Genomic DNA, 57671 nt, shown 5'->3' with positions numbered 1-57671 from the left:
ATATAACCAGGTGCGATACCGTTAATCTGAATTCCCTTCCCTGCCCATTCATTGGCGAGTGCTTTGGTTAAACCGGCAACGCCATGTTTACTGGCTGTATACCCTGGCACGTTGATCCCACCTTGATAGGACAACATGGATGCAATATTAATGATTTTTCCACTTCCGCGTTCAATCATATGTCTGCCAGCCAATTGGCTTAGGAAAAATACAGTGTTCAGGTTCAGACCAATTACATCATGCCAGTCCCGCCCTGCATGATCAACCGCAGGTGTGCGACGAATGATTCCGGCATTGTTGACGAGAATGTCAATTCTGCCCTGGAACGCAAGCGCTTGTTCGAACACAGCCGGCAACTCATCTTCACGACTTAAATCTGCTTCAATCACATAAGCTTTGCGTCCGAGTGCTTCAATGGCACTTGCCGTTTCCGCAGGCTTGGAATACGAGACCAGCACCACATCAGCACCCGCTTCTGCCAAACCAATGGCCATCCCTTGTCCAAGTCCTCCCGAGGTACCTGTTACCATTGCAACTTGTCCGCTTAAATCAAATGGGTTCATGAATGATTCCTCCGCATGGTTTTGATATGCAATTCTTAGAGCCGTCCGTTCTTTAATCCCATGAATTAATGAATGAAGTTAACTTTGATAATCCACTGTGACACCGCTCTGCTCGTATAAGGCAGCCGTCTCTTCATCCAAACGCCTATCGCTGATAATGTAGTCCAATTCCGAACACTGGGCGAAAGTTCGCAGTGCAAATTGTCCGAATTTATAATGATCCACAACGCCGTATACTTGCTGCGAGGCAGATATCATTGCTTTTTTTAAAGGAACCAGATCTCCCGTGTATATGGATAATCCAAATTCTGGATGAAGTGCTGTCGTGGATATAAAGGCTTTATGAATGTTAAGACTGGATATAAATGCAGCCGTATCATCCCCAACCAACATATTCCGTACACGAGCCCCGCCAGGCACAACCAGTCGCACTTGCTCCTTTTTGGTCAACTCCGCAATAATGAACAGGTCATTGGTCACCACCGTCAGCGGTTGATTATCGAGACGTTTGGCCATCTCCAGCGTGGTGCTGCCACCATCGAGGGCAACGATATCTCCAGGTCGAATGTAAGCAAGGGCACGTTCAGCAATCTCCGTCTTCTCCGGATGATGTTTCTCGGTAACTCCGCGGCTATTCAAGATGCCATACTGGTCATTCTGAGCCAGCATAGCACCACCATGGACACGTACGAGCAGTCCCATACTCTCCAACTTGTCGAGATCCTCTCGCACTGTTTTCCCAGTCACCTGCAGCAATTCACTCAGATCACTGACGGTTACTTCCTGGCGCTCCAGCAGAGCCTCCATAATTTTTTCATGTCTTTTCAATGGATTCATCACAATCAACTTCCTATACCATCTGAGTCAAATGAATGAGTTTTAGCGTCTACCCTGTCAAATTAACTCAGACATCTGTAATTTATTATTTCAGGTCTTTCATCGCTACGCCGTCCATATCTTCGAACGTCTGGTTCTCACCAGCCATCGCCCAACAGAAGGTGTAATTGCTCGTACCCACACCACTGTGAATGGACCAGCTTGGGGAGATGATCGCTTGACGGTCGCGTACAACCAGATGCCGCGTTTCGTCCGGCTCACCCATCATGTGGAATACAACGCCATCCTCAGGCAGATTCCAGTACAAGTATACTTCGGAACGACGGTTATGGGTATGTGCAGGCATGGTATTCCACATGTTACCCTTGTCAAGTTCGGTAATACCCATCACCAACTGACAACTCTGAATTCCACCTTCTCCTTGGTGAATGTAACGATAGATCGTACGCTCATTGGAAGTTTCGATACTGCCCAGATGATTCGGCTGAGCTTGTTCTTGTGTTGCTTTTACTGTTGGATAGGTGTGGTGAGCCGGTGTGGATACAAAATAGAATTGGGCAGGTTGAGCCTTGTCACTGCTCGTGAACACAACTTCTTTCACACCTCTACCGATGTAGAGACATTCCTTTGCTCCAATCTCATAACCTTGTCCGTCCGCTGTCACTGTTCCGTGTCCACCTACATTAATGATACCGATTTCACGACGCTCCAGGAAAAAGTTCGTTCCGATATCTTTCAGGTTCACTTGAAGGGTAATGTCCTTGCTCTCAGGTACAGCCGTTCCCACAATATAACGATCCACATGAGAATACACCGTTACCAATTCATCGGTTGCAAACAGTTGCTCCATCAAAAATTCCTCACGCAGGCGAGATGTATCATACGTTTTCACTTCATTGGGATGTGCAGCATAACGATTTTCCATTATTAATCCATTCCTTTCGTCATTTAAATTAGTTGGGATTGAGTTTGAATATGTTCATATAAGTTCATTTTAGTTCATTATGTATCTTTTGTGTACCTTTATTTTTAAAATTATTCATATCATTAATCAGTAATGATGTTTATCTCTTGTATAAGAGCAAAAAAAAAGATCTCCGCAGTCTGTAACACAGACCGGGAGATCTCCTTTGATTTAACTATTAATGTGCAACAGCATTGTTAAGCATGATCCAGATCGAACCAATTACGATGGTCATCATAATCAGTAATCCGAAAATAAGGGCCATCACATTCCAGCGTGGTTTCTCTGTTTCACGGATATGCATGAAGAAGAAGAGTTGAACCACAAACTGAAGTGCTGCTGTACCAAGAATCACAATGAGTGTACCTGTTTTGCCCATCATGTCGTTCAAAACCACCACAAGTGGAATGATTGTCAGTACGACGGACAGAATGAAGCCGATGACATAAGACTTCAGTGAGCCATGTTGTTCATGGCCGTGGGAATCATGTGAGTTGTGCTCTGCCATCTACATCACCCCCATGAGATAGACGATCGACAGGAGGAAGATCCATACGACGTCCAAGAAGTGCCAGTACAAGCTGATGACGTTGATCTTACCACGAGTAACGTCGGTAATCCCACGTTTTTTCAGTTGGAACATGAGTCCGATCATCCAGATCAGACCAAGCGATACGTGAAGTCCGTGAGTACCCACGAGGGTGAAGAATGCACCAGAAGCTGCACTCGTCGTGTAACTAAAACCTTCGTGAACCATCTCAACAAACTCGTAAACCTCCAGGGCGATAAAGCTTGCACCCAGAACAGCTGTAACAATCAGCCAGTTAATCAATTGTTTCACTTTACCCTGGTTCATTGCCAGAACGGCAAGTCCGCTCGTAAATGAACTCGTGAGCAAGATAAATGTCTCGGCGATAACGCCAGGCATTTTGATCAATTCGGACAAAATCGGTCCGCCCGCCGAATTGTCACGCAACACAATGAAGGTTGCGAACAATACGGAGAACAAGATAACGTCGGAAATCAGGAAGAACCAGAATCCGAGAATTTTCATTTCCTGTGGATCATGGTGGCCATGGTCATGACCATGCGCATGATTCTCACCGTGCTTAGCGGCTGCTTGAGCCATCTATACCGACCCCCTTAACGACGCTTCGGTACGCTTAATTTCGTCGACCGGAATGTAATAATCCGTATCGTAAGAGAATGAACGGGCGATCATACAGATGCCTACGCCAGCAAGTCCGAGAATCGCCATCCACAGCCAACCGAATACGAAGCCGAAACCAGCAACGAACCAGAAGACAGACATGATGAACGGAATCGAAGAATTCTTCGGCATATGAATTGGCTCATATACAGGCTCAGGCGGATGAATGCCTTTCGCACGACGTTCTTTCTCTTCCCACCACTCATCAATATCATCTCCGCGCGGTGTAACAGCGAAGTTGTACTCTGGAGCTGGTGAAGGAATCGACCACTCGAGCGTACGACCATCCCATGGATCGCCGGAAGCTTTAAGTGTTTTGTATTTGCGAATACCGTCTGCAATTTGTGCAACTTGGAACAAGAATCCGACACCCATCAGGAATGCCCCGATTGTGGATACGAAGTTCAGTTCCCACCAGCCAGTATCCCAGCCGTATGTGCTCAGACGACGTGTCATACCCATCAGACCGACAGCGTACTGCGGCATGAAGCAGACATAGAAACCAATATTCCAAGTCCAGAATGCCCATTTGCCCAGTTTCTCTTCGAGTTGGAAACCGAACATTTTAGGCCACCAGTAATACAGACCAGCGAAGTATCCAAAGACAACGCCACCGATCAATACTTGGTGGAAGTGGGCAATCAGGAAGTAACTGTTGTGGAACTGGAAGTCAGCAGGAGCAACGGATAACAGAACGCCTGTCATACCCCCGACAATAAAGCACGGGATAAAGGCAAGTGTCCACATCATCGGAGTCGCCATGCGAATCCTTCCTCGATACATGGTAAACAGCCAGTTAAATATCTTAACCCCTGTTGGAATGGCAATCAACATCGTAGTTACGGCGAAGAATGCATTCACGTCCGCTCCTGAACCCATCGTGAAGAAGTGATGCGCCCATGTGAAGAAGGACAGGAAGCTGATGATTAACATTGCAAACACCATTGACTTGTAACCAAACAGTTTTTTCCGAGAGAAGGTACTTACAATCTCGGAGAACACACCGAATGCCGGCAAGACGACAATGTATACCTCAGGGTGACCCCACATCCAGATCAAGTTGATATACATCATTGGGTTACCGCCCAGATCAAGTGTGAAGAAATGCGCCCCGGCAAACCTGTCGAGGAATAGCAATGCAAGTGTCACGGTCAAGATCGGGAAAGCAAACAAGATAATAATACAAGTGGAGAATACCGACCATGTAAACATCGGCATTTTCATCCATCTCATGCCTGGCGCACGCATTTTAATGATGGTAACCAGGAAGTTGATACCGGTAGCCAGGGAACCGATACCCGATATCTGTATACCCCATATATAGAAGTTCTGTCCGACCCCCGGACTGTGTGACAGCTCCGATAGAGGTGGATAACTCAGCCATCCCGCATCGGGTGAACCACCGATAACGAAGGACAGGTTAAACAGCATTGCTCCCAGGAAGAATAACCAGAAGCTCAATGCATTCAGAAACGGGAAGGCAACGTCCCTTGCTCCGATCTGTAATGGCACGATAACGTTAAATAAACCAAACATAAATGGCATCGCCATGAACAGGATCATGATCGTGCCGTGAGTTGTAAAGACCTGATTATAATGTTCAGGATGTAAGAAATCCATGTTAGGCATAGCCAGCTGCAGACGCATCATCAATGCATCCACACCACCACGGAACAACATGATAATGGAAGCAATGATATACATAATACCGATCTTCTTATGATCGACGGTAGTTAACCAGTTACGCCAGAGCCAGCCCCATTTTTTGAAATAAGTCAGCACCGTTACGATAGTAATCATCGTAATACCGATGGCCACGTCTGCTCCATAGATCAGCGGGTCGCCAGTTACGAAAAACTCCGATGCAAACTCTTTAAGTCTCTCTAACATTGGGGGCCTCCTTTCGAATCTTTAGTTAGCACTCTTGTCCTCATCTTGATTGGACACATCGGTTGGACTTTGAATGGCTCCAGAAGCTTCACTTGAACTTCCATGCTTACTGTGAGCACTTTGACCATCTACAACATACTTGGTCACAATATTTTGGAACAATCCTTCTGGGAAGGCAGAATAATAAGCAACATTGCTTGTTCCTGGTTCAGCCAGTGCTTTGTAACCTTCTGTAGTCAACGCCTGAGAACTCTGTTTCACTTCAGCTACCCAATTGTCAAAATCTTCGTCCGATGTAGCATTCACATCAAAACGCATTTCTCCAAAATGCTCACCTGTGAAGTTAGCGCCTGAACCCCAGTACTTGCCTTCATGATCTGCCTGCAGATACAAGGTCATCGCCATACCCGACATCGTATAAATCTGTCCTCCAAGTTGCGGAATCCAGAATGAGTTCATCGGTGAATCCGCAGTGAGTTCAAATTTCACGGGCCGGTCTGCCGGAATATTCAGCGTGTTGACCGTTGCAATCCCTTGCTCAGGATACATAAACAACCATTTCCAGTCCAGTGAAGACACTTGGATGGTAATTGGTGCTTTCTCGTGAGCCAACGGCTTCGAAGGCTCCAGATCATACGTGTAACGAACAGTAACAATGGCAAGCAGTCCAATAATGATAATTGGAACCGTCCACCAGATTGCCTCCGCCTTCGTACTATGAGACCAGTTAGGCTCATAAGCAGCTTTGTTATCCGGCTTGTCGCGGTAACGCCATACGATTACGGCAGACAAAATGAGTACTGGCACAATGATGACAGCACACAAAATTGTCGAGATGACAATCAAATCTCTCTGCGAAGCGCCAATTGGCCCCTTCGGATCCAGAACAACGTACTGCCCGCCTGCCAGCATTGGCCAGACAATCAATGCAATTGTAACCAACGTCAGGACAACCGGAATGATAATCCGGATTAGCGACCTAGGTTTCTTGTTCATTTTGATCCCCTCTCCTTAAATTCGCTCATACTGAAAAATCAGTATACTACTCTCTTCCTACTAAAGATATCAGAAATGAACAACTTTTTTGATCTTGTTAACAAATTTGTCGATTTTACACCTTAAATGTGTGAATTTTTTCTCACAAATCGCTTGCATGGTTGATATTTGCACATAGTAATCTTTACACATCAAGTCACAAAATAAAACCCTTTGCAGTCCCGTTGAACAGTGTCAACGAATCCGCAAAGGGCTTTATTGACTGGATTCCGGGTACTCATCCAGTCTTATTATGAACGAATTAACGCAGGATTATAATCAATCGGCGCCTTCGTCTTCCCGGCGTGTATGAACAAGGCCAATCGCTTTGGCAATAACGTAAATAAACACACTACCTACAAGGAATCCAATACCGACCATCAAGCCAAGATTACGATCATTAAAGTCATTCAGATTGATCAGACACATGACCACTCCCGTAATGAGTGCGATCCATGCCAGAACTGTCATCGTCAAGACGGCGCGCCGCATATTTTTGTCTTTGCGCTCCAATTGGCTGACCATTGCTGTCTTCGATGCCATAGTAAACACTTCCTTTTCCCTTTTTGTAAGTGCTTTCCTTATACCAATATACCACATCAGTATGATTTTTAGTCAACAAATGTTCAAATTTTATTCGCAATTTGGACACTTTATTTTAATTTCAACTGTTGACAAAACATTATTCATTTCTTCCTTACTTCTTATAACCCAAAAAACGTCTCTTCATAACAGGAACTGCACTTGACCTTATGAAACCTTTATGAACTACTCATTTCCAACGGTAAAAATACAAAAAAAAGACGGCACATTGGAATGCTCCAATGTTACCGTCTTTTTCATCTTCAATAAGGGAACCATATATAATAGGACCTGCTTTTCCCTTAAACCTGCCACCTAAACTATTGGGGATTATGTTCGTTCCGTGTCTCCAACCAATTATTCTTCATGACGTTCTGATACCAGTAATAACTCTCCTTCGGTGTTCTCACGAGTGAACGATAGTCCACATGAACAAGACCAAAACGCATACGGTAGCCTTCTGCCCACTCGAAATTATCCATCAGTGACCATGCCATGTACCCTTTCAGGTTAATGCCGTCATTAATGATGCGGTGAATTTGAGCCAAATGCTGCTCATAATATGAAATCCGGCGATCATCGTTAATTTTTCCGTTCTCCAGGTCATCGTTGATGCAAGCACCATTCTCTGTGATATATACATCCACATTGCCGTATTTTTGCAAGTAATGCATAAATTCATACAAACCACGTGATTCCACGGGCCAGCCAATATCGGTTTTGGTGAGGCCCATATCAACTTCTTCCGATTGCAGAGCACCTGCCTCCGGATTGAAGCGATTAATCCCCATCGTGTAATAGTTAATGCCGAGCAGATCGATTGGTTGCGAGATAATCTCCATATCGCCTTCCTGAATGGGTACGGTAGCCCCCGCTTCTGCAAACCAATCCACCATAAACTGCGGATATGAACCTTTGTAGATTGGATCAAGGAACCAATCGGTATTAAGCGCAATCGATCGGTCACACGCAGCTTGGTCCTCAGGAGATTTGCTGTACGGCTCGGCCCAGCATACGTTCGGAGCAATACCGATCTGCCCAGTTGTACCCAAACGACGGAAGGATTGAACGGCTTTACCGTGAGCGACCAGCAATCCATGAGCAACATTGATTGACGTCTGCAGGTCTTTGTTTCCTGGCGCATGAATCCCGAGAAGGTTTGACAGGAACGCGATGCACCATGGTTCGTTGAATGTCAGCCAGAAGTTGATTTTGCCAGAGAATTCTTTGAAAATCACTTCGGCATATTTCACAAAAGCATCCACAGTTCTGCGGTTGCCCCAGCCTCCGTCATTCTCCAGCGTTTGCGGAAGATCCCAGTGATACAGTGTGAGGAACGGTTCAATTCCAGCCTCGATCAATGCATCCACGAAGCGGTGGTAAAAGTCCAGACCTTCCCGATTGATCTCCCCATCTCCGTCAGGAATAATACGCGGCCAGGCAATGGAGAACCGGTATGTATTAATCCCGAGTTTCTTCATCAGTTCGATGTCTTCCTCATACCGATGGTAACTATCACACGCGACATCTCCATTATCTCCGTTATATACTTTGCCAGGTGTGCGCGCAAACGTATCCCAGATGGATACCCCGCGTCCACCTTCCTGTGCCGCTCCTTCTATTTGATAGGAAGCTGTTGCTGTACCCCAGCGAAAATCTTGCGGAAATTTAAAAATGGTCATGGTTGGCTCCTCCGTCTCATGATGACACGCGGATCGTCTGTCCTGCGGCCATGGTTAAAATAATTACATAATCGCCCTGAGGCGTAAGCTCTGCCTTGACTTGTTCGTTTCCTTCCAAATGCAGCGGATAAGCACTGCGAAGGGTCAGCGACTCATTTCGATCTGCCTTAATAACCGCTGACACAAGCTTGTTGTCCGTCCACGTTATTGCTACCGTGTAACCACCTCTTGCACGAAGCCCTTCAATACGACCTTGAGTCCAGAGTTCAGGCAGTGCAGGCAGTAAATGTAACTCGTTCAAGTGGCTCTGCAATAACATCTCTGCGATTCCAGCCGTGCCTCCAAAATTACCATCGATCTGGAAAGGTGGATGGTCATCAAACAGATTCGGATGTGTGGACCGGGCCAGCAACGTGCGCACAAACTGATGTGCCTGGCTGCTATCCAGCAGTCGTGCATACAGATTGATCAACCATGCACAGCTCCATCCTGTATGCCCGCCACCTTGTGAGATACGACGTTCAAGCGATACCCGTGCTGCTTCTACCAATTCCGGTGTGTGCACTCGATTGATCTGCTCCCCTGGATACAGCCCATACAGATGGGAGACGTGACGATGCCCTGGTTCAGATTCAGCAAAATCTTTAAACCACTCCAGCAATTGTCCTTCGCTTCCAATTCGGAATGGATAGAGTTTCTCCAGAGCCTCACCCCACTCGCTCGCCAATGACTCATCTAGATTCAATTGCTTCGAGGCCTCAATACAGCAGCTGAACAGTTCACGAATTAACGTCATATCCATCGTTGAAGCCATGGATATACTGCGTGCCTCCCCAGCATCTGTGAGAAACTTGTTCTCTGGTGAAGTGGATGGAATCGTAACCAGATAACCATCGGGTCCTTCCACCAGCCAATCGAGACAGAACAGCGCCGCCTCTTTCATGATGGGATACGCACGTTCCTCAAGAAAACGCTGATCCCCGGTAAATTGGTAATGCTCCCATAGATGCGAGGTCAACCAGACGCCGCCCATCGGCCAGAAAGCCCAGCTTGCATCTCCACCTGTCGGTGTAGAGGTTCTCCAGATATCCACGTTATGATGGGCAGTCCATCCACGGGCTCCATACAGAATCCGCGCCGTTCTTCGTCCTGTATCACTGAGATCGGTCAGCATATCAAACAGCGGCTCATGACATTCACTGAGATTGCAGACTTCCGCTGGCCAGTAATTCATTTCCGTGTTGATATTGATTGTGTAATCACTATGCCATGGCGGCTCTACCTGATGGTTCCAGATTCCCTGCAGATTGGCAGGCTGGCTGCCCGGACGTGAACTAGCCATTAACAGATATCTTCCATATTGAAAATACAGTGCCTCCAGTCCAGGGTCTTGTTGCCCTGCCTGATAAGCCTGCAACCGCTCATCTGTAGGTAATTCGGCGTTAGCCGATACCCCTAGATCAATAGAGACTCTGTTAAACAACTCGCTATGATCCTGAATATGTCGTTTACGAAGCGCTTCCGCGCCATGTGTGGTCGCTTTGGAGATCATCTCCTTGCATTCCTCTTCCAATACAAGATGATCCTTCACAGGCAAAACATCATAACTTTCAAAGGACGTAGCTGCTGCCAGATAAAACACAACCTGATCAGCACCCTGAATATGTAACTTGCCTTCCAGTTTGGAAACCTTCACCTGATCGCCAGATGCCGTAAACGCTACACGGACAGCATATGCCGTCCCCCGATCCTCTTCATAGAGGACGGATTCCGGGTGATCCCTGAAGTAATTGGACTCCACATGACTTGGGCACCGACTGAACATGGTTAGAGCATCTCCCGAAGTCTCAACGCGATAAGGATGGGGACTGTCTAGCGTAACACTTACACTCACAGCGCCCTTCTGATCAGCAGTCAATGTGCAGACCATTAGATCATCCGAAGCACTAGAATACACTTCACGTACGTATTGAGTTCCTTCCAATGAGTAGGTTGTGGTTGCAATACCCGATTCCAGATCAAGCTCCCGTTCAAATGCATCATATGAAAGATTATCCAGACCCTCATGGTGCAATAGAAAATGACCCATCGGCTGGTAGGCCTCTACATCACGACCAAGCATTTCACGGTTCAACAAATCCTCAGCTTCACCATACTGCCCAGACATGATCAACTCTCGCGTCTGTTTCAAATACCGCTGACTGCTGTATTGAATCGTATCCCGTGGAAACCCTGACCATAATGTATCTTCATTGAGCTGAATTCGTTCATCTGCTGCGCCACCGTACACCATGCCTCCAAGACGGCCGTTTCCGATGGGCAATGCTTCTTCCCAGCGTTTTGCCGGTTGTCGATACCATAGACGATTGATTTTAGTTTGGTTATTGTGTTGGGACATGATTAGCTCCTGTTCCTAAATCAGCTGTATATTTCTTATGACATAAAACGTTTTCGGTAAGTGCTTACAATAATAAAATTATATGTGATTTCAAAATTTGCGTCAATGCAAATCATCACATCATTCCACAAAAAAAGGCCCCATATAGGGCCCTTTCCTTGTGTAACCATAGATCACAGACAATCCATATTATTTTACATCTTTTCCTGTCCACAGAGAGACACGTTCTTTAACCCAAACCGTAAATTGTTTCTCCATTTCAACTGCACCCGCTTTGTCCAAATCAGCCAGTAAAGCATCATAGGTTGCATCAAAGTTTGCTGGTGTAGTCAGAACAGCTTCCGGAATCCGTTTACGAATGATATCCTGCGTTTTCTGGAAAGTTACTTCATAATCTGTACCGGAAGGTACGGACATGTTATACGCTGCGCCCCAATCCTTAACTGGCAGATCTTCTTCAGCCGGATAGAACTCTTTCCAAGTCGTAATACCGTAAGCTTTCAGCGTTTCTTTCTCTGCAGCCGTGTAACCAGCTACAATCTGCTCAGGGAAGTTGGTTGTGTAGTAGTTATCCGTTGAATCTTTTACACCATCACCGTATCTTGCACTAAATACGTTGTACATCCCAATTCCTGTTTCCTTACTGAAATTAGAGTTGTCATTCGTTTTGCGGTCCTGAACGTCATCTGGAATCACGCGTTTACCATCTTCTACGTTGTAATGTTCACCTTCGATACCCCAGTTTCTCAGAACTTGTCCTTCATCGGAAGCAAGCCAATCCATGAATTTGATGATACGTACTGGATCTTTGGCCGAAGTTGTAATCCCGATGCCATAACCGTCAAAGCCGGCTGGTTGGAACGTGTGATCCACAATATCGTCGTTAAGTGATACAGAGAAGTGAGCATATGTGGCATCATCCTTGCCCGATGATTTAAGCGCGTTCTCCGCTTCTTGATAGTTCCACTCTTGGTCAATCAGACCGAGGACACGGCCACTGGCAATTTTGGACTTGTATTGGTCATCCTTTTGAACAAAGGCATCTTTGTCCAGTAGGCCTTCATTGTACATTTTATTCAACCAGCGGAAATATTCTCTTTCCTCTGGACGTTTGTAGTGCAATTTTGCTTCATACGTTTCAGGGTCAATGTAATATTCACCATCATCCGGTGCACCTGTTGCCTGGAAAGCCGGGTTCGTTACCGTGATCATGATTTTCCAATCATCTGCATTCAATGTTAATGGAATGGTTGGTTGACCATCAATGGTTGGATGTTTTTCATAATAGGCTCTGAGTACATTCTCGTAATCCTCAAGTGTCTTCACTTCAGGGTATCCAAGCTCTTTCAATACTCTTTGCTGAATTTCAAATCCACCTGTAGCGTCAAACGTAACATTATCAACGCCCATATTGGTTGGAATGGTATAGATCGCTTGATCTTCCAAACTGTATTTCAAACGGTTCATCTGTTCCCCATAGATTTTTTTCAGATTGGGAGCATGCTCTTCAATCAGATCCGTGAGATCCAGCATCGCGCCTGCATCCACAAGCTTAGATAAGTTACCTTTAGGGTAGATCATATCAGGAAAGTCACCACTGGCAGCCATTAGCGCAATCTTCTGGTTACCACCATCGTTTACATCATACTCTGCTTCAATTGTAACGCCTGTTTGCTCCGTGATCTTTTTACCAACAGCATCTTGCATCTTATTCCAGGTTGGACTAGCATCCGCCCCGAAGAATGTAACTGTGATCGGTTCGGTTCCGCTGGACTCCGAAGTCTCTTTGGTTCCCGAATTTCCGCAGCCAGCTGTAACCAACATTGCACTTGCAAGCATCAACATTGCAAACGTCTTGGGTGTATTGCCTTTCATTTTGCCTCTCATTGTCTAGTTCCCCCTATTATTTATGAAGGTTTTATCTGTATAACAGGCTTTATGCCTGAGGATACCACTTTTTTTTGAATGCGCTTTCGGTATCGTTCATTCCGACGTGTTTACTAAAGCTGACGTTTCGATTCTGCAAAAAGAAAGATTCTTCTTCTAACAGACGTAAAACGTTTTCGGAAATGGAATAAACCGCTTACTGAAAGTGCTTACATGATAGATTATAGGCTATCCATCACCTCACGTCAACAATAAAAAAAGCCCTTTCTCAAGGGCTTTTTTCGCTATGAAAATCAATAGCATTCTTGCTTGGTTTTCAAGCTTATTTCACATCTTTTCCAGTCCAGAGAGCTACACGTTCCTTGATCCAAACCGTGTATTGTTTCTCCATCTCTACTGCACCCGCTTTATCGAGTTCAGCAAGAAGACCATCATATACGCTGTCGAAGTTCTCAGGTTTGGCAAGGATCGCCTCTGGAATACGTTTACGTACGATATCCTGTGTTTTCTGGAACGTTACGTTGTAATCCGTGTCAGATGGTACAGGCATGTTGTATGCTGCGCCCCAATCTTTCAGCTTCAGATCATCTTCGGAAGGATAGAAATCTTTCCAAGTTGTAATACCATAGGCTTTCAACGTTTCCTTCTCAGCTGCAGTGTAACCTGCTTGAATCTGTTCAGGGAAATTCGTTGTGTAATAGTTATCTGTGGCATCTTTCACACCATCACCGTATCTGGCGCTAAATACGTTATACATGCCTACGCCTGATTCTTTGGTAAAAGCAGAGTTATCATTGGTTTTGCGATCTTGTACGTCAGCCGGAATGATGCGTTTCCCATTCTCGACTTGGTAATGTTGGCCTTCAACACCCCAGTTTCTCAGGACCTGACCTTCATCGGAAGCAAGCCAATCCATGAATTTGATAATACGTACCGGATCTTTGGCCGAAGTTGTGATTCCGATACCATAACCGTCAAATCCTGTCGGTTGGAACGTATGATCCACAATATCCTTGTTCAGGGATACGGAGAAGTGGGCATATGTTTTGTCGCCACCGTTAGATGATTTCAAAGCATTCTCCGCCTCACCATAGTTCCACTCCTGGTCAATTAGACCAAGTACACGGCCACTGGCAATCTTGGATTTGTATTGGTCATCCTTTTGAACAAATGTATCTTTATCAAGCAGACCCTCATTGTACATTTTGTTCAACCAACGGAAATATTCCTTTTCTTCAGGACGTTTGTAGTGTAGAACGGCTTCATATGTCTCTGGGTTGATATAATACTCACCGTCATCCGGTCCACCCGTAGCTTGGAATGCAGGGTTCGTTACCGTAATCATAATTTTCCAGTCATCTGCATTCAATGTTAACGGAATAGTCGGTTGCCCATCAATTGTTGGATGTTTTTCATAATACGTTCTCAGTACGTTCTCGTAGTCCTCAAGCGTTTTTACTTCAGGGTAGCCGAGCTCTTTCAATACTCTTTGTTGAATTTCGAATCCGCCCGTAGCATCAAACGCAACATTATCTACACCCATATTAGTCGGGATCGTGTAAATGGCTTGATCTTCCAAACTGTATTTCAGACGGTTCATCTGATCACCATAGATTTTTTTCAAATTGGGAGCATGCTCCTCAATTAGATCGGTCAGGTCCAGCATCGCGCCTGCATCCACAAGCTTAGACAAGTTGCCTTTAGGATAGATAATATCAGGGTAATCACCACTGGCAGCCATCAAAGGAATCTTTTGGTCACCACCATTATTCACATCATACTCAGCTTCAATTGTAACTCCCGTTGCCTTAGTAATCTCTTGACCGACAGCATCCTTCATGTTATTCCAGTTCGGACTTGCGTCTGCACCAAAGAATGTAAAGGTCACTGGACTGGTTGTATCTCCGGAATCAACCGGTTTCTCTGAAGCGTTAGTTCCTCCTCCACTGCCACTGCATCCTGCTGTAATTGCAAGTGCACTGGCTAACAGAAGCATTGCGAATGTTTTTGGTGTTTTGCCCTTCATGTGTAATCCCCCTTATGGATATTAATGAAGCTGTATATTTGTATAACAGGCTGACCTGCACATACCGTGACCAGATGAAACAAATGTAATTTTCTTGTTTTTATAACATTAGAAGCGTTTTCTTAAAATAAAAAAATGTTCTTCTCTTACCTTTTCCTCTTCATTCCTGCAAGTTTTTACTTCGAGATTCAGGTGTATGCCACGTGTTGTACAAACAAATGTAAGTGCTTTCATACTTGAATAATAATCTCTCCTATATCCCTTGTCAATAGTGAATTTATAAAATTGAAAACGTTTTTTAGAAAACGTTTTAGATAAAAAAAGAACCCAGATATTCTGGGTTCTTTTTCGTTTTAGATTTGAATTGCTAATCGTTTATTTAGCCTCTTCACCGCTCCACAATTGAACACGGTTTTGAACGAGTTCTGTATATTGTTTCTCCATATCCTCTGCTCCTGCTTGGTTCACTTCTGCAATCATGCCGTCATAGATCGCATCAAACTGTTCAGGAGTACTCAGAATGGCTTCCGGGATACGTTTCCGGATGATATCCTGTGTTTTCTTGAAGATAACGTTGTAGTTGGAGTCACCTGGTGTTGGCAGATTGTATGCTGCTCCCCATGGTTTGATTGGGAACTCGTCTTCACTCGGGAACAGATCTTTCCACGTCGTAGCACCGTAAGCTTTGAGTGTTTCTTTCTCTGCATCGGAATATGCTGCCACGATCTGTTCAGGGAAATTCGTAGTGTAGTAGTTATCCGTTGAATCCTTCACACCGTCTCCATAGTGACCGGACATATTGGTGTACAGTCCAATACCCGTTTCTTTCTGGAATACGGCTGCATTATTGGTTTTCTGATCCAGAATGTCGGCAGGAATGACACGTTTGCCGTCCTTCACTTCATACTGTTTGCCCTCAATTCCCCAGTTCATCAGCACTTGCCCTTCTTCAGAAGCCAGGTAATCGAAGAATTTGATGGTACGAACCGGGTCAGGATTCGATGTTGTAATCCCTACACCCCAACCGGATACAAAACCAGGGTCTTGGTAGGCATGATCCTTGATGTCCTCGGACAGGGTTACCGGGAAGTGTGAATACGTTGCTTCATCCTTGCCCGCAGATTTCAGTGCATTTTCTGCATCGGAATAACCCCAATCCTGGTCAATGACACCCAGAACACGTCCACTTGCAATTTTGGATTTGTATTGGTCTGTCTTCTGGATGAAGCTGTCCTGATCAAGCAGTCCCTCATTGTACATATGGTTCAACCAGCGGAAGTACTCTTTTTCCTCTGGACGTTTGTAATGCAGACTTGCTTCATATGTCTCTGGATCGATGTAGTATTCACCGTCATCCGGAGCTCCTGTTGCCTGGAAGGCAGGGTTCGTTACGGTAATCATGATTCTCCAATCATCCGCGTCCAGAGTTAACGGGATCGTTGGCTGACCATCAATTGTTGGGTGTTTCTCTTTGTACGCCTTCAATACATTCTCGTAATCCTCAAGTGTACGCACTTCCGGGTATCCGAGTTCTTTCAGTACACGGTGCTGAATGCCAAATCCACCACCTGCATCAAAGTATTTTTGGTCTACCGCATAATACGTTGGCAGCACATAAATAGCCTGATCCTCATTACTGTATTTCAACCGATCCATGTAATTACCATACAGCTTCTTCAGATTGGGAGCATATTGGTCGATCAGATCTGTCAGATCGAGCATTGCTCCGGCATCCACCAGTTTGCTGAGTTCTCCTTTGGGGGAGACGATATCCGGATAGTCTCCACTCGCCGCCATTAAGGATATTTTATCTTGACCACCACTAACGGCAAATTCACCGTTAAGGGTTATCCCTGTTTTTTCCGTAAGGACTTTACCTACTTCATCCTTCATGCCATTCCAGTTCGGACTGGGGTCAACGCTGAAGAAATCAAAAGTAAGTGGAGTTGTCTCTGCGCTTGTATCCTTGAACGACGTATCACTGCCGCTTCCTCCACCGCATCCTGCGAGTAAAGACATTGCAAGCACTGGTGCCAGTGCAATCTTCATTTTGGAACTTGCCATAATGGTAATCCTCCCTGTTTCATATGTCTGTTTGTCCGGGACTTTTTTGTCCCTGTCTATAGCTTCATGAATACCACACCGCAGCCCTATACGGTGAAGCGCAGACCAAATGGCTGCGCTTCGGGTATCCTGATGCTTCATTTGTAGATGTACGGCCGCTCTATTTGGCAGCCTGTACCCAATTGTTTAACCTTTTACTGCGCCCAGTGTCATACCACCAACAAAGTACTTCTGAAGGAATGGATATACAATGAGGATTGGAACCGTTACAACGATTGTAATCGCCATTTTGATCGATTCCGGTGAAATCTGTGTCATTTGCTGCGCCATATCATTGGCATTTCGTCCAGCACCTGAGCCCTGCTGTGTACTTTGCAATACTTTCATCAGCTCATATTGGAGCGTGGTCAAATGTGCCTTTGAACCATTATACAGGTACGTATCGAACCACGCATTCCATTGACCTACAGCTAGGAACAATGCGATGGTAGCAAGCACTGGTTTACACAGTGGCAAGATGATTCTGTAATAGATTGTAAAGTCATTCGCTCCGTCCAGCTTCGCGGATTCCTGCAATGAGTATGGCAGGCCATCAATGAATGAACGGATGATGAACACGTTAAATGCACTGATCATGCCAGGCAATACATATACCCAGAATGTACCGATCAGGTTCAAGTCACGCATCAGAATGTACACCGGAATCAGACCACCGGAGAAATACATCGTGAGCGCGAGCGTTGTGGAAACAAATTTTCTAAGTCCAAAATCAGGTCTGCTCAGTGTAAATGCGATCATGGATGAACTGATCAATCCGAGCACGGTACCTACAAGTGTACGCAGAATGGAGATCTGCAAACCTTGTAACAATCCATCATATTGGAAAATCGTTTTGTAGTTCTGTAATGTGAATTCGCGAGGCCACAAGTAAATTCCGCCACGTACTGTATCTGTCGAGTTATTGAGTGAGATGGCTAGTACGTTAAGGAATGGATAAAGTGTTACAACCAGCACCATGGTCATCGCGAGGATGTTGAATATATCGAACAGTTTATCGCCCCGAGTAGCATTGAATGCTTTGTTCGCCATAATGTCGTCCCCTCCCTACATGATGCTTTCTTTAGTGAATTTTTTGAACAAGCCGTTCGCAGTAAACAGAAGGATGATACTGACAACGGAGTTGAATATACCTATGGCTGTACCATACGAGAATCGTCCCATATTCAAACCATAATTGAGCGCGTATAGATCAAGTACTTCCGAGTAGTCTGTGACCAGACTGTTGCCAAGCAAGAACTGCTTCTCGAAACCGATACTGATAAGATGTCCAATTGACATGATGAAAAGTACGGAAATCGTGGTCCGTATGCCAGGCAGCGTAATATGCCACATCTGTCTCCAGCGGTTGGCTCCATCTACACGGGAAGCTTCATACAGCTCATTGTCGATACCTGTAATCGCCGCCAGATAGATGATGGCATTCCAGCCGGTTTCCTTCCACATATCTGAAGCGGTTACAATGTACCAGAACAAGTTCCCCTTGGCCATGAATTGGATCGGCTGGTCGATAATGTTCAGTCCTACCAATAGATCATTGATAATCCCTCCATCGGTGGAGAGCATCTTCGTAATGATCCCGGCTACAACAACCCAGGATACAAAGTGAGGCAGATATGATACCGTTTGCACGGCACGCTTGAAGAACATGCCTCTCATTTCATTCAGGAGAATAGCGAAGAATATCGGTACGATAAAACCGACAACTAGTCCCATCAAGCTCATTGCAAGCGTATTACGAAGTACCAGATAGAAACGATCATCACTGAACAGCTCTACAAAGTGTTTAAAACCAACCCACTCTTGATCACCAAACGATCTGGCAGGTTTATAATTTTGGAAAGCCATCGTCCATCCCCATAGTGGCAGATAGTTAAATACGAAAACCCAAGCTACGAATGGCAATGACATGAGATAGAGATATTTCTGCTGTTTCATTCTGTCCCAAATTCCGTTCCGCCGATTCTTTAAAGGCGGTTTGGGGTCACTGCTTCTGTTCGCGGAAGCGGATTTTTTTGTTAGCGTTTCCATCTCCGTTCCCCCTCCTCTGTTTTATAAAATAATCATACTCGATAGAGCGTTTTCAAAATACCATCTGGATTTTAGAGAAAATCATATAAAAATTAGATATAGACATATATAATCAGACATTAATTCGTTAAAATCAGTGATAAATTCTACATTTAAATGATATAAAAGTAATATCAAGGTAAAAATGTATCTAAAGTGGTGAATATCGAAAACGTTTTATAGAAATCGTTTACTTTAATTATATGGCATACAAAAAGGACCCTTTCGGGTCCCTCTGATTACAATGTAAATTGAATAGTTTGCAGTTTAACGATCCCGAGTAGTTGCGCTACGGATATCGAGGTTGCTGGACGGAATTGATCTCCATTCAGATACGCAAGTATCTCCTGAAATAAGTAGGCGGCTTCCGGACGCTTCATTAAAGCCAGATTGGCAAACGGAAGTGAGGATACCAAAATCTTGCCCTTCCCTACTTTTGCCTCAAAGGCATAAGCGAGTCGTTTGGCCCGATGGAAATGGTCCACCACTTCGATCAGCGGTTCCACCCCGGGCAACGTATCCAAACATATCGCTGGTGTACCGTTCACCAAGTGATACCAATGCCAGTCCGAAGCTCCATCATGCGGGAAGGAGCCTAGTAGTGCTAGCCGATCTCTCAGATACATACCCATCGTTGCACCAGGCTGTGTAGCAAACATCAGGTAATTCCAGAATACAGGCAGATACTTGGTCTCCACTGAATCATATAACCCTTCTGCGGTTGGCTGTAGCCAAACACTCCCCCCGTTGACCACATAATCAACGACATTGGGTGTTAACGACTGAACGATAACCAAGTCAATCTCCCGATTTTTCAACAACTGAAATCCATCGATTCGATCTACGCAATCATCATGCGCTTCACCCAGGAATGGCTTCAACTCTGCCACGGTATTCCAGAACCGATTCGAACCCGGATGAGACTGATAAAAAGGAAACGACCAGCCATGCCATTCATTCGCTACAGTTCTGTCCAAATCGCCTGATATCAGCTCCGCTTCGATCCGAAAAGCTGCTGCCCCTTCATGAGGAGCGGTAGCGACGATGCTTCCCAGTGACATGACAGATCCACATTGGATATCTCCGGTCTTCCATGCCCCTTCAGTAAGTATCACATCATCGCTTATTAACCTCCACTGAATGACCGCGTCCTCAAGCGGCTCCTTACCGTAGTGAGAGATGCGTACATCAACATGAATGGGTTCTCCGGCGTAAAATGTACGCTCCTTGCAGCTTAACAACAGCACCAGATCTGCGTTGAAACGCATGATTTCTTCTGATGTTGTAATGCCTTTGTCATCCCAAAATACATCCAGAATGCCCGTCGTAGCATGTCCCTGCCCTGGAAAATCACGAATGTCCAGAAGCTGTACGCCCGCAGCGTCCGATGTTCGCCGAATTCGCTCCATGGCTTCTTTTAAAGAACGTACCAGATGGGTACCACTGACCTGTTGAAAATGCTCGAGGTCCTCCATCATTCCTTTGTTTGTTAACGATTCTTCGATCGGTCGTAACCAGCTAGGACGCAATACGCCAGTATACTTGGCTCGCTCTTGGGGCCGCACATACATGGTATACTGTGCATGTTCGTGCCCAATGACGGGAAGCTCCGCAAGCCGGGTGACTGCACCATAGTCCAGCGTGGTATCCGGCACAGCAGAATACGCGGATTCCAACGGGGGATGCCAGTTCAACGACTGAATATAATAATCACCTTCCCGCCCTTGCGCCGGAAGCTGTCCAAAACCTGTATTGTCCGTATATAAGCGGGTCGGGTCTGATTCCCTTGCCCTTGATACCCATGCATTGAGTTCAGGATGGCAATTCGGACCAATAAGCTCATTCCCCATGGAGAACATGACGAATGAAGGATGTCTATGCAGCGACTGAAGCAACCCGTCCAGTTCTTGTGTCAGATAGGACAATACTTCAGCTGGCGCAGACTGATCCGATTGCTCAAAGAAACGAGACCAATGGGGAAGTTCTGCCTGTACCAGCATGCCCGCTTCATCAGCAGCATCCCAGAAAGGCTCCGGCGCGCTCCACCCATGCAGTCGGACATGATTGAAGCCATACGATCTGGCGACTCGAAACTGCTGAAGATAGTGCTCCTTGTCCCATACGGGATAACCCGTCAGTGGAAAAATACAGCAATCGACGTACCCGCGCAGATACACCGGTGTTCCATTCAACTCAAGCTGCTTCCCGTTTGCTGCAAAGGAGCGTACACCAAATGATTGCTCCAGCCGATCCAGTTCCTGTTCACCGTCATGCAGACGGATCACAGCCTTGTATAATTCAGGGGATTCATCCGACCATCTTGCGATAGACTTTTCTGTTCCAAGTTCCAATCGCCACTGATCTATTACAGCGTTACTTTCAGTTAAACCTGTTAAGCTTATATCCACATGTGATGGATCACTCAGATTCACATTACAACTATATCGATCAAGCCATGTGCCGTCCGGATGCTGGATATCCACATGTAATTGCATCGGTCTAGCAGATTCTTTTGCGGGAGCGCTTACAGTACAATCAACGAGAATGGTTCCATTCTCAGCATCTGGTTGAATACGTAACGTCTGTAATCGGCATGGGGGCAGACTGTCCAGATAAACACCACCCGTGATTCCACCCCAGGCTGTGGCCGTATGCAATGAATGAATATGGCTACCCGCCAGCGGAAGTTTCATCGTATTATCCACGCGGATCTCCACACGATTCACTTCTCCCTGCTTCACCAGAGAGGTAACATCCCACTTCTGTTGATTCACCAGACTATCCTGCTGCCCGGCATACTGTCCATTGATCCAGAGATTCGTTGTCCATCGAACACCTTCCAATCTGAATACATAGTGGCATCCAGGATCGTCTGATGGAACATGAACATCCTGAGCATACCAGGCTGAGCCTTCATATTCGCGTACCTTGGTCCAGGTATCGAGCCTTTCGTATTCAGGCTCATCTCCGTATCCTTGCTCTTCCCATGAACCGGGAATCTGAATGGTCTCCCATGATGTATTTTCACACTGTAAAGGGGGTGATATCTCTTGTTCTACGAGTTTATCGGACTCCAGATCCAAACAAAACTGCCATGTTCCATTTAAGTTCAATGTATGACGTACAGCGCCTATATCAGACAATTTCATCTCGTATAGCCATCCCTTCATCTGGATTCTTGTAAATCCAGTCTAAAATGAAAAGCATTCCGTGACCATTGCTTATCATGGGAAGTGCATGGACAATATGATGAATCTGGAAATTTCTCAGGAATACCGAAAACGTTTTACACAATAGGCAAGGGCAAGGCCCAGCACTCCAACTTATTCCTCGTTTATATCCGTAGCCGTTCCTTTAATTGATGATTGGGTTCTGGCCTGTTTGTAAGCGGAAGGGGATTCACCTACATATTTCTTGAACTTACCGTGGAAGTAGTCCACATTTGCATACCCCACTCTCGCCGCAACCTGATGGACCTTTAGTCCTTCGTCCAGCAATTCCTTGGCCTTTTCCATACGAACCTTGTCCAGAAATGCATTGAAATACTCTCCAGTATGATTCTTGAACAATTTACCCAAGTAACTGCTGTTATAGTTAAACACTTCTGCCAGTACTTCGAGTTTGAGATTTTCGCCAGGGTTACGCTGGATAAATTCAATCATCTGTTTCAATACAGTATCCTTGCTTCCCCCACCCATACGTTGAATAAGTCGATTAAAGTGTTCCGATGCCATGACTTTGAGATCTGACATCGTAAATTGATGATAGACTTCATTAATCAAAACCGAATGTTCCTGCATAATGGAGTGCATATGTTGATTCGTGGCTGCAAGCTTGTTGAACGCAAGAGAGAACACCTGTGAGAAGGCAGTTTTGATCGCTTGCTCTGTTCGGTGATACGGGACCAATCGATCTTCCATCTCACCCAGTACCCGCATAACCGACTCACTGCTACGGATGTCTAACGCATAATACAGCTTGTCCGCGAGTTCGTCCTCAACTGGTTCATGTGTTCCGTCCACAGCTTCAGCTCCCGGCTTAACAACGCCTTTACCTTCGCTATCTTCAGTCCACAGAATGATGCGTTTCTCCGTGAACAAGAAGCGTTCACCGAGTGTACGATTCGCCTGCGTGTATGACCGCGCAATTTCAGAAGTGGAATGTACGGGTTCACCTGCAGCACCATACATGTGAACCTCCCATTCTCCCAGCAGTCCTTCCAGCTCATCATAAAGAATGCGTGCAGATGACTCGGATGTGATTGTTTCCTTGCTTAACAACCCCAGACCGGAATGGAACGAGAATACGATGCCTCGGTCTTTCTGGTCAAATGCTTCAATCAGTTTGCGTTTCATAACACTTCCCCGTTGCAGATCGGGGGCCGCATGCATCTCAAGCAGCACGATCTGATAGTGAGGCCAGTGCAGACCCAGGCTGTCTTCTTCCATACTGCCTGCACCCTCCAGACTGTCAAAGAGTAAAGCCTCGATCTGGTGCTCCAGATAGACAGTATCTTCACCAGCTTGACGTGCCATTGTCTCCCGTTCACGGGTCAGGATCGTAGCAATCCTCTCCAGTTCACTAATAATCTCATCTTCATCCACCGGTTTGAGCAGATAACCATCTACACCAAAACTGATGGCTTTCTTGGCATAATCAAAATCTGCATAACCGCTCAATATCAAAAAGTGCGAATCCGGATGATTCCGGCGCACTTCTTCAATCACATCCAGCCCGGTCATACCGGGCATGCGAATATCAATAATCGTCAGGTCAGGCTCCAAATCCTCAAACCGGGAGATAGCCTCACGCCCGCTGGCAGCTGTAGCGATGACCTGGAATCCGTATTTTTCCCAATCAATAATGGTTGTCAGTCCCTCACGTATGCTCGGTTCGTCATCCACCAAAAACACTTTATACATGTTGGTCCCCTCCTGCTGGCAAAGTGAAAGAAACCTCTGTTCCTTCCCCATATACACTCTTAATCTGTAATCCATATGGCTCCCCGTACGTCAATGTTAAGCGTTGATGTACATTACGCATGCCGATCCGGCTCTTCTCCTGTTCCTCGGGTCCACAGATAAACTGCATCACCTCAGCCAGTCGTTCTGGCGTTATGCCTGCACCATTGTCATCCACACGAATCTGCACAATGTTCTCTACTAAACGAATACTTATATGAACACGGACTGTACCCTCTTTGTTCTCCAGACCATGGACAATCGCATTCTCAACCAAGGGTTGAATAATGAGAGGCGGAATGTACATCTTCTCCACCTCGGGATCGATATGAATCTGGAATGCAAGGCGGTCGCCGTAACGGAATTTTTGAATTTCCAAATAGGAACGTACCATTTCAAGTTCAGCCCGGAAGGTTGTTTTTCCACTGCCAATCTCCAGACTCTTGCGCATCAGCTTGCCCAGTAGTCTGACGATGTTGGCAATTTCTGCTTCTCCCTTAATATGCGCTTTCATCCGAATGGACTCCAGTGCATTAAACAAGAAATGTGGATTGATCTGGCTCGCCATCATTTTCAGTTTAATCTCTTTTTGAGCGATTTCCAATTGATTGTTCTGTTCTGTCGCTTCTACCACCTGTGTCATGAGTTCATTGATACTTTTCACCATATAGTTGAACTGTCGTGATAGTTGCCCAATCTCATCGTTTCCATCAATCCGCGAAGTCACGTTCAGGTCACCTAATGCCAGCTTGTTGAGATGTTTACTCAGCCGGAGCAATCGGTTCGAAGTGAGGAACGAGATGATATATACAAATAATAGGGCGATAACCAGCACAAGGATAATGAAAATCATGCCGATCATGCTGACGGTGTTGGCGTCTTTGACGATATTTTTGGTGGCAAAAACCGAAATCACCTTCAGGCTGTTCATACTTGATCCAGGGCCCAACTCATCAATAACAATATTAGATGGTTCCCCCCGGAAATCACCCTCTATGGTACCTTTCGCCTGATTCTGCAGATCGACACCAAAATCAAGCTCATCCAGCGTTTTACCTACGAGCTCGGTATTCTTGGCTGCAACCACATAACCCTGCTCGTCCGTAATCATCGTCTCAAACTGTTCCTGACGCAACAATCCATTCAGCTCATCCTGATTGATCACAATCATCAACACGCCCTCTGTCCGATACTCGGCAAAAGGTACTTTGCGCACCAGGCTGAGCTTGTGTACAGGATTATCTTCCTTGTCCGGAATGTAGAACCACCCGATGCTGGTTGTTTTCAGTGCCTGTTGGTACCAATAACTCTCTTCAGTCTGCTTGTCTACCGGGATGAATTCGAGGTTGTTGATCAATGTTGGGTTAGTTGAGTAAAAACGAATGCCGGCTATCTCACGGTACAAACGCCTGTACTCCTGAAAGTCTTTGTATGCAAGATACGCTGAGGTTAACTCCACAACGCTCTTGTACCGCTTATTCACGATCTCCTTGAGATCCGCATTAAACATTAAAAGATTGGATATATCGGTTGGTACACGTAACATGGTTGCCGTCTGGCTCTTGATCTTGTCCACATTGATGATCGTCTGTCCTATTGCATTGTCCAGGGCTTGCTGGCGAAAATAACTGGTCACAGCAAGACCAACAATCAGGACCGGAATCATGACAACCAGTACATAGGAAATGAGCAATTTATGCTTTAATTTGAGATTATTGGTGGTTCGTATCAGTCTTTTAAACATGTCTGCACCTTCCGTCATCTGTATAAGCGCTTACATATAAACAGCAGGATCAGGATGTACTGTCCTCAGAATTAATCATACCACATAACCGCCAGAATTCGGATTGTCATTGCAATGGGTAATATATTGCCAGGCAACAAGCCAGCCTAACCTCTAACAAAAGAGGCCGCCATTAACATGGCGACCGGGCTTACCGAATCATTAATGCTGACAGAAGTTTAGTGACTCCTGGATGGGCGAAATCCATATCCTTTGGCACGCCATGCAACAATCAATGCCACCAATGTTAAAGCCAAGATGGCCCAGTTAAATGATGCAGCTCCCCATTGATTCAGAAGAACACCTCCCGCCATTCCCCCAAGGGCAATAGCCAGATTCCAAACGGTTGTATTAATCGGCATTACGAGATCCACACCCTGTTCCCCAGTAGCTTGAGCAAGTGCAGTCTGTAACAGGGTAGCCGCACCGCCAAATGTCAGACCCCATAGCGCAACAGAACCAAAGACGACAACAACGTGCTCACTCCAAAGACCTAATACAAGGGAAATCAAAGCAAAGCCCGCAAGACTCATGAGAACCAGCATACGCAACCACCGATCAATGAAAATACCTGTAATCCAGATGCCCACCAATGCCATCAGACCAAATACAAGTAAAATGAGTCCAACCTTGGATTCCAAACCGACATCGGTGAGAAAAGGAGCAATATACGTGTATAAAATATTATGAGCCAACATCCAGGCCAAAACGACAGTTAAAATGGGTATTACACCAGGTGTGAACAGTACTTGCTTGACAGAGATTCGCTTATCCGCTGACTGCCCAGGAAAGTCGGGTACTTTCCAGAGCACCCAGAAAATCAGTACAAACGCCAGCAACGACATCAGCCAGAACACTGAGCGCCAGCCCATAAATGAACCAAGCAGTGTACCTGCCGGAACACCAAACGATAAGGCAATCGGCGTTCCAATCATAGCCACAGCCATGCCTCTTCCCTTGAGATGATCAGGTACCATGCGTAATGCATAACCACCAATTAGGCCCCAGGAGACACCTGCTGCAACACCGGCCAAGAAACGAGCGAATAGTGTCAGTACATAGTTTGATGAGAGAGCAGTAATGGTGTTGAAGACAAGAAAACCCATAATAGACAGAAGTAAAAGCGGACGCCGCCGCCAACCCTTTGTCAGCACCGCTACAGGTATGGCAGCAACCAGCGACCCAACAGCATAAAAGGTGACAAGCTGCCCCGCCCCTGCCTCAGAGATTTGCAGCCCTTCTTTAATTTGCGGTAGCAACCCCGCAGGAAGTGTTTCGGTCATAATGGCTATGAAACCCGCCATGGCCAGGGCCAGCAACCCCAGCCACGGAAAACGATGAGAAGATATATCCGACATCTGTACAGCTCCTTTTAAGATAGTGTAGAACAGGTAATGGAATTATGGATCGATCATTCCTTATATTATTCAGACCGTCTCACCTTGTCAATGACTTTTGGATCGATTAGTATATAATTAAGAAAAAGGAGGGAGGAACTCTTATGGCAAGAACGGGACGTCCGCGCATTTTCGACCGGGATGAGGCCCTATTACAAGCGATGATGCTCTTTTGGGAGCAAGGTTTCGAGGCTACTTCACTACTTCAGCTTCGAGCAGCCATGGGGGATATTTCAGCAGCCAGCTTCTATGCAGCCTTTGAATCCAAAGAAGCGCTGTATAAAGAAGCAGTAGAACGATATATGGATACGTTTGGACGTGTGACGGAAAGTTTCTCGGATCTCACGCTGTCACCAAGAGAAGCAATTGAAACAACCTTAAGAAGTACCGCAAAAATGCAAACAGACAGCACACATCCATCTGGCTGTTTAATTGTGCTGTCAGCCAGCACATGTTCTTCCAAAAACAATCATATCCGTGACATTGCCGCTGAGAAAAGAAAGCTGACTCGCAACCGTCTGGAGGATTGCATCCAACGTGCTGTGGATGTCGGTGAAATTCCTGCTTCCACGAATGTAGCCATGCTGACCACCGTATTTGATACCTTTATGCAAGGTATCTCTACACAAGCCCGCGACGGTGTTCCTCATGCAACGATTGATCAGGCTATCACGGAATTCATGGGCATCTGGAACCTTCCCCAACATTCAGCCTGACTTTACCTACGAACTGTTGATAGGTTAGAAACGCAAAAAAAGGCACTCCCACGATTGGAAGTGCCTCTCAGTATAGAATCTGCTCGTGTGTTATTAAGGACGCGGTGTACTTACCCCATTGAGGATCAGTTTAGGATGAATATCGGCGTTCAGCGAAGCGGAAACTGCACAATATTTTTCCTCAGCCATCTGGATGGCTTTCCAGATGCGATAATCCGGGATATCCCCATCGACTTTGAAGATCAGATCAATGGATGTGAACCCTTTAGGCATCTCTTCGCTGCGTGTGCCTTGCGCTTCAATCTCAATCGACTCAATTTTGTCCAGAAAAGCGTCCAGAATCATTGTGATATCGATTCCCATACAGCCGCCGAGACCAGCCAGTAACAATTCCATCGGGGTTGCACCCTTGCTGTCACCACCATAAGCAGCAGTGGCATCCATGCCAACAGCGTAGCCAGAGGGTCCTTCGGAAGTAAACGCGCGTTTGCCTTTCCATACGGTTGTTACATTCATGATGTTATCCTTCTTTCTTAAAATAGGTTAAGTTCAAGCGAAAATGGTTTGCACTTGCCACTCCGATGACAGAATAACCTTCCGATCGCTGTTATCCCCAGATTTTTTTGATTCCCTTCTTCAAGGGGAAAATCAGGGGATAAAGGCGCACGCTCCGCTTCTTCAGGTTTCTTCTGTCCTCTCCGTTCTTGTGCAAAAGGTTTAGTTGAACTGATATCGTTCACGACCTTAAATACCCGATTAGGATACGTTCGTTCTTCCGATCGCTGTTATCTTCATCAAAATTCAGTAATTTGCTGCAAGAACCGGCGGGTGCGTTCTTGCGTCGGATGTTCAAAGAATGCTTGTGGACTTGCTTCTTCCACGATCGATCCATCCGCCATAAAGACGATTTTGTTCGCCACATTACGGGCAAACTTCAATTCATGTGTCACGACCAGCATCGTCATGCCTTCCTCTGCCAGCTCCTTCATGACGGAAAGTACCTCTCCGACCAGCTCAGGATCAAGGGCAGAAGTTGGTTCATCAAACAGCATCACTTCCGGCTCCATTGCGAGTGCACGTGCAATGGCGACCCGCTGCTGTTGTCCACCAGACAATCGGGATGGATACGCATCCTGCTTGTCCGACAAGCCGACCCGATCCAGAAGAATCCGGCCGCGTTCAGCCGCTTCGTCACGCTTGATTTTTTTCACCGTAACGAGACCTTCCATCACATTACCCAGCACTGTCTTGTGCGGATACAGATTGAACTGTTGGAATACCATGCCGGTCTGGCGACGAATCTCCAGTACCCGGGCACGCTGGACTCGCAGCGGATCTGCACTGTTAACCACAATGCCGTTTACTTCAATCTGTCCTCCAGACAACTCTTCCAGCCCATTCAGACAGCGCAACAAGGTACTTTTGCCTGAACCACTTGGGCCGAGCAATACAACAATATCTTTGGCATCGACATGAAGATCGATGTTCGTGAGCACTTCATTTTGTCCAAAACGTTTGGTAAGTCCGGTTGTTGTAATCATCGGTTCTCTCCTCCCATCAGTAAGCGCGGGCTAACCGGCGCTCCACTTGTTCCAGAATGGCCGAGAAGCCGATACTCATAATCCAGTAGATCACACCGATGGCCAGATAAAAAGGCATATTCAATGCATATTGTGATACCAGCAGCTGTGCTGAACGCAACAACTCGGTAACACCGATGGCCGCCACAAGTGATGTTTCCTTCAACATGCCAATAAAGGTGTTCCCCATCGGCGGAATCGCAATGCGCACCGCCTGCGGAAAGATAATCCGTCTCATTGCTTGAGCCGGGGTCATTCCCGTTGCATATGCAGCTTCGGTCTGTCCTTTTGGTACAGCCTGAATGGCTCCACGGAAGGTCTCTGAGAGAAACGCACCTGCATTCAGACTCAGTCCCAGACAGGCAGCCGTGAGTGATCCCAAGGTCACTCCATAATCGACCAATCCGTAATAAATAACGAATAATTGCACCAGCAGCGGGGTTCCCCGCATGATGGATACATAAAACCTTGCGATCAACCTAAGCCACATCGGTCCCTTCAGACGAGCAATCGCAACAAGCACCCCGATGATGAACGCAAAAAACATGGAGATCACAGTTACATACAGCGTATAGTAAGCCCCCTTCAGAAAGAAGGGGATATTCTCAAATACCAGTTCCATGGGTCAAATCTTCCCTTCGCCTTGCAGGTTCATTATTGCGCAGGCTCTTCACCAAACCATTTTTTGAAAATGGTATTGTACGTGCCATCATCTTTCATGCCTTTGAGAGCATCATTCAGTGCTGCTACGAGTTCCGGATTATCTTTGCGAACAGCAATACCTGCCTGGTCACTCTTAATAGCTTCACCTACAGCTTTGATATTAAAGCCATTGGCATCCACAATTGGTTTCAGAGCGTACATATTGTTGATTGTTGCGTCAATCCGCCCAGCATTCAGATCTTTGAGTGAAGAGATGACATCGTCATAGGTTTTAATGGTGAAGTCTCCCACTTTTGGCAACACTTCATTACGCAGATATGATTCATCATTTGTACCCAGACCTACGCCAATCGTTTTCCCTTTGAAATCTTCCAGTTTGGTAATATCGTTATTGTCACTTTTCACAATGATTTTGACTTGGTTCGTGATATACGGGTCACTGAAATCCAGTACTTTCTTACGATCATCAGTAATCGTCATTTGGCTGATAATGGCATCAAGCTTCTTCGCTTGCAGACTTGGTGTCAGACCGGAGAACTCTTGGGATACAAATTCAACCTCTACACCCAGACGCTTCGCAACTTCACGTGCGATATCGGCATCATAGCCGTCCATTTCTTTCTTATCGTTCAGGAAGTTGTACGGGGCGTATGTGCCCATCATGCCCACTTTGATAACGCCAGCAGACTTGATCTGCTCCAGTTCATTGCTTGCCTGTGCACCATTTGTGCTTCCACCATCTGTTGCTTTACTTCCACAAGCACTAAGTACCAGCACGGTCATCAGCAGAATTGCTGTCAAAGACCAGCCTTTACGAGTTTTCGATCCATATGTTTTGTTCATTACGTTAACTTCCTCTCAGTCGTGTATTAATCTGGTGTACATTTGGTTGCTTTATTGTGACTAAACCGCAGTTGTACCCATTATTCCCTGCTATTTGTTTAATCATGTGAATCTTATGTGCCTAACAGTCCGTAAAACTCAAAGCTTGCTGCCTCAACTGCCAGCGATGAAGCTGTCATGGCTGAGAATTTGCTGTGCAACTCATCGGAACCGAACAACCAGCGTGATATCATGCCTTCAATCATGCTTACCAATAACGCTGCTCGAAGAGGTACATCCATGCCCTTAGGCAACATGCCGAGTTCGATGGCTCGTTCCATATTGTGACGAAACGCAGTTTCGACAGCATTACGTGTCTCCTCAACCAGGCGTTGTACGGATTCTTCCGTCACGATGCCTTTGAGCAACAGTTCCATAAAATAGCGATTCTGCGCGGCAAACAAGAACAAGTCAGTGAACAGCCTTTCCGATGCTTTCACCATATCTTCTACCGATCCTGCATCCTTGCGGTACCCTTGTCCGATCGCCTCAAGCAACTCCTCCTTGCCCGTTAAAACAATCTCCGAAGCAATGGCTTCTTTACTCTTGAAGTGCCAGTAGAACGTCCCTTGCGCCACACCAGCCTCGCGGACGATATCGGAAATTTTCGTCTGATGGTAACCTTGGGTTGCAAAACGCTCCATCGCTATGCGTATTATTTGGTCCCGGCGTTCTTCACCGGGTTCCAAACCGTTAATTTTGGTCATTCATGTAACCCTCCCGATTGATCAGTCAGTCAGTTAAGTTATATCCTATGGGATAACTAGGTTTTTGTCAATATAGTTTTAAACAAATGGTTACAAGCATAAGTTGAAGTTGAGTGCATTTGTGATCATAATAGGTGATAGCCTTGTTCAAATGAACAGGCATGGTCAAGCAGGACAGCCTGTGCTGTCACCTGCATTTCAAGGAGGAAGAGAATTGGACATTATATCATCCATTATTATGGGCATCATCGAAGGTTTGACTGAGTTTTTGCCCGTGTCCTCTACTGGACACATGATTCTGACTGCCCACTTGCTGGGTTTATCGGAGGACAACGAGTCAGTCAAAACGTTTGAGGTGGTTGTTCAACTCGGGGCTGTACTTGCTGTTGTTGTACTGTATTGGAACAAATTCATTGATATGTTCCGCTTCACCGGAGGGAGCAGACCTTACTCCCGTCGCCTCAATCTGGGACATATCTTCCTGGCGATGGTTCCTGCCGTAGTCATCGGACTTGTATTCCGCGACTGGATCAAAGCACATTTGTTTGGTCCGGAAACAGTGCTGTACAGTCTCGTTATAGGTGGTATATTGATGATCGTGGCCGAACGCTGGAGCCGGAAGAGTGGACGGATTACTACCCATGATGTCGATGATATTTCCTACAAACAGGCATTCGCGGTGGGTATATTTCAGATCTTGGCATTGTGGCCAGGCTTCTCCCGTTCCGGGTCAACGATCTCAGGCGGTCTCTTTGCAGGGGTAAGCCGTGTAGCCGCTGCGGAGTTCACATTCCTCGTGTCTGTGCCAATTATGATTGGTGCTACGGGATATGACCTGTACAAAAGTATCGATCACCTGAACGGCAGTGATTTCCCAATCTTTGCGATTGGATTCATCGCTGCTTTCATCGTCGCCATGCTTGCGATCAAGACGTTCCTGTCCATTTTGAAAAAATTGAGCCTGACCGTCTTTGCTGTGTATCGCTTTGTCTTGGCAGCCGTGTTCTTTATTATTTTGATGTAAGCATTACAATTCAAGTAATTAGACAGGCAAAATCAATGGCGGCCTCACGTTCCCTTGGGAAGCGAGGCCGCCATATTTTATATTCTGAATTATGTTTCTGTTGCTTCACGATTCTGTTGCTGCTCCAAAGACAGGAATATCCGTAATTAGAAGAAGCCTGATTCTTCATTCCTTCCTTCTTTAGTGGGTTGGATCATTGGTGATGCCGACTAGGTTTACTATGTATCATGGACAACCATATTTATGTTCACTTCTGAAAAGCAGCCTGTCTAATACCACTCTTTTACTTGAAAGTTCCGGTGTTTCTTTCGATTCTTTAATCTCTCACGCAGATTATATCTATTCTCCTTTTGTTCCTGCAGCAATTGCTTCACCCCGATCATCAACAATCGGTATCTTCGGTCATCATTGTGACTTAATTGGTGCATTTCTTCAAAAATTTCATTCTTCATACGGATCTTGTTCACTCCAAATATTCAGTTTGTTCTCACAGTATACATGGGAGCACTGAACAAATTCTAAACAAGCGTTGTTTCTCAACTTCTGTTATTCAAATGCACATCATGCGGACTGGAATGAAACAGAAAAACCCCTTCCTGTCGCAGGACAAGAAGAGGTCTCTTTAGCTAAGTTAATTAAACAAACTGCTGATGCCTTCGTACGCTTAAACTTTGGATTCAAGCGTCTCCAGATACTCGGAGATTTGAGCAGGTGTTTTAGCCCATTTGCTATGCAGATGTGCGATTTTCTTGCCGTTCTGGAAGACGAGCAGGCTCGGAATGCCGCGTACACCATTCTCTTCGGCAAACGGCTGGAACTTCTCTGCATCCAGGGCATAGAAGGTTTTGTCCGTATGTTGGTCGATAACATCCCCGATAAAACGATCCAGGTTTTTGCAGTCCGGACACCAGGTTGTATCAAATTTAATGACGGTAAAACCATCAGAGTTAATTGTATCCAAATATTGCTGTTCACTTTGAATTCTTTCCATATGTCTTCTCTCCCTTATATGTTCCTTTTTTGGCTGATCTTCATTGTACCTCGTATGGTTACAATTGAAAATAGGCTTAATAGAGTTAACGATGCTGCTTGTACAGATTAGCGGGACTGAGTTCTCGTATTTCCTGAATTTCAGCAGCGGTGAGTTCAGGCGAATTCGAAGCAGCAATATTGTGCAGTAACTGTTCTCTTGAACTGGCACCAGGGACAACTGCTGCTACGGCAGGATGGGATAACGCGTAGCGAATAGCTGTCTGAGCCATACTGCGTTGGTCTGTAACAAGACGACTTAGCCCTTGCCGAATGGTATATAGTTGCTCTGGCGTATAGTCCAGATAACCTTTGTCTGCCTTGGCAGATCCGGAATCGGCAAGCACTCCGCTAGCTACGGGCCCACGGGCAATTACGCTGATCCCCTTTTGTTCCAATAAAGGCAGCACTTCTTCTTCCGCTCTGCGGTCAGCAATGCTGTACTGGTTCATCACACTGACGATGGATGCCCTCTTTACATACTCCCGAATCACATTGGGACGAATGGAGGAAATTCCGTAATATCGGATAAGTCCTTCCTTCTTCAGTTCCTCAAACGCTTCGATCGTCTCTTCGATGGGGTCGTCCAAGGTCCCGCCATGCAGCTGATACAGATCGATGTAATCGGTCTGCAACCGCTTCAGACTTTCATGTACAGCCTGCTTAATGTAGGCTTTGGACGGGTCCCATGACCAGCCCTCTTTACCCGGCATACGACGATTACCTACTTTGGTCGCCACAATGACTTGGTCCCGACGACCCTTAATAGCTTGTCCTACAATCTCTTCATTACGCCCTGCGTCGTACAGATCGGCTGTATCAAGCAGATTGACCCCATGATCCAGAGCCTCATGAACCAGGCCCACAGCGTGCTCCATTTCAGTTCCAAGTGACATACATCCCAGCCCAATCTCAGATACCATCAGTTCGGATGTACCCAGACGATTTTTCTTCATATGTGCCTCTCCCTCCATACGTTCTGCAAGTATCCATTGTATCATTCTTGCTGGCAAAAATCGCATTACACCCAAAAGCAAGGGATTGCTTTTGATTGCACAAAAAAAACCTGGAATGACTTCATCTCCAGGTTTCTCATGATCATCATTTGAATTCAATCGATAAACGAGCTATCGCAATCTATTTCACTTCCACGCGTGGTCTGGCTTTACTTGTTCCGTTGGACGAATTGGAGCTTTTCATCATACCCGAGACCGTGCTAAACAGCTTATCTCTTGCTTGTTTGTTCCTCATCAGATAAGTCACACCTGCGCCGATAGCCGTCATGAGTATTCCTCTTCTTTTAGACATGTGCTTCTCCTCCTTCAGGATAAATGTACATCGTGTCTTGTTTGACAATTACCCTGTGGGAGCAAAACGAAACGAAGTGCAGGCTTGATCGCAGAAAAAAAGATGACCTCCGAATTAAAATTCAGCGGTCATCTTTCACTTGCTCTTTTGAAGCATAAACGCTCACACCCGTTAATCAGATGGCGTTGCCACATGGGTCATTTCTTCATGTTTGTAGGTCGAACCATCAGCGGTCAGATAAAAGTGTCCGATGGGATGCAGATCTTCATCCAATTCGTAGACAAGCGGAATGCCTGTCGGGATATTGAGCGCCATCACGTCTGCTTCGGACAATTGGTCCAGATGCATGACGAGTGAACGGAGCGTGTTACCATGCGCAGAGATCAGCACTCTTTTGCCAGCAGACACCATCGGTTTAATCTCCGCATTCCAGTACTCCAGTACACGCTTCGATGTATCCATCAGGTTCTCCGTAAAAGGGATGGTACATCCGAGCCGTTTGTACTTGTCCAGATCCTGCACATATCGGTCATCGGTTTCGTCCAGTGCAGGGGGAGATACGTTCACGGATCGTCTCCATTCCTTTACTTGGTCTTCCCCATACTTCAGAGCAGTCTGCTGTTTGTTCAGTCCTTGCAGCGCACCATAATGGCGTTCATTCAGCTTCCAAGTCTTCGTAATGGGAATCCACATGAGGTCCATTTCATCCAGCGCAATATCGAGTGTTCGGATAGAACGTTTCAGCACGGATGCATAGGCGTAATCAAAATCAAATCCCTGTTCCTTCATGATCTTCCCTGCTTTACGAGCTTCTGCGTAACCATCCCTCGTCAGATCCACATCTGTCCATCCGGTAAAACGATTCTCTACATTCCACATGCTCTGTCCATGGCGAATCAAAACAACTCTGTACATAAACTTGAACCCTCCTTCCATGGAAACATTACCCGCAAGTCAAACTAATTAGCACAGTGAAACGTTCATCACATTAATAATATGGTGCCATCATCAGGTATACTACAACACCTGTAGAACTTACATACAGCCAGATTGGCATAGTCCAACGTGCAATTTTGCGGTGTTTCTTCAATTGATTCGTCCAACCCCATACCAGTGTGAACAACGCCAATGGAACAATGAGGGCTGCCAGTATACTATGGGTAATCAGAATGAAGAAATAGATGGAACGAATGATGCCCTCGCCACCATATTTGGACGTCTCTGGTGAGAGGTAATGAAATGTCAGATAGGTCACGAGGAATAACAGTGTTGTTGAGAATGCAGCAAGAATAAATCGTTTGTGCAGCTTCACATTCCGCTTGATAATAGCAATAAGCGCTGCAAGCAGGAAGATGAAGGTAAAGCTGTTAAACACGGCATTAAACCGTGGCAACACCGTAATATCAAAGGTCACATCACCTTTGTAACCAATGGACGGTGCGAAGAACAATAATAAAATAATGACATTAGCGAGAATGGAAATCGTAATAATGATGCCTGCGAAATTTTTATTGCTCGTCGGGGATGGAATATTCGGTTCCCCTTTGTTATTTTTGCCCAATGCAAAATCCTCCTCATATCCTAACTTCTATGTTCTATATCATTATATCTCGGCAATTCCGGGCTGTTAAGTGACAACACTCTGAACAAAAACCGTAGCACTCCCCTATAAAATGCCCCTTAGCGGCTATTTTCAATCAAATCCACACCAGCTCCCATTTACCCAAGTCTTTATTTGTGGTATAATTAATGCAATTAATCACATACGCGTTAAAACTGGAGGAGCCTGTCACCAAGGGCCCCTCTTTGTCTTTTTAGGCATAAAAGCGGCACTCTTAACAAGTGCTGTTTTTATGCCTTTTTTTTGTTCTAAAGGCTTGGAATGATTCCCCCTTGGGCAGGTAAACCTATAAAACGCTACTGCTGGAGAGGAGCACACCTATGGAATTTATTTTGGTTCTTGCACTTATTTTAATCTTTACCAAACTTGCCGGTGATCTATCCGTCAGATTGGGTCAGCCTTCGGTACTGGGGAAGCTGATTGTGGGTGTCATCCTCGGGCCTGCAATTCTCGGTTGGGTTCAGCAAAGTGATTTCGTCCATTATATGGCCGAAATCGGGGTACTATTGTTGATGTTCATCGCTGGACTGGAGACCGATCTGGAACAATTGAAGAAAAACTGGAAAGCAGCCTTTGCCGTTGCTGTGGGTGGTATTATTTTACCATTCATCGGTGGATACGGTTCAGCCATGGCGTTCGGTATGTCACAGACACACGCATTGTTCTTTGGACTTTTATTCTGTGCCACGTCCGTCAGCATTTCCGTTCAGACACTAAAGGACATGGATCAACTCAGCTCTCGTGAGGGTACAACAATCCTTGGTGCAGCTGTTGTCGATGATGTTCTGGTCGTTGTCATTCTTGCTGTTATGATGAGCTTGCTGGGTACAGGCGGAGGAGACACTTCGATTTCTCTGCTTATTGGCAAGAAGCTGTTATTCTTTGTTATTATTATCGCTGCCAGCTGGTTCCTTGTACCACGCATCATGAAGTGGATGGCACCGTTAAAAGTAACCGAGACCGTCATTACTGCGGGGCTGATTATTTGTTTTGGATTCTCCTACTTTGCGGAGTGGATGGGTGTTGCCGGAATCATTGGTGCTTTTGCCGCTGGGATCGCCATCTCCCAAACCAACTTCAAACATGAAGTTGAAACCAAACTGGAACCGATCGCCTACGGAATTTTTGTTCCGGTGTTCTTTGTCAGTATCGGCTTAAATGTCACCTTTGACGGTGTGGGTTCACAGATTTGGTTTATTGTTGTCATCAGTATAATCGCCATATTAACCAAACTTCTTGGTGGCGGAGCTGGTGCACGACTGACTGGATTTAATATGTCATCTTCAATGGCCATTGGCTCAGGAATGATTTCTAGAGGTGAGGTTGCTCTCATTATCGCGTCAACCGGACTTGCTTCCGGCTTACTTGATCCGGAGTACTTTACGAGCGTAGTAATCATGGTCATAATCACTACACTTGTTACGCCTCCTCTGCTCAAAATTACCTTTGCACGCAAAAAGGGTGAAAAGCAAGTCGAAAGAGGAATTGAAGAATCACATTTAAGTGGGTAACTGTAAAAGAATATCTACGTTTAGCTTACCTGATGGCTTTGTGAAATATTTTTATTTTGGGAGATATTGGCTATATCTTCTTTAAAAGATTCAATACGGTCGTGAAGCACACGCCGCTTTGATCCATTCTTCCCCTTCAACATGAAGGTTAGAGGTGGTCAGAGCGGTTTTTTTTGTATTTTTACAAGTCATACGTATTCGTCACTCACTCAAGTTCGCTATATCGTAGATAACAAAAAAAGACCACCTTACACTCAAGAGGTCTTCCATCTTTGCCCGTTGTTACAACAGGCTGTCCCATTTTAAGTTAACACACCAACATAAAAACCAATCGAGATAAAGACAACACACCAGACGAATGCACCAATGCCCGATACAACTACGTATCTGCCAATTGCCATGCGGCTCATCCCTGAGAAACAACACATCAGATGACGAATGCCCGGAATGAAGTAACCGAGGATGATTGACCAGTATCCATATTTCAGAAACCACGACTCCACCCTGCTAAATCGTTTGGCATTCACGCCAATCCACTTGCCATACTTATCGAACAGCGGCCTGCCTGCCTTCTTGCCAATCATGTAGCTGAGCAGCCCTCCGGTAAATGCGCCACCGAAACTGACGGCGATGGATACGGAGTAATTCAATACCGAGATGGAGGCGAGATAACCGACAAACGTCATCATCACCTCATCCGGAATCGGCATGCCAATAACGCCAAGAGCCAGTAGTCCGTATATTGCGAAATAACCATATTGACCAATAAATTCTTTTGCAAATTCCATACTGACTCGCTCCTTATTTCGGTTCCACAATATCCTTCTCATGTGAGGCTAGCACTTGTTTTAGAGACGGGAATCGGATTTGGCTCACCATGAGACCGGATAATACAATAATGACAAGATAAGCTACACCATGTGTGAAATAAGGACTCCAGAGCGCGAAAAAGGACATCAGACCTCCGGCAAATGTAATCGGCATCCCGACAAAACCACTGCTTGCTGTCTTCTGACAGTTATAACGGGCCAGACGCAAAGCACCACATACCGGAAACAATGCAGTCAGGGCCATCCCCAGCACACTCACTTCAAGCATGGAATTCAGGTACAGAATCAGCACGGGTGCTGTTCCGAATGAAACTACATCCGCAAGCGAGTCCAGGGACTTGCCGAACTCACCCTCACAATGCAATTTACGAGCCGCAAATCCGTCAAACAGATCAAAGAACATCGCTACCCATATCATCATCACAGCCAGGGCAAATTCACCATGAATAGCCATAATGACTGCCAGCATGCCTGAACTCAGATTCCCCAAGGTTAAAATCGATGGTAAAGACTTCATAAGAGTTGACTCCCTTTCGTACTAGGCTTTAGGAAAAATAATATAAAAACGGACTCCATCCGGTGTATTCTCCACTCCATAACTGCACCCATGCAGATCAAGAATCTGCTTCGCAATGGCCAGACCGAGCCCGGTCCCCCCCATTTTACGATTACGTGAGCGTTCTACCCGATAGAACCTCTCCCATATATACTGCCGCTCAGCTTCAGCAATGTGCTCGCCCTTGTTTTCAATGGAAATATGGACAAAACCTTCACGCCTGCTGATCTCAATAGTTATATCGGTATGTGGTATTGCATGACGTATAGCATTCATCATGATATTGAAAATAACTTGCTCCAGCTTGCTTCGGTCACCCTCCACCGTCTGTTCTGTTGTGGATACAAGCACCACATCCAATCCTTTGTCCTTCAGTTGCGGACCCAAACGGCCGGCGATATCTTCAATCATGTCAGCCAGTGCAACCGCATCCGTATTCAATTGAACCGCTGAAGATTCCAGTCGCACCAGATCCAGCATCTCTTCAACCATCGTTTCCATTTTGATCGCCTCATCGGCAATGATCTCAATGTAACGTTCCCGTTTGCTCTCACTCACGCCATCCTTCAGCCCTTCAGAATATCCCTTAATAATGCTGATTGGTGTCTTAAGTTCATGTGATGCATCGGCAAAAAACTTGCGCTGACGCTGTTCAATCTCCTGCTTCATTTCCATATCTGTACGCATCTGCGTGTTGGCCTGCCTCAGCTCTTCCAGTGTCTGACCCAAGGTTCCCGATAAGGCATTGAGGCTGTTAGACAGACTGCCGATTTCATCATTACGCCGGATGGGTGATTTCACCGTGAAATCCAGTGTAGACATTTTCTTGGCGACATGGTTCAAGGCCAAGAGCGGCTTCGTTACAATTCGGGACAGGAGTAACGCCAGCAACAGAATCAATATAAATGCCCCTATGCCAAAATACGCATAGAACAAACGTGTTGCCTCATTCGCTTCCCTCATCTCCTGTAGAGAGGTGAGCGAGAAGATCAGTTGTTGCTCGGGTCCGGAACGATGCACTGGAGCAATGGTGATGACATTGCGAACACCGCTCCAGCTATCCATCCATTCTTCATTGAGCATTTTACCATTCGCCAAGGCCAGTTGGTCTTCGGTGGACAAAGGGAACCGGCTATCCAGTGCTTGCACCAGCAGTCCCTGCCTCTGACTCCACGTTGCCAGATTGGGAAGAACGACCTCGGTCAATACACCTGACCATTCCTTTACCGGTTCAATTGATTCCTGAAAGCTTTCAGTTCCCCATGCTGCAGAAGTGGCATCCTGGATTTTGAATGGATAGACCATGGATTCGCTGGCCGGACCTTTCACCGTCAGTTCTTGCCCATATTTCAGATGGGATGTAATCCAGCCAGCATTCTCACTATTGATAAACAAGGACAAGGACACTTTCACGTGACTTCCATCCTCTTGAAGCAACGTAATGTGGAACGGGTCATTAACCAGTCTTCCGGTATTCGTCAGAATGACCAGATGTGATTGATTCTGACGCATGAACTTCCCGGTCTCCTTAGCCAGCTGTAAATCACTCCAATGTCCATTGGAATATTGCTGTTCGAACTTGGACAGCTTTTTCTTCATACTGCTGACCTTTTGATGCTGATAGAAGTCGGGGAACCAGACCAACTGGGCAAAAACCGTCGTCCCATATAGAAGAACCAGACATCCTGCCATGACCAGGAAAAGCTTCATCGTTACGCCATTTCTTCTCATGCTTCTGCCTCGAAACGATATCCAGTGCCAATGACCGTCCGGATATACTTGGCTTCATCACCCAATTTGCTGCGCAACTTCTTGATGTGAGTATCCACAACACGTGAGTCCCCTTCAAAATCAAATCCCCAGATCCGATTCAAAATGGCATCCCGGGACAACACAATGCCTGCATTACGTACCAAGTAAAGCAACAGATCATATTCTTTTGGTGCAAGTTCCACTTCAATTCCGTCCTTCTCCAGACGTCTGGCCCATGGATCAAGGGTTACCTGTCCGAAGCGAATCATACCCTGCTCTCGTCCAAATGCACCTTCAACACGCTTCATTAATGTCTCCGCACGTGCAACCAGCACACGTGGACTAAACGGCTTGGTAACGTAATCGTCTACGCCCAGCTGAAATCCATGAATTTTATCGTCATCCTCGGACCGTGCAGTCAGCATGATAATAGGTACGGTGGATTGGGATCGAATATGCCCACATAACGTCCATCCATCCATTTCAGGCATCAAAACATCCAGAATAACCAAATCCACCTCATGCAGAGCCAACAGTTCCAGTGCCTGTACTCCATGTTCTGCTTCTATGACGTTCCATTGTTCTTTTATGAAATAATCGGCCACAATCTCACGAATGCGGCTTTCATCTTCCACCAGAAGCACTGTTCTGATCATGGCCGACTCTCCTTTTTAGATTTCTGATGATAACATACCTATTCCATGTGTCGTTCATGTGTCCATACATGTTTTGGAATGCTCCCATGATATATACGATTAATATAAGCCAAAAGTTACTAATTTTTATAAAAATTCGCATAAAAAAAGAAGCCATCAACGAGCAAGCTCCTGCTCATTGACAGCTACTTGAATGAAATCGAAGTGTGTTATCCAGAATTGATGCGCTACTGCGCGCTCCCTGGCAACACTTAGCGTTGTTGCTCCAGACGGTGTGCCACATGCAGTGTCGGGCCAACAAAACGGTTCAGCGGGAATCCGCCAGCAATCGCTTTGGTCACGAAGGCTTTACCTTCACGAACAGCCTCTTTCACTGAAAGACCACGAGCCAATCCTGCGGTAATCGCCGCAGACGTTGTGCAGCCCGCACCATGCGTATATCCGGAGCCGACAACATCGGCTTCAAACCATTCGTAGTTGGTTCCATCATAGAGTAGATCCATTGCTTTACCCGGGCTAATGACACCTCTGTCCTTGATCAGGACATGTTTCGAGCCATGGGCATGAATTGCTGCTGCCGCTGCTTCCATCTGTTCCTTGGAACGAATCGGTCCACTCTTCGCCAGTTGGGATGCTTCAAACAGATTAGGTGTAACCAGATCAGCACCTGGCAACAGGAATTCGATCATCGCTTCCGTATTTTCCGGTTGCAGTACTTCGTCTGTACCTTTGCAGACCATTACCGGATCGATAACGATCTGTGGCAGACCGCTACGGCGAATATGTTTTGCTACCAGTTCAATAATATCTACAGAACCGAGCATACCTGTCTTCATGGCATCAAAACCGATACCGTCCAGAACAGTGCGAAGCTGTGCTTCAACTACATTTAATTCAACAGGAAAGACCTGGTGATCCCATGTTTCGGGCTCCATTGCCACAACCGTAGTCAGTACGGTCATGCCATACACACCCAGCTCCTGAAAAGTTTTCAAATCAGCTTGAATACCTGCTCCGCCGCTCGTGTCCGAACCAGCTATTGTTAATGTTTTTGGAATCGTCATGGTAGTTGCATTCTCCTTCGTGTCTCAGTTGACATTATCCTATCCCTTGTACGAGCGGATGTCAATGGCATCTGAAGCCATACAGAGCATGGTTTTCCGAATGATTCAGTTCACATCTTTTGTCTCCAAACGAACCATGGACATCGAAGCAATCCATATCCCTATTGCTCCAAGGGTCAGAGGGATAATAATAAGCGAATGAATGGAAACTTCCGACCCGTTGAATCCGGAGCAGACAATCAAAACCAACAAAATGGACGAGACCATTGTAGTTGTAACAGAATGCTTACGCATACCGAAGAATAGGGGAATGAGTGCCATACACGCAGCCGATAAAGAACTCATACTGTACTTCACCAGAAGTCCCAATATATCCTGATTTGTCAATGATCCGGGAATGAAGGAGTAGAAATGATTAACAATCAACAGCAGTGAACCCATCAACAGGTCGGTAACCATAATCATCACAAATGTAAAACCAAACACGATAATCAATTTGGCAGCAATGATTTTATGACGCTGGATGGGATAGGTGAACATGACGTTCATCGTTTTATTTCTATACTCACTGATCACCAGCTTGGATAATAAAGCTCCTGCAAATATGATAAAGGTCGCTCTCACAAACGTATCGATAATCATAAAGGCGGTCTGGTAATCGGCATAGGCATAATCTTCTGCTCCCACATCCACGAATCCAATCATGATCAGGAAAAGAAGAATGGCTATGTTGGCAATACCTGCACCTGCAAAATTACGTGCAAAACGGTGCTTCCGCATCTCAAGTCTGATTAGTTTAAGCAACGTCTTCATCCCCTTTCACAAGCTTCATGAAGTGTTCTTCCAGGGAATGAGCCCGTTTGGATATCGATTCAATCTCAATGCCATGCTGAATCAGCTTGGTGTTCAGTTCCGATGGAATGATTCCCGGATCATAGATGCGTAACGTTTGGTCATCAACCAGTTTATAATTACTCAAACCAAGCTGGTGTTCAATGACATAGGTCGCTTTGCGGATATCCATCGCCTGTAACTCAATGTACTCATTTTGACTTCCACGAATGCTCTCCATTGATACTTCTTCCACCAAACGACCGCCGCGAATGACACCAACTGTGTCCGCAATCTGCTCTATCTCGCCAAGAATGTGACTGGAGACCAACAGGGTAATGCGATACTCATTACTAAGGCGCTTGAACAAATCTCGCATCTCCCGGATCCCTACAGGGTCCAATCCGTTGATCGGTTCATCCAGAATGAGCAGCTCAGGTGTGGTTATAAGTGCACGAGCCAGTCCCAGCCTCTGCTTCATGCCCAAGGAGAAGTCTTTGACCGCTTTCTTGCCCGTATCCTTCAGCCCTACCATTTCCATCGTGTTGTCGATGATCTTTTTGTTGTAGAATCCCATGTATTCACAGTGAAGTTCCAGATTCTCGCGAGCAGACAGCCTATCGTAGAAAAAAGGATATTCAATAATACTGCCCATTCGCTTCAGCACTTCATAGGAGGTCGGCGTAAGCTTCTCCCCAAACAGTTCTATCTCCCCTGTGGTTGGTTTGACGAGATTGGTGAGCATCTTCATGATGGTTGTTTTACCAGCACCATTTGGACCGAGGAATCCATAGATCTCACCTTGCTTAATATTCATATTGACGTTGGATACAACCTCCACCCCTTCATATACTTTGGTCACATCTATTGTTCGTGCGATATAATTCATCGTCCTTGTTCTCCTTTACGTCCCCTGTCCGGGTTCCTATATCTATATTGTAAAGAGAAAAGTCTTCTTTTTTATTAATCAAATCTTACAAAAACCTTAAGTCTGACCGGACACGCCAAACTCAGGGTCTACCAAGCCTTTAGGGTAACCGAGAATACAGTCCGTTGATGTGGCACACTATGCAAGTGAATACTTCCACCCATCCGCTCAACTAGCCGTTTCGTAATGGTCAGACCCAGGCCGCTGCCTTGATAGAGTCGATTGCGGGAATCCTCCAGTGTATACATTCGTTCAAACACACGACTATGCTCGCTTTCAGGAATCCCTTTTCCCTGGTCCCAGATCTGTAGCGTCACAGGTGCACCTATCGAATGATCAAGTGAAAGTCCCAGTACCTTACCCTCTGCCCCGTATTTCATTCCATTGGTAATGAGATTATCCAGCACACGGTCCAATGCTTCTTCATTCGCTTGCACGAAGATATCACCTTCAGGTATCTCTAGCTCCACGTGCAACCCCAGATTCGTCAACATTTCATAAAAGGAAAGCATCTTCAACCGGCATAATTCGCTTATATTCACTCGACTAAGCACTAGCTCCGTGTCTCCAGATTCCAGCTTTGCCAAGTCAAAAAAGGAATGGATCAAACGCAGCACTTCCTGCGCCTTATCTTGTATTTTCTCCGTCATAATCTTCCGTTCCTGATCGGTCAGTGATGGGCTGTGCAGCAAGGTCTCACTATAACCCAGCACAACCGTGAGCGGTGTTTTCAGATCATGTGAAATGTTGGAGAGCATATTACGCATCTCCTTCTCCTGATTCGCATAACCGGCCTTAGCGCGGTGCGCATGATCCAGCAGCTGGTTCATGTCTTTCAGAAGCTGACTGACTTGGTCATCACTATCGAATACAAGCAAGCGCTCAAAGGTGCCTTGGTCGAGAATTGTGGATATTTTCTGATGAATATAGGACAGCTGTTGGTTTCTTTTCCGGTATTTCAACCACAATACAATGAAGGCCATGGCCAGAATACCTGTCGTGATGGCAAAAATCAGTGTCATCCCTGCTCTGCCTCCAGCTTATATCCGATGCCCCAGAGTGTCTTGATATACTGGGGAGCCGAAGGATCTGCCTCCAGTTTCTCACGCAGACGACGCATATGTACGTTAATGATATTTTCGTCTCCATAATAATGATCGTTCCAGACGGAGGCGTAGATCTGAGCCTTGGTGAACACTTTGCCAGGATGGGTAACCAACAGCTTCAGAATTCCAAATTCCTTGGATGTCAGCTTGACGGGTGTGCCTTCACGTTCTACCTCGTACGTCTCCATGTCAACTACGAGTCCTCCAATGTGAATACGCTGATCTTTAGCCACTTCAGCCACGGGCGGAGTCGTATAATTGGCGCGGCGAATCGCAGCTTTGATGCGGGCAGTCAGTTCGATTAACGAGAACGGTTTGCTCAAGTAATCATCTGCACCGAAGCCCAGACCTAACGCTTTGTCCACCTCCCCATCCTTCGCAGACAGAATGAGCACAGGTACCAGACTGACTGCCCGAATGCTTTGCAGCACATCCATCCCACTCTTGCGAGGGAGCATCAGGTCCAGAATAACCAGATCATACCCGGGTTGTGACTGGCTGAACTGACGTTCTGCCTCTAAGCCGTCATATGCATAAGTGACGTCGTAGCCCTCTTTTTCCAGATAAGGTCCGACCATTTCACTAATTGAACGATCATCTTCAACAAGCAACAAGCGGTAACTTGACACGATTTCCCCTCCAACATGAACATTTTTTCTTTTATTACCTCACAGTTTGTTTGAATTGGCAATGACATACGAAAAAACCTGACAGGAGCACCACTTTGACATCAAGTGTGTTTCCTGCCAGGTCTATGAGTGTCTGTAGATAAATACTGGTGCTTCTAATCCCTATATCCGTTCTCACTGTGTATCCAGCACAGTCCAATGGTTCCTGCACCTGCATGGATACTCACCACAGGGATAAACGGCATGATTTCGGTCTTTAATCTAGGCAGCAGAGCTGCAATCTGTTTTTTGATTGTAACGGCTTCTTCCTGATTGTTCGCATGCATAATGCACACATGCTTTACTTTCTCCATATCCAGCTTGAGCATATCCAGCATGCGCTCTTTTGTCCGCTTGAACGTGCGAATCTTCTCATTCACAACCACTTTGCCCTCTTCAAATCGAAGCAGCAGATGGATCTTGAGCAGTTGACTGATGATCAGCTGTGTGCCCGACACCCGTCCACTGCGATGAAGATGCTGAAGACTGGCAGGTATGAGGTAAAAGGACATGTTATCAATCATCTGTTCAATGTTTACTTTGATCTCGGCAGCTGAACATCCCTGCTTCTGCCATTCCAGTCCTTGCATAATCATCTCACGGTGAGGATAGGCACCTGCCTTTGAATCAATTGCGGTCACCGTCACTCCTGCAATCTCTGCAGCCTGCATGGACGTATGCAGCGTTCCGCTAAGCGCTGTAGAGCAATGAATCGTAATAATCTCATCGTACTTGTCCTTGAGCGACTCATACAGTTCAATGAACTCGCCAATGGGTGGCTGCGAACTGCTCGCACGTGAAGCCTCTGCAAGTTTCTCATAGAACATTTCAGATGTAATGTCATCGGTTTCCCGGTAACATTCCTCTCCAAATACGATGCGCAGCGGTACGATGTAGATATGATTTTGCTCCGCAAAAACGGGATCCAGTGTACTGGTACTATCGGTGACCCATGCAATTTTCTTCATGACATCCTTCTCTCTTGCCGGATTGTTCGTTCTGTATCCTCAATCGTCAGGCACAAGCCCGGCGGTTTATTTAAAATTTGAATATTTCACATTGTAAACGTTTGCGATACTACCTCTCAATTATAAATGAACGGACAGACCGTTGTCTTGTGGCGCAATCATGAACACCCCTGTTAATACCATTATTAGCTAAAAAAATGTCTTGCCTGTGAAGGAATAAATTGGTATGCTGTTGTCCTTCTCTCTTTTTCGCCTTGACTGAAGTGAACGGAAACGCCGTTCAATCCACTTATCGGAGGTGTCACATGCTTTATTTCACTCTGGCTTCCAAAGCCTATTCCCGGAATCTGCAATACCGCGGGGCACACATGGTACATAACTTGGCAAGCGCCATGTTTGGTTACATGTATGCCTGCCTCTGGATCGGCATCGGGGCCGACCATAATCTCGGAGAATACGGGACACAGGGGATGATCAGTTACATTGCGTTCACGCAATCCTCACTCTGGATCTCGGGTTTTCTCACGAATGGATTGGGTATCCCCTTATCCGTCAGGACAGGGCAGATCGCACTGGATCTGATGAGGCCTGTTCATCTGTTCACCCACCTGATGGCACGCGAATGGGGGCAGATTGCCTACCAGTTCGTGTACAAAAGTATTCCGATCTACCTGCTCTTCTCCATTGTCTTTTCCCTGCATTGGCCCTCAGACGTTTCAACACTATTCTATGCCGCACTTGGTCTTGCCGGCGCCGCATACTTGTCCATCTGCATGAACTACATTATTGGTGCCACGTCGATGTGGACCACGGAGTCCTCTTGGCTTCACTGGTGCAATCACGCGATGATGAATCTGCTGGCTGGTTTTTTCATTCCGCTGGAATGGCTACCGGACTGGCTTGAACAACTTGCCTGGATATCACCCTACCCTTTCCTGCTCTATGTACCTACCCGAATCTATCTTGGTTTCGAAGATGGCTTCTTGTTATGGGGAACCTTGCTTTGGTGTATCTTCATGACGTTGATCTGTCTTGCGATTACCCAAGTGTTACGTCGTAAAGTGGAGGTACAAGGCGGATGAAGCGAACTTCCTGGTTCAATTTATATAAAATGCTGATTCGAACAAGCATCCGCAGCCGGATGCAATACAAGTTCAATTTCATCATGGCGTCCGTACTGGCCGCTTTAATTCAGATCTCCGAGTTTCTGATGGTTGCTCTGGTGCTGCACAAATTCGGAGCAATTAAAGGCTGGTCCCTCCATGAGATCGGTTATCTCTTCGCCATCATGACGTTATCCAAAACACTGTATCGGACATTCGGAAACGAAGTTCATCATCTGGAAAAATATCTGGTTAATGGTGAGCTTGATCAATTGTTAACACGTCCCATGCCTGTATTGCTGGCACTGCTGCCGCAAAACTTCCGCATCATGGCTGGGGAAGTCCTGCAAGGCGGGTTCATTCTCTGCTGGTCGTTGGCAGGCATGATGCACAGCGGACAGATCGGCTGGATAGCCATCCCTTTCTCCCTGTTCATTATCCTCACGGGGGCAGTCATTCTCTTTTCGATCGGACTTGCTACCGCCACACTCGGATTCTGGACCACGCGCATCGAGGAACTACAGACGATCACTGAAGATGCAGCACGAACGGCTGCCCAATATCCGCTAACGTTATATCCCAAATGGATGTCTGGCATTCTTTTAACGGTGATTCCGGTAGGATTCGTCAACTACATTCCGTCACTTTACCTGCTACGGGGTGAAGGAGGAGCGTGGATTCTTGTTGCTGTTGCTGCGGTCGCCGTACTGAGCTTGGCTGCAAGTCTGCGTTTCTGGCAATTCGGCATGACCAAATATCAAAGTACAGGTAGCTAAGGAGGCGTACCGAATCATGAACATGATCACAGCACGGCATCTGCAAAAGGAATTCAAAACTCCTGTTATTCGCGAAGGACATTTCTCAGGTCTACGTACGTTATTTTCACGTGAATATGTGTCCAAGGAAGCGGTACGCGATATCAGTTTTGATATCGGCCCAGGTGAGTTTGTGGGTTACATCGGTCCGAACGGGGCTGGCAAGTCTACCACGATCAAAATGCTGACAGGTATCCTGCACCCAACCTCGGGTGAGGTAAGGCTTGACGGTATGAACCCGCATCAGGACAGGCGCAGGACCGTTGGTCGACTGGGCGTTGTGTTTGGACAGCGCAGTCAGCTCTGGTGGGATCTGCCCGTGAAAGATTCATATGATATTCTAGCCGAGATGTACGGCGTCCGTGCCGAGGATAAAAAGAAACGGCTGTCCCAGTTCGCCGAGCTTCTGGACCTTGAATCGTTCTGGGCCACGCCTGTCCGGAAGCTCTCGCTTGGACAACGCATGCGTGCGGATCTCGCAGCTTCCATGCTGCATGATCCCGAACTGCTTTTTCTCGATGAACCAACGATCGGACTGGATGTGAACGCAAAGCGGAATATTCGTCAATTTCTACGTACACTAAATGAAACGTTTGGAAAAACGATTTTACTGACCACCCATGACATGGACGACATTGAGCAGCTATGCAGTCGGGTGATGGTGATCAATCACGGTCAACTTACATATGACGGCTCGATCCCTTCTCTGCGTGACACTATCGGTCTGCCGACACTTATCCGAGTTACGTATCGGGGTTCATTTCTTATGCCTGATACCATACCGTCCGCCATTCAGATCACAGGAGTGGAAGGGCAGATTGTCACCGTCGAAGTGAACCGGAAGGAATGGAGCACAATGGACATTCTGAAACAGTTGGAGCACTGGGGTGAGATTGAAGATGTAGAGATGAAAGAACCCGATTTCGAAGATATCATTCATCGGGTGTATTAGTCGGCCCATTTTGTAAGGAAATAGGATGAAGACCTGTTCTTACGCCGTTACATGAAAGAGGGACATGGCGTACTGTAATAATGGAGGTGAAGCGTCATGCGTGTGACCAAACATGTCCTTCTAACATCCAGCCTACACGCTACTCCCTACTTCATCGTACGTGGCATGATGCCGGGACCCGTGATGTTCATTACATCCGGGGTTCACGGGAATGAAACAGCGAGTATGGCCGCTGCGCAAAAACTCGCAGATGATATTGCGACAGGTCGTCACGCCATTCAGCGAGGGCTGTTAATTATCGTGCCACGCGTGAACCAACAAGCCTACGCAAAGAAAATCAGAGGCAAGCCAGATCTGAATCGTACGTTTCCACATCGTATGTCAGGCAAGGCCAAGCATCCGCTCGCTGCGGCAGTTTTTCAGCTGGCGCGTGAACATCGGGTCGACTGGTGGCTCGATCTGCATGAAGCCAACGGCCTGTCTCAACTGAGTTCACGAGTGCTTGGACAGACGTTGATCACCAATCCCGGCAGTCGGACGATTCCAGCTTGCAGAAGAGTTATCGAACGGATGAATCGGTCGATTGCCATTCGTGATCGTCATTTTAACCTCAAGCAACATGAATTGCCGGGATCTGCCCGTACAGCGGCTTCAAGACTATTACAAGCCCGTTCCGTCACAGTGGAGACCTGTTGGAGTCTTAAACGCTCGACCCGTATCAAGTATCAGACGAAGATTGTGCATCATTTTCTGCGTGAAGCGGGTATGTCATGATCAAGACCATAAGATAGAACTAAAAGAAACCTCGAACAGAGAGACCCCGAAGTACATCTTAAGGCGCTCTTTGTTCGAGATTTTACAGTTTATAACTCTTTCTTTTGTACCCTGAACGATTGAATATAATTGTCGATATCGTCCTCCGGTGTATGCAACAGTCGTGCCAGATGAATCTGCATCTGTTCCAGATGGTCAATATGTGTCTGAATGTCAGCGATGCGTTCACGTACAAGGGTTTTTAACGTATCCTTTTCCATGTCTTCCTGGCTGAGCAGTTGCAGGGTCTCTTGTATCTCTTTTAAGGAGTAACCCAGCAACTGGGCATCCTTAATGAACTTAATTTTGACCAGATAATCCTCGGTATACACCCGATATCCGTTGGAGGAACGACGGGGAGCAGGCAGAATTCCACTATCCTCGTAGTAACGGAGAGTTGCCATACTCACACCGGTACGCTTGGCCAACATTCCTCTTGTCATGGTTTCCATGCCTACTCCTCCACCCCTTCTGCGAATTTATTGTGTTTGTTTGTTGCGTATCTTGGTATACGTGGCATCATAAGTAACCTCAGAAAACTGAGATGCAGGGCCTTGCAATAACGGCTGCTCCTCTCCTTTGAGATAACGGTCAAAGAATGCGAGCGCATAGGATCTAGTTATATCCACATTATGTTCTGGCGTCATGCCTCTGGCAAATAGTTTCGGTGAAATTAATGAAATATCCGTAAAGCTTTGATGGAAGAAATTCTCCACCGTCAGATAATAGGTATCATTCAGACTGCTCGTCATCACATGGTCCAGATCCGGCTCAAACTCAGGGTAGAACACGTTATCTTTGGATGTAGCATTCGGATCGAAGCTTTTAGCCGTTTCACCAGACATGATGTACATAAAAGGTTGTTTTAATGACGTCTTGGAGACGCTGCCCCAGAAGCCGCCTTCCAGACTGAGTCCTGCACGTAAACGTTCATCCTGTGCGAGTGCTTCGGCTGTTGTAGCCCCGCCATAAGAGTGCCCCATAATGCCTGTATGATTCAGGTCAAGCCTGCCCTCCAGCAACTGATTTGGATCATTCCGGTTCCACTGTTCAAGCGTGTCGAGTACAAAACGTGCATCTGCTGCACGAATGCCTACCCCCTCCACATTATATTGATACAGTTCTTCTGACGTTGCAAATTCAGGCCCGGCTTCATAAGACACTTTACGCCCATCGGGGAAGGTAACGCGAGCTGAGGTATACGGATGATCCATACCTACAACAATATAGCCATGGCTGACCAGCTCCTCGACAGCAGTCATGCTCTGGAAACGGGCAGAACGGACACCGGGAGAGAACAGCACCACCGGATAAGAAGGGCTTGCTTCTGATATGGCTGCGCCTTTAACCACATGTGTCGGAATGGTATCAAGGTAGCTGAACACCTTGGGCGGGATACCAAATACCAGACTGATGGCTTCTCCAAGTTCAGACGGGTAAGACTCAGGAGTTATCCCCTTGGCATCCTCCGGGTTCACTGGATACCATACGTTAATCATCAGTTCCCGTTTGTCCCCGCTTTCCGGTGTAAACGTCTCTTCACGGGTTTCATCCACCAATTGTTGCGAAAATGTACCGATTGCAAACTGCCCCGTAGGATCAGGTATCGTAAATGCTGGAAAATACCAAGTGAGCAGTCCTGAGCCAGCGCCAGAGACCAGCGCCAGCATCGCAACCAGCGTGAGTTGAAGCCAAGAACGCCATTTCGGTTTCTGCTTCTCTGCAAAATGCCCAGTGACTCTGTTACGATACTCTTTCACTAACTTAATGATTAATACAATGAAGATTATGCCTGCAACAAGATACGTTGGCAGCAGCATCACGCGAAACGAATCTAATATACCGTGAAGCAGCAATGCTAATATCAAGGCAGCCGACATCCCTGCCGCAAGTTTCCGACGCTTTGAGTACATAGGTATACACAACGCTGCGCCAATCGTTACAAGTACCAGTATCCATTCCATTAGTTTCATCATTCATCCTCCAAACATGGTTGATGAAACAAGAATAAACCTTGAAGTATACTTCAAGGTCAAGGCTGAATTTCAGAAAAAAATTTTACCGAGGAATTCGTATATCCCATTTGCTAAGTTCGGTCAACGTACACGTTCCGGACGAAAAAGCCTTAATACCTGTTGAGTTCGGCCCAGGATATATCCGCCCTGTCATCACCTGCTCTCCCTGCTGAATGAACACCTCAATGGAGCTGACATCCATAAAAATATGAAGTTCCAGTTTCCCGTCAAGCAGCTCCACGGTCGCAGCACGTTCTCCCCCCGGCCCTTGTCCGGCCCGCTCGCGATTTAAGCATAGACGACGCTGCTGCACATCATAGGAAATCACGGTTTCTTCATCTTCACCCGTGCGCAGCTTCAACCCGAATTGTCGTGCCTGTTCCGCTTCGAATACAGCATACATTTCGTAACGGTCTCCGCTGATTCCAAGATCAAGATCTTGTTCATCACCTTTTAGATGTATACCGTACTGTTCGTTGCCATCCAACCTGTACTGTATAAGTTCGGGAAGCGGCTGGAATATCAATCGGTCTCCCCTACGAATTAGCTGTCTCGGCAGAGTCATCGCTCCAGCCCAGGCATGAGACTTTTGTGTCGGAATTTCCGTTTCCCACGTATCCATCCAGGCCACCATGATTCGTCGTCCCTGTGCATCCTCCATCGTCTGAGGTGCGTAAAAGTCGAAGCCACAGTCCAGCGGAACGTACTCCTCGTATTTCAGTACACCTTGGTCTTCATCCAGCGTTCCCATCATATAAACGGTTGAATGCAAGTTGCGATAGTTATCTCCCTGAGCAGGCATGCGCTGCGGAGACATGATCAGCACATCTCGGCCATCCAGTGTGAACAGATCGGGACATTCCCAATTGTCGCCAAGCGTCCCGTCACTCTGGGCCATAATGTTAACATAACTCCAATCCTGCAAGTCCGTTGAACGGTATAACAGAATGACACCTTTGCCCGTAGCATCATTCGATCCAAGGACACAATAGTACACACCGTTTCGTTCAAACACTTTTGGATCACGGAAGTCCTTGTGACTGGTATGCGCTGGGATTTGATCCAGTCGAATGACCGGATTCATCGCGCTTTTGACAAAATCAATTCCATTGTCCGAGACAGCGATATTCTGTGTCTGCAAGTAATCGTTATCCTTGTCGGGTCCAGTCACAACATGCCCCGTGTACATCAGCACCAACTTGCCATCCTGAACGATTGCACTTCCGGAGAAACAGCCTCCACTGTCGTAGCTCTGATCGGGTGCCAGTGCAACAGGCAGATAGGACCACATAACCAAATCACGGCTCACCGCATGTCCCCAGTGCATCGGCCCCCATACCGGCTCGTAGGGATAATGCTGATAGAACATATGGTACATCCCACCGAAGTATATGAAGCCGTTGGGATCATTCATCCAGCCCACCTCGGGCATCAAATGATAGGCCATTCGATAGGTTGGATCAACCTGATGTCGATGCTCCTTGATATATGTGTTGGCCCGGGCGAGTGTATAACTCTCCTTCGTTTGAGCCGAAGAACTCGTCAGTCCAAGGTCTGTCTCTTGCCTTGTGTCTGTCTCTTGCCTTGTGTCTATTTCCTGTTTCTCGTGTCGTTCCTGGTTCATATGTCCTTCACTCCTGTCTCTCTCTATATCACCCAACTGAACTTATTTGATAGCCCCTTGCATGACCCCCTGAATAATGTACTTCTGCGCAAACAGATACACGATCAGTACTGGCAGCAAGGTCAAGACCAGACCAGCCATCAATGGACCGTAATCAACTGTGTATGTCCCATAAAAATAAAATGTGGACAGCGGCAGCGTACGCTGCTCGGATGATGTCAGCACCAGGGAAGGCAGCAGAAAATCATTCCATATCCACAATACATTCAGCACGCTAATCGTTACGGTTGTTGGCAGTAACACCGGCAATACGATGCGAAAAAAGGTTTGCACTCTGCCGCAGCCATCCATTAGAGCCGCTTCTTCAAGCTCCAGGGGTATACTTTTGATAAAGCCATGATAGATAAATACGGCGAGCGGACTGCCAAAGCCAATATACATGTAGATCAGCGACCACTTGTTATCCAGCAGGCTGAGCGAGCCGTATATTTTAACCAGCGGAATCATAATAGCCTGAAACGGAATAATCATCGCAGCTACCATCAGGAAAAAGAGATACTGATTCACCTTGCTTTTGTGACGAACAAAGTAATGTGCTGTCATCGCCGCAAAAAGAGCAATCAGTAATACACCTGCAATGGTTATGAGCAACGAATTGCTGAAGGCGGATACATATCCCATTTTGTCAAACGCATTGACATAATTATCGAATTGAAAGGAGCTTGGTAACCCTAGCGGATCGGAAGTAATTGACTGGTTAGCCTTGAACGAATTGACGATGAGAAGTACAAACGGAAATACAAACAAAATCATCACAACGATTAATGCACTAAACTTTATCCAGTTGAAAATGCGCGATTGTCCAGCCATCATGCCTCGACCTCCAGTTTTTTGCTGAAATAAACCTGGAGCAGTGTAATGGCGGCTACAAGGATAAACAGCACAAAGGCTTCTGCCTGCCCCAATCCGTAGTCACGAGCAAGAAAGGCCTGCTCATAGACATGCATGGATACCATCTCGGTGCTCTTGAAGGGCCCGCCACTGGTCAGGGAGACGTTCAGATCATACACCATGAAACCCCGTTGCAGTGACAAAAAGATGCAGACAATAAATGAAGGAACCATCAGCGGCAATACAATGCGCGCCAGCATTTTCCGATTACTTGCCCCATCTATGCTGGCTGCTTCCATAACATCCTTCGGCACATTCATCAGTCCTGCAATGTAGATAACCATCATATAGCCGGCATACTGCCAAACGGTCACCACAATGAGTGCCCAGAACGCTTTGTCCGGGTCAGCCAGCCAGGAGGTGGAAAACAGAGTGAGGTTCATTTTTTGTCCTGCAAAGACGAGTACCTGATTAAAAATAAACTGCCAGATGAAACCAAGCACGATTCCACCCACCAGATTCGGCAGGAAAAATCCGGCCCGAAACCAGCCCTGCGCCTTCATTCCCCGGGTTACAGCGTAAGCGAGCAGGAAAGCAACCGCATTGGTGAGCACAACGGTAATAAATACGTACTCCAGCGTCATCCCGAATGATTTCCAGAACACGGTGTCCTTGAACACACCAATATAATTATCCCAGCCAACAAAGTTTTGATCGATGGCAATGCCATCCCAGTTCGTAAACGTCAAATAAATACCATACAGAAATGGAATAATCATCACTGTAGCAAACGCAAATAATGTCGGGCCAGTAAAGATCAGGCGGGTTCGCAGACGTGTCCATAATCCTTTTTCGGTCAGCATTGTCAACCTCCACTCTATTTCCAAATAATTAGCCTAACGGTTATGCCGGAAACAAGTCGAACAGACCTCGTGTGGAAGCTGTACATTCATCATCTCCGGCGTACCGCAAGTCTCTCTCTATGTGCTGCTCAGGGCTAAAATTAATTCCTTTATTTCACGTTGCTCCAGTATGCCTGAATTTCGCTGGCAAGTCCGGCACGGTCAATGACGTCAGCCAAGTATTTCTGCATGGATGCTCCCAGTTTGGACCAGTGATCCGCAGGAAGTGTACTCATTGATTCCTCGATTTTGCCTGCCTTGATGTATTCACTAATGGACTTGCCAAGCGGATCGGTTGGCTCCAGTGTGATGTTGCTGAATGCCGGAATAATACTGGCTTGATTTACCAGGAAATCCTGACCCTTTTCGTTATAAACAATCCACTCCAAGAATTTCTTCGCAGCTTCCTGCTGCGCTGGTGTGCTCTTTTCCTTATCCAACAATATTCGTTTGGATACGGCAGCAGAGATTTGCGTATTACCGAAATCATCCGCATTATTGCTCACAGGTACTGGCAGGAAGCCGTATTTCCCATCTGCTGTATCAAAGCTTGAAATTTGCGGCCATGCCCAGTTGCCCTGGAACCAGATGCCAACCTCACCCTTGCCAAGCACCTCAGGTCCACGCTCATAAGTTCCGGACAGGGGAGAAGCCTTGTCAATATTGTAGGTTTTCATCAGATCAAATGTATTTAACAAGCCATTAAACACGGCGTTGGAAGCAAGGTCCACTTGACCTGCCTTCAGATCA

The 57671-nt window shown here is 46.3% G+C and carries 53 protein-coding genes (2 of these 53 running past the window's edge); 7 read left to right on the top strand and 46 right to left on the bottom strand.

Annotation, left to right across the window (positions count from 1 at the left end; all coding sequences use genetic code 11):
* The 19 genes from kduD to FE296_RS08910 form a co-directional block, all read right to left on the bottom strand.
* A protein-coding gene (kduD, locus tag FE296_RS09000) for a 2-dehydro-3-deoxy-D-gluconate 5-dehydrogenase KduD (protein WP_150364783.1) crosses the window boundary here: on the bottom strand, nt 1-563 show its 5' portion. Its footprint begins 190 nt before the window's first position; the window shows 563 of its 753 coding nt (coding positions 1-563); its start codon is at nt 561-563; its stop codon lies beyond the left edge, outside the window.
* 78 nt (nt 564-641) lie between these two features.
* Nucleotides 642-1400, bottom strand: coding sequence for a DeoR/GlpR family DNA-binding transcription regulator (locus FE296_RS08995; RefSeq protein WP_124118135.1), 759 nt, complete (start codon nt 1398-1400; stop codon nt 642-644).
* Nucleotides 1401-1485: 85 nt separating this feature from the next.
* A complete protein-coding gene (gene kduI, locus FE296_RS08990; RefSeq protein WP_150364782.1) occupies nt 1486-2325 on the bottom strand; it encodes a 5-dehydro-4-deoxy-D-glucuronate isomerase in 840 nt (279 codons plus the stop codon).
* 217 nt (nt 2326-2542) lie between these two features.
* Complete coding sequence (gene cyoD, locus FE296_RS08985; RefSeq protein WP_091019256.1) at nt 2543-2872, bottom strand: cytochrome o ubiquinol oxidase subunit IV; 330 nt, start codon at nt 2870-2872, stop codon at nt 2543-2545.
* The gene (gene cyoC, locus FE296_RS08980) at nt 2873-3493 is read right to left on the bottom strand and encodes a cytochrome o ubiquinol oxidase subunit III (protein ID WP_091038523.1); all 621 of its coding nucleotides are present in this window, start codon (nt 3491-3493) and stop codon (nt 2873-2875) included.
* Entirely contained in the window at nt 3494-5464 is a 1971-nt protein-coding gene (locus tag FE296_RS08975) for a cbb3-type cytochrome c oxidase subunit I (RefSeq protein WP_124118137.1), read from the bottom strand.
* 21 nt (nt 5465-5485) lie between these two features.
* Nucleotides 5486-6460, bottom strand: coding sequence for a ubiquinol oxidase subunit II (cyoA, locus tag FE296_RS08970; protein ID WP_124118138.1), 975 nt, complete (start codon nt 6458-6460; stop codon nt 5486-5488).
* A gap of 318 nt (nt 6461-6778) precedes the next feature.
* Nucleotides 6779-7042, bottom strand: a complete 264-nt coding sequence (locus tag FE296_RS08965) for a hypothetical protein (protein ID WP_124118139.1) — start codon at nt 7040-7042, stop codon at nt 6779-6781.
* 359 nt (nt 7043-7401) lie between these two features.
* Nucleotides 7402-8763 carry a GH1 family beta-glucosidase gene (locus tag FE296_RS08960; RefSeq protein WP_150364781.1) on the bottom strand — a complete coding sequence of 454 codons (1362 nt, stop codon included), beginning with the start codon at nt 8761-8763 and terminating at the stop codon, nt 7402-7404.
* Nucleotides 8764-8779: 16 nt separating this feature from the next.
* Nucleotides 8780-11161 carry a glycoside hydrolase family 95 protein gene (locus FE296_RS08955; RefSeq protein WP_150364780.1) on the bottom strand — a complete coding sequence of 794 codons (2382 nt, stop codon included), beginning with the start codon at nt 11159-11161 and terminating at the stop codon, nt 8780-8782.
* A gap of 189 nt (nt 11162-11350) precedes the next feature.
* Nucleotides 11351-13048 carry an ABC transporter substrate-binding protein gene (locus FE296_RS08950; RefSeq protein ID WP_411860569.1) on the bottom strand — a complete coding sequence of 566 codons (1698 nt, stop codon included), beginning with the start codon at nt 13046-13048 and terminating at the stop codon, nt 11351-11353.
* 322 nt (nt 13049-13370) lie between these two features.
* Complete coding sequence (locus FE296_RS08945; protein WP_124118142.1) at nt 13371-15074, bottom strand: ABC transporter substrate-binding protein; 1704 nt, start codon at nt 15072-15074, stop codon at nt 13371-13373.
* Nucleotides 15075-15449: 375 nt separating this feature from the next.
* Nucleotides 15450-17138 (bottom strand): ABC transporter substrate-binding protein, encoded by a 1689-nt coding sequence (locus FE296_RS08940; protein ID WP_124118234.1) that lies wholly within the window; start codon nt 17136-17138, stop codon nt 15450-15452.
* A 186-nt stretch (nt 17139-17324) separates the two neighbouring features.
* A complete protein-coding gene (locus FE296_RS08935; protein WP_036606894.1) occupies nt 17325-18227 on the bottom strand; it encodes a carbohydrate ABC transporter permease in 903 nt (300 codons plus the stop codon).
* 15 nt (nt 18228-18242) lie between these two features.
* Nucleotides 18243-19226: an ABC transporter permease gene (locus FE296_RS08930; protein ID WP_036606891.1), complete on the bottom strand. Its 984-nt coding sequence runs from the start codon at nt 19224-19226 to the stop codon at nt 18243-18245.
* A 278-nt stretch (nt 19227-19504) separates the two neighbouring features.
* Nucleotides 19505-22414: a glycoside hydrolase family 2 protein gene (locus FE296_RS08925; RefSeq protein WP_190945101.1), complete on the bottom strand. Its 2910-nt coding sequence runs from the start codon at nt 22412-22414 to the stop codon at nt 19505-19507.
* Between the two features lie 174 nt (nt 22415-22588).
* On the bottom strand, nt 22589-24187 hold the full coding sequence (locus FE296_RS08920) for a response regulator transcription factor (protein ID WP_190945099.1): 1599 nt from the start codon (nt 24185-24187) through the stop codon (nt 22589-22591).
* Entirely contained in the window at nt 24180-25970 is a 1791-nt protein-coding gene (locus FE296_RS08915) for a sensor histidine kinase (protein ID WP_091038507.1), read from the bottom strand. Before FE296_RS08915 ends, FE296_RS08920 begins: the two co-directional genes overlap by 8 nt.
* A 218-nt stretch (nt 25971-26188) precedes the next feature.
* Nucleotides 26189-27367 (bottom strand): MFS transporter, encoded by a 1179-nt coding sequence (locus FE296_RS08910; protein WP_150364777.1) that lies wholly within the window; start codon nt 27365-27367, stop codon nt 26189-26191.
* Nucleotides 27368-27510: 143 nt separating this feature from the next.
* On the opposite strand from FE296_RS08910, the gene FE296_RS08905 reads away from it, so the two are divergent.
* Entirely contained in the window at nt 27511-28122 is a 612-nt protein-coding gene (locus FE296_RS08905; protein WP_150364776.1) for a TetR/AcrR family transcriptional regulator, read from the top strand.
* 93 nt (nt 28123-28215) lie between these two features.
* Here FE296_RS08905 and FE296_RS08900 read toward each other — a convergent pair whose 3' ends face one another.
* The 5 genes from FE296_RS08900 to FE296_RS08880 form a co-directional block, all read right to left on the bottom strand.
* Nucleotides 28216-28638 carry an OsmC family protein gene (locus FE296_RS08900; protein ID WP_017692209.1) on the bottom strand — a complete coding sequence of 141 codons (423 nt, stop codon included), beginning with the start codon at nt 28636-28638 and terminating at the stop codon, nt 28216-28218.
* A 278-nt stretch (nt 28639-28916) separates the two neighbouring features.
* On the bottom strand, nt 28917-29663 hold the full coding sequence (locus FE296_RS08895) for an amino acid ABC transporter ATP-binding protein (RefSeq protein WP_150364775.1): 747 nt from the start codon (nt 29661-29663) through the stop codon (nt 28917-28919).
* 16 nt (nt 29664-29679) lie between these two features.
* Nucleotides 29680-30324, bottom strand: a complete 645-nt coding sequence (locus tag FE296_RS08890; RefSeq protein WP_017692207.1) for an amino acid ABC transporter permease — start codon at nt 30322-30324, stop codon at nt 29680-29682.
* 32 nt (nt 30325-30356) lie between these two features.
* Complete coding sequence (locus tag FE296_RS08885; RefSeq protein ID WP_124118148.1) at nt 30357-31208, bottom strand: substrate-binding periplasmic protein; 852 nt, start codon at nt 31206-31208, stop codon at nt 30357-30359.
* Between the two features lie 113 nt (nt 31209-31321).
* Nucleotides 31322-31954, bottom strand: coding sequence for a TetR/AcrR family transcriptional regulator (locus FE296_RS08880; RefSeq protein ID WP_150364774.1), 633 nt, complete (start codon nt 31952-31954; stop codon nt 31322-31324).
* A gap of 214 nt (nt 31955-32168) precedes the next feature.
* Between FE296_RS08880 and bacA the strand changes: the two genes are divergently transcribed.
* Nucleotides 32169-32978, top strand: coding sequence for an undecaprenyl-diphosphate phosphatase (gene bacA, locus FE296_RS08875; RefSeq protein WP_017692204.1), 810 nt, complete (start codon nt 32169-32171; stop codon nt 32976-32978).
* Between the two features lie 269 nt (nt 32979-33247).
* Here the strand turns inward: bacA and FE296_RS08870 are convergent, their stop codons facing one another.
* The 6 genes from FE296_RS08870 to FE296_RS08850 form a co-directional block, all read right to left on the bottom strand.
* A complete protein-coding gene (locus tag FE296_RS08870; RefSeq protein WP_124118151.1) occupies nt 33248-33430 on the bottom strand; it encodes a hypothetical protein in 183 nt (60 codons plus the stop codon).
* A gap of 212 nt (nt 33431-33642) precedes the next feature.
* The gene (locus FE296_RS08865; protein ID WP_017692202.1) at nt 33643-33969 is read right to left on the bottom strand and encodes a thioredoxin family protein; all 327 of its coding nucleotides are present in this window, start codon (nt 33967-33969) and stop codon (nt 33643-33645) included.
* 85 nt (nt 33970-34054) lie between these two features.
* On the bottom strand, nt 34055-34963 hold the full coding sequence (locus FE296_RS08860; RefSeq protein ID WP_150364773.1) for an aldo/keto reductase: 909 nt from the start codon (nt 34961-34963) through the stop codon (nt 34055-34057).
* A gap of 181 nt (nt 34964-35144) precedes the next feature.
* Nucleotides 35145-35315: a hypothetical protein gene (locus FE296_RS32680; RefSeq protein WP_190945097.1), complete on the bottom strand. Its 171-nt coding sequence runs from the start codon at nt 35313-35315 to the stop codon at nt 35145-35147.
* 171 nt (nt 35316-35486) lie between these two features.
* Nucleotides 35487-36230, bottom strand: coding sequence for a 2,3-diphosphoglycerate-dependent phosphoglycerate mutase (gpmA, locus tag FE296_RS08855; protein ID WP_124118153.1), 744 nt, complete (start codon nt 36228-36230; stop codon nt 35487-35489).
* A gap of 73 nt (nt 36231-36303) precedes the next feature.
* Nucleotides 36304-36876 carry a DUF420 domain-containing protein gene (locus FE296_RS08850; RefSeq protein ID WP_017692198.1) on the bottom strand — a complete coding sequence of 191 codons (573 nt, stop codon included), beginning with the start codon at nt 36874-36876 and terminating at the stop codon, nt 36304-36306.
* A gap of 380 nt (nt 36877-37256) precedes the next feature.
* Here FE296_RS08850 and FE296_RS08845 point away from each other — a divergent pair, with 380 nt between their 5' ends.
* On the top strand, nt 37257-38447 hold the full coding sequence (locus FE296_RS08845) for a cation:proton antiporter (protein WP_124118154.1): 1191 nt from the start codon (nt 37257-37259) through the stop codon (nt 38445-38447).
* Nucleotides 38448-38749: 302 nt separating this feature from the next.
* Here FE296_RS08845 and FE296_RS08840 read toward each other — a convergent pair whose 3' ends face one another.
* From FE296_RS08840 to FE296_RS08795, 10 genes are all read right to left on the bottom strand, one after another.
* Entirely contained in the window at nt 38750-39235 is a 486-nt protein-coding gene (locus FE296_RS08840; RefSeq protein ID WP_091019228.1) for a DedA family protein, read from the bottom strand.
* Nucleotides 39236-39248: 13 nt separating this feature from the next.
* A complete protein-coding gene (gene pssA / locus FE296_RS08835) occupies nt 39249-39794 on the bottom strand; it encodes a CDP-diacylglycerol--serine O-phosphatidyltransferase (RefSeq protein WP_124118155.1) in 546 nt (181 codons plus the stop codon).
* A gap of 21 nt (nt 39795-39815) precedes the next feature.
* A complete protein-coding gene (locus tag FE296_RS08830) occupies nt 39816-41564 on the bottom strand; it encodes a sensor histidine kinase (protein WP_124118156.1) in 1749 nt (582 codons plus the stop codon).
* A complete protein-coding gene (locus FE296_RS08825) occupies nt 41561-42241 on the bottom strand; it encodes a response regulator transcription factor (protein WP_124118157.1) in 681 nt (226 codons plus the stop codon). Before FE296_RS08825 ends, FE296_RS08830 begins: the two co-directional genes overlap by 4 nt.
* 251 nt (nt 42242-42492) lie before the next feature.
* Nucleotides 42493-43305, bottom strand: coding sequence for a bifunctional hydroxymethylpyrimidine kinase/phosphomethylpyrimidine kinase (gene thiD / locus FE296_RS08820; protein ID WP_017692191.1), 813 nt, complete (start codon nt 43303-43305; stop codon nt 42493-42495).
* A gap of 105 nt (nt 43306-43410) precedes the next feature.
* Entirely contained in the window at nt 43411-44109 is a 699-nt protein-coding gene (locus FE296_RS08815) for an ABC transporter permease (protein ID WP_190945095.1), read from the bottom strand.
* The gene (locus FE296_RS08810; protein WP_150364771.1) at nt 44102-45025 is read right to left on the bottom strand and encodes an ABC transporter ATP-binding protein; all 924 of its coding nucleotides are present in this window, start codon (nt 45023-45025) and stop codon (nt 44102-44104) included. The genes FE296_RS08815 and FE296_RS08810 overlap by 8 nt, the downstream gene beginning before the upstream one ends.
* A 128-nt stretch (nt 45026-45153) precedes the next feature.
* Nucleotides 45154-46086, bottom strand: a complete 933-nt coding sequence (locus FE296_RS08805; RefSeq protein WP_150364770.1) for a sensor histidine kinase — start codon at nt 46084-46086, stop codon at nt 45154-45156.
* Nucleotides 46083-46748, bottom strand: coding sequence for a response regulator transcription factor (locus FE296_RS08800; RefSeq protein ID WP_411860570.1), 666 nt, complete (start codon nt 46746-46748; stop codon nt 46083-46085). Before FE296_RS08800 ends, FE296_RS08805 begins: the two co-directional genes overlap by 4 nt.
* Before the next feature lie 206 nt (nt 46749-46954).
* The gene (locus FE296_RS08795) at nt 46955-47806 is read right to left on the bottom strand and encodes a DegV family protein (RefSeq protein ID WP_124118162.1); all 852 of its coding nucleotides are present in this window, start codon (nt 47804-47806) and stop codon (nt 46955-46957) included.
* A gap of 305 nt (nt 47807-48111) precedes the next feature.
* Here FE296_RS08795 and FE296_RS08790 point away from each other — a divergent pair, with 305 nt between their 5' ends.
* The 4 genes from FE296_RS08790 (at nt 48112) to FE296_RS08775 (ending at nt 51450) form a co-directional block, all read left to right on the top strand.
* Nucleotides 48112-48888, top strand: a complete 777-nt coding sequence (locus tag FE296_RS08790) for an ABC transporter permease (protein WP_150364768.1) — start codon at nt 48112-48114, stop codon at nt 48886-48888.
* A complete protein-coding gene (locus FE296_RS08785; protein WP_124118164.1) occupies nt 48885-49685 on the top strand; it encodes an ABC transporter permease in 801 nt (266 codons plus the stop codon). Before FE296_RS08790 ends, FE296_RS08785 begins: the two co-directional genes overlap by 4 nt.
* Before the next feature lie 22 nt (nt 49686-49707).
* On the top strand, nt 49708-50676 hold the full coding sequence (locus FE296_RS08780) for an ABC transporter ATP-binding protein (RefSeq protein ID WP_150364794.1): 969 nt from the start codon (nt 49708-49710) through the stop codon (nt 50674-50676).
* A 96-nt stretch (nt 50677-50772) separates the two neighbouring features.
* Nucleotides 50773-51450, top strand: a complete 678-nt coding sequence (locus FE296_RS08775) for a M14 family metallopeptidase (RefSeq protein WP_124118165.1) — start codon at nt 50773-50775, stop codon at nt 51448-51450.
* Between the two features lie 89 nt (nt 51451-51539).
* On the opposite strand, the gene FE296_RS08770 is transcribed toward FE296_RS08775, so the two are convergent.
* The 6 genes from FE296_RS08770 to FE296_RS08745 all read right to left on the bottom strand — a co-directional run.
* Entirely contained in the window at nt 51540-51941 is a 402-nt protein-coding gene (locus FE296_RS08770; protein ID WP_150364767.1) for a MerR family transcriptional regulator, read from the bottom strand.
* Between the two features lie 27 nt (nt 51942-51968).
* Entirely contained in the window at nt 51969-53462 is a 1494-nt protein-coding gene (locus FE296_RS08765; protein WP_150364793.1) for an alpha/beta hydrolase family protein, read from the bottom strand.
* Nucleotides 53463-53547: 85 nt separating this feature from the next.
* A complete protein-coding gene (locus FE296_RS08760; RefSeq protein WP_150364766.1) occupies nt 53548-55128 on the bottom strand; it encodes a glycoside hydrolase family 32 protein in 1581 nt (526 codons plus the stop codon).
* A 42-nt stretch (nt 55129-55170) separates the two neighbouring features.
* Nucleotides 55171-56001 (bottom strand): carbohydrate ABC transporter permease, encoded by an 831-nt coding sequence (locus tag FE296_RS08755; protein ID WP_411860568.1) that lies wholly within the window; start codon nt 55999-56001, stop codon nt 55171-55173.
* Entirely contained in the window at nt 55998-56882 is an 885-nt protein-coding gene (locus FE296_RS08750; protein WP_091019202.1) for a carbohydrate ABC transporter permease, read from the bottom strand. Before FE296_RS08750 ends, FE296_RS08755 begins: the two co-directional genes overlap by 4 nt.
* Nucleotides 56883-57031: 149 nt before the next feature.
* Nucleotides 57032-57671, bottom strand: partial view of an ABC transporter substrate-binding protein gene (locus FE296_RS08745; RefSeq protein ID WP_150364765.1) — the final stretch only. It continues 689 nt past the right edge of the window; only the last 640 of its 1329 coding nucleotides appear in the window; its start codon lies beyond the right edge, outside the window — the gene reads right to left on this strand; the stop codon is at nt 57032-57034.

It is taken from the genome of Paenibacillus sp. UASWS1643, from assembly GCF_008693195.1.
Classification (GTDB): domain Bacteria; phylum Bacillota; class Bacilli; order Paenibacillales; family Paenibacillaceae; genus Paenibacillus; species Paenibacillus amylolyticus_B.
This window is presented reverse-complemented; position numbering and strand designations above follow the sequence as displayed.

Bases quoted from the DNA above. Each gene is read 5' to 3' on its own strand.
- FE296_RS08960 (WP_150364781.1), bottom strand. From the start codon at position 8,763: ATGACCATTTTTAAATTTCCGCAAGATTTTCGCTGGGGTACAGCAACA.
- FE296_RS08950 (WP_411860569.1), bottom strand. From the start codon at position 13,048: ATGAGAGGCAAAATGAAAGGCAATACACCCAAGACGTTTGCAATGTTG.
- FE296_RS08750 (WP_091019202.1), bottom strand. From the start codon at position 56,882: ATGCTGACCGAAAAAGGATTATGGACACGTCTGCGAACCCGCCTGATC.
- FE296_RS32680 (WP_190945097.1), bottom strand. From the start codon at position 35,315: ATGTCTAAAAGAAGAGGAATACTCATGACGGCTATCGGCGCAGGTGTG.
- FE296_RS08755 (WP_411860568.1), bottom strand. From the start codon at position 56,001: ATGATGGCTGGACAATCGCGCATTTTCAACTGGATAAAGTTTAGTGCA.
- FE296_RS08925 (WP_190945101.1), bottom strand. From the start codon at position 22,414: ATGAAATTGTCTGATATAGGCGCTGTACGTCATACATTGAACTTAAAT.
- FE296_RS08905 (WP_150364776.1), top strand. From the start codon at position 27,511: ATGGCAAGAACGGGACGTCCGCGCATTTTCGACCGGGATGAGGCCCTA.
- FE296_RS08920 (WP_190945099.1), bottom strand. From the start codon at position 24,187: ATGTATAAAGTGTTTTTGGTGGATGACGAACCGAGCATACGTGAGGGA.
- FE296_RS08965 (WP_124118139.1), bottom strand. From the start codon at position 7,042: ATGGCATCGAAGACAGCAATGGTCAGCCAATTGGAGCGCAAAGACAAA.
- FE296_RS08860 (WP_150364773.1), bottom strand. From the start codon at position 34,963: ATGAAGAAAAATCGTCTGGGTACATCCGAACTGATGGTATCTGAGATT.
- cyoC (WP_091038523.1), bottom strand. From the start codon at position 3,493: ATGGCTCAAGCAGCCGCTAAGCACGGTGAGAATCATGCGCATGGTCAT.
- FE296_RS08760 (WP_150364766.1), bottom strand. From the start codon at position 55,128: ATGAACCAGGAACGACACGAGAAACAGGAAATAGACACAAGGCAAGAG.
- FE296_RS08890 (WP_017692207.1), bottom strand. From the start codon at position 30,324: ATGGAACTGGTATTTGAGAATATCCCCTTCTTTCTGAAGGGGGCTTAC.
- FE296_RS08940 (WP_124118234.1), bottom strand. From the start codon at position 17,138: ATGGCAAGTTCCAAAATGAAGATTGCACTGGCACCAGTGCTTGCAATG.
- FE296_RS08825 (WP_124118157.1), bottom strand. From the start codon at position 42,241: ATGATCAGAACAGTGCTTCTGGTGGAAGATGAAAGCCGCATTCGTGAG.
- FE296_RS08770 (WP_150364767.1), bottom strand. From the start codon at position 51,941: ATGGAAACCATGACAAGAGGAATGTTGGCCAAGCGTACCGGTGTGAGT.
- FE296_RS08865 (WP_017692202.1), bottom strand. From the start codon at position 33,969: ATGGAAAGAATTCAAAGTGAACAGCAATATTTGGATACAATTAACTCT.
- FE296_RS08800 (WP_411860570.1), bottom strand. From the start codon at position 46,748: ATGGTCGGACCTTATCTGGAAAAAGAGGGCTACGACGTCACTTATGCA.
- pssA (WP_124118155.1), bottom strand. From the start codon at position 39,794: ATGAAGTCTTTACCATCGATTTTAACCTTGGGGAATCTGAGTTCAGGC.
- FE296_RS08975 (WP_124118137.1), bottom strand. From the start codon at position 5,464: ATGTTAGAGAGACTTAAAGAGTTTGCATCGGAGTTTTTCGTAACTGGC.
- thiD (WP_017692191.1), bottom strand. From the start codon at position 43,305: ATGACGATTCCAAAAACATTAACAATAGCTGGTTCGGACACGAGCGGC.
- FE296_RS08910 (WP_150364777.1), bottom strand. From the start codon at position 27,367: ATGTCGGATATATCTTCTCATCGTTTTCCGTGGCTGGGGTTGCTGGCC.
- FE296_RS08870 (WP_124118151.1), bottom strand. From the start codon at position 33,430: ATGAAGAATGAAATTTTTGAAGAAATGCACCAATTAAGTCACAATGAT.
- FE296_RS08895 (WP_150364775.1), bottom strand. From the start codon at position 29,663: ATGATTACAACAACCGGACTTACCAAACGTTTTGGACAAAATGAAGTG.
- FE296_RS08830 (WP_124118156.1), bottom strand. From the start codon at position 41,564: ATGAGAAGAAATGGCGTAACGATGAAGCTTTTCCTGGTCATGGCAGGA.
- cyoA (WP_124118138.1), bottom strand. From the start codon at position 6,460: ATGAACAAGAAACCTAGGTCGCTAATCCGGATTATCATTCCGGTTGTC.
- FE296_RS08790 (WP_150364768.1), top strand. From the start codon at position 48,112: ATGCTTTATTTCACTCTGGCTTCCAAAGCCTATTCCCGGAATCTGCAA.
- FE296_RS08945 (WP_124118142.1), bottom strand. From the start codon at position 15,074: ATGAAGGGCAAAACACCAAAAACATTCGCAATGCTTCTGTTAGCCAGT.
- gpmA (WP_124118153.1), bottom strand. From the start codon at position 36,230: ATGTACAGAGTTGTTTTGATTCGCCATGGACAGAGCATGTGGAATGTA.
- FE296_RS08885 (WP_124118148.1), bottom strand. From the start codon at position 31,208: ATGAACAAAACATATGGATCGAAAACTCGTAAAGGCTGGTCTTTGACA.
- FE296_RS08810 (WP_150364771.1), bottom strand. From the start codon at position 45,025: ATGAATTATATCGCACGAACAATAGATGTGACCAAAGTATATGAAGGG.
- FE296_RS08765 (WP_150364793.1), bottom strand. From the start codon at position 53,462: ATGAAACTAATGGAATGGATACTGGTACTTGTAACGATTGGCGCAGCG.
- FE296_RS08845 (WP_124118154.1), top strand. From the start codon at position 37,257: ATGGAATTTATTTTGGTTCTTGCACTTATTTTAATCTTTACCAAACTT.
- FE296_RS08995 (WP_124118135.1), bottom strand. From the start codon at position 1,400: ATGAATCCATTGAAAAGACATGAAAAAATTATGGAGGCTCTGCTGGAG.
- FE296_RS08900 (WP_017692209.1), bottom strand. From the start codon at position 28,638: ATGAATGTAACAACCGTATGGAAAGGCAAACGCGCGTTTACTTCCGAA.
- FE296_RS08935 (WP_036606894.1), bottom strand. From the start codon at position 18,227: ATGGCGAACAAAGCATTCAATGCTACTCGGGGCGATAAACTGTTCGAT.
- FE296_RS08930 (WP_036606891.1), bottom strand. From the start codon at position 19,226: ATGGAAACGCTAACAAAAAAATCCGCTTCCGCGAACAGAAGCAGTGAC.
- FE296_RS08880 (WP_150364774.1), bottom strand. From the start codon at position 31,954: ATGACCAAAATTAACGGTTTGGAACCCGGTGAAGAACGCCGGGACCAA.
- cyoD (WP_091019256.1), bottom strand. From the start codon at position 2,872: ATGGCAGAGCACAACTCACATGATTCCCACGGCCATGAACAACATGGC.
- FE296_RS08840 (WP_091019228.1), bottom strand. From the start codon at position 39,235: ATGGAATTTGCAAAAGAATTTATTGGTCAATATGGTTATTTCGCAATA.
- FE296_RS08795 (WP_124118162.1), bottom strand. From the start codon at position 47,806: ATGAAGAAAATTGCATGGGTCACCGATAGTACCAGTACACTGGATCCC.
- FE296_RS08785 (WP_124118164.1), top strand. From the start codon at position 48,885: ATGAAGCGAACTTCCTGGTTCAATTTATATAAAATGCTGATTCGAACA.
- FE296_RS08955 (WP_150364780.1), bottom strand. From the start codon at position 11,161: ATGTCCCAACACAATAACCAAACTAAAATCAATCGTCTATGGTATCGA.
- kduI (WP_150364782.1), bottom strand. From the start codon at position 2,325: ATGGAAAATCGTTATGCTGCACATCCCAATGAAGTGAAAACGTATGAT.
- FE296_RS08805 (WP_150364770.1), bottom strand. From the start codon at position 46,086: ATGACACTGATTTTTGCCATCACGACAGGTATTCTGGCCATGGCCTTC.
- FE296_RS08775 (WP_124118165.1), top strand. From the start codon at position 50,773: ATGCGTGTGACCAAACATGTCCTTCTAACATCCAGCCTACACGCTACT.
- FE296_RS08915 (WP_091038507.1), bottom strand. From the start codon at position 25,970: ATGTTTAAAAGACTGATACGAACCACCAATAATCTCAAATTAAAGCAT.
- FE296_RS08780 (WP_150364794.1), top strand. From the start codon at position 49,708: ATGATCACAGCACGGCATCTGCAAAAGGAATTCAAAACTCCTGTTATT.